Here is a 54,676-nt window from a genome sequence, read left to right on the forward strand (position 1 = left end):
TCGGCGGTCAGCTCGCCGATCCGCTCCTCGACGACCGGTGCTTTGCCGGCGGCGATCAGGTCGACCTTGACCGGGTTGACGTCGACGCCAACCACCTCATGACCGCGCGCGGCCAGGCAGGCCGCCGACACGCAGCCGACGTAACCGAGCCCGAAGACACTGATCTTCATCCTGACGAGGCCTCCCACGCACGCGCATATCCCCCTGCCGTGGGAGGGTCGAAGAGGATCGACGGATCGTTACCGGGACATGTCGCCCGTCACTTAGGTATTTCCGTGAAATCCACGTGAACAAGCGCCTGGTCATCGTGGGGTTTGGGGCGTGGCCAGCGGATTCCGTGCGGGTCCGTGCGCTCGGCCGCACGGACCATTTCAAGCACACTGAGTAGTCCTTTGTCGACTGAATGGCGGAGCACGGCCGGCCAGTCGGGGAAAATGCCGTAGTCGTCGACGGCACAGGACACGCCGTCGGTGGTCATCAGCACCTCCCGCACCGCCGAGCGCGGCCAGCGCGCGGTGCGGGCCCGGTGCCCGGCCCTCGGGTCGGCCTCGGCGATCCAGAAGCCGCCCTCCCGGTTGCGCAGCCGGTCCATCGCCGCGCCGCCGGCACGCAGCGCCCGCAGGTGCCCGGCGCCGTAGCCGGTCCCGGAGCGCAACCGGTCCCGGTAACCGCCGCCGCGCCGGGGCACGGCGGCCAGCCGGTCGTCGGCCAGCACCCGGGGCCCGTCCGGGCCGAACGCGACCACCGGGCTGTCGCCGAGGACCAGCGCGTCCACCCGGTCGGCGGTCCAGCGCAGCAGCGCCACTGTGCTGGACGGCGAGTGGCCCGGGGTCAGCCCGGCCGCGGCGGCCAGCGTCCCGATCGCGCCGGCCAGCAGGTCGGGCAGGGCGGCGTCCGGGTGCGCGGCCAGCTCCTCGGCAAGCTGCCCGGCCAGCCGGTGCGCGTACCAGCCGCCGCTGGGCAGCTCCGGTCGCAGCGAGGTGGCCCCGTCCAGCACGATCACCGCGTCCGGTCGGACCAGCACCACGTCCTCGCTCGGCCGTGGCGCCCCGTCCAGCCCGACGCCCGCCTGCTCGGCGACGGTGATCCGGGGCACCCGGCGATTCTTACCGGCGCCAGGCCACCAGGGGAAGGAACGCCTGGGTGAGCGGCCCGATGGACAGCGCGTACAGCACGGTGCCCGGGCCGACCGTGCCGCCGAGCAGCCACCCGGTTGCCAGCACGATGACCTCGATGGCGGTGCGCACCAGCCGGACCGAGGCCCCGGTGCGGGCGTGGATGCCGGTCATCAGGCCGTCCCGCGGTCCGGGTCCGAGCCGGGCGCCGATGTAGACCGCGGTGGCCAGACCGTTGAGCACCACCCCGGCGACCAGGAACCCGATCCGCACGGCCAGCGCGTCCGGGGTGGGCAGCACCGCGAGCGTGGCGTCCACCGCGACGGCGATCAGCAGGATGTTGGCCACCGTGCCCAGCCCCGGGCGCTGGCGCAGCGGCAGCCAGCACAGCAGCACCAGCGCGCCGGTGATCGCGGTGATCGTGCCGAAGCTCAGCCCGGTCCGCTTGCTCAGCGCGTCGTGCAGCACGTCCCACGGGTCCAGGCCGAGCACCGACCGGATCTGCAGCGCCATGCTGGCTCCGTACAGCGCCAGGCCGGCGATCAGCTGGGGCACGCGCCGGCCGGCGCTCTCCCGGACTGGAACCGGATGCAAGTCCAATGACGCCATGTTCCGCATCATCTGTCAGCTACGGCTTCCTCATCAATGACCAATTTGAAACAATTGGCCTCATGCACGTCTCGACTTCCCGGCTGGCCCAGCTGCTCGGCACCTGGCGCCGGCACGGCTCGCGGCGCGGTGCGGCCGACCTCGCCGCCGGGATCCGGATGCTGGTGCTGGACGGGCGGCTGCCGGCCGGCACCGCCCTGCCGGCCGAACGCGAGGTGGCCGCCGCGCTGGCGGTGAGCCGCACCATGGTGGCCGCGGCCTGGGAGCAGTTGCGCGCCGAGGGCCTGGTGGTCAGCCGGCGCGGCGCCGGCTCGTGGACCGCCCTGCCGGCCGGCGCGGCCACCGGCTCGCCGGCCGACCCGTTCGACCGCCGCGACATGATCGACTTTGCCCGGGCGGCGCCCGGCGCGGTGCCCGGCATCGCCGCGGCGGTGGCCGCCGCCACGCCGCTGCTGGCCGCCAAGCTCGGCGGGACCGGCTACTACGAGCAGGGCCTGCCGGAGCTGCGCGAGCGGGTCGCCGCCCGCTACACCGCCCGCGGCCTGCCCACCACCGCGGCCCAGGTGCTGATCACCAACGGCTCGCACCACGCGCTGGCCATGGCGCTGCGCACGCTGGCCGGGCCGGGCGACCGGGTGCTGATCGAGCAACCGACCTACCCGAACGCGATCGACGGGATCCGGGCCGCGCTCGCGCTGCCGGTGCCGGTGCCGATGACCGAGGACGGCTGGGACGCCGCCGCCATCGAGGTGGCGCTGCGCCAGGCCGCGCCCCGGCTGGCCTACCTGGTCGTGGACTTCCAGAACCCCACCGGGTTCCGGCTGGACGCGGACGGCCGGGCCCGGTTGGGCGATGCGTTGCGCCGGGCCCGGACCCCGGCGGTGATCGACGAGACGCTGGTGGAGATCGACCTGGACGGCGACCCGCTGGCCGGGCCGCCGCCGTTCGCCGCGTTCGCTCCGGAGTGGACGATCGCGGCCGGCTCGGCCAGCAAGTCGCACTGGGGTGGCCTGCGACTGGGCTGGGTCCGGGCTCCGGCCGAGCTGGTCGGGCGGCTGTTCGCCGCCCGGCGCGGGCTCGATCTCGGTTCGCCGGTGTTCGAGCAGCTGGTGCTGGCCGAGCTGCTGGTCGACCCCGACCCCGCGCTGCGCGAGCGCCGGGCCGAGCTGGCCGCCCGCCGGGACCGGCTGGTCGATCTGTTGCGTGTGCACTGTCCACAGTTGACGTTCCGGATCCCGGCCGGCGGGCTGTCGCTGTGGTGCCGGCTGCCCGCCCCGGTGGGCACCCGGATCGCGGTGACCGCCCAGAACTTCGGGGTCTGGGTGGTGCCGTCGTCCCGGTTCGCCGCGGCCGGCGGGCTGGAGGGTTGGCTGCGGCTGCCGTTCACCCAGCCGGCCGAGGTGCTCGACGAGGGGGTGCGCCGGCTGGCCGGCGTGGTCGCCGCGGTGCTCGATGCCGGGGTGTCCACGATGGACGGTGGCGGGGCGCCCGGCCCGGTGTAGCCGGAGCGCGCGGTGTGCCGGATGGCCCAGACCATCCGGCACACCGCTTACCCTCGGCGGTCGCCCGACCCTTCGGCACAGCCCCTCGTTGTGCCGGCCCGGCGAGCCGCCAGAAGGGGGCCCCGACGCCGCGGGGGCAGCGCAGCGCCGGGGCCAGGTCCCGACCTGACCGGGCGCGGTCGGCAGGTCGGGTGGCTGGCGGGTGTGGAGTTGTCCGGGGGAAGGGGGAGTGGCGCCGCCGTGACGACGGGCCGGAATGGACGGACCGGTGACCTGGGCCCCGACCGAGCCCACTATTCATCACCATCTCGGCGATGTGCACCCTGGTTTCCCCGAATACACCCAGATAGACGGCTCGGAACACCGTCGACGGGTGACAGGGGTAACCCTGATGACCCACCGTGATGACATCCGAGCGGGTGAGCACCGGTAGGTAGCTCTACTCATTTCCGGGATCGACCGGCTCCGGTGAACCACCGTGACCGTCCGACCGGCATGTGCACCTCTCACGATCAACTCGGTGCCGCCGAGCTGGTGCGGCTGGCCCGCGACTCGGACCAGGTGGCCTGGTCCGAGCTGGTGCGCCGGTTCGCCCCGATGCTCTGGCGGGTGGCCGCGGCGTACCGGTTGGACGCCGCCGACGCCAAGGACGTCTGTCAGAGCACCTGGTGCGCCCTCGCCGCGCACCTGCCCCGGCTGCGCCATCCGGACCGGCTGGCCGGCTGGCTGGTCACCACGGCCCGGCGCGAGGCGGTCCGGCTGCACCGGCGCGAGCCGTGGCCCGGCCCGGCGCCGGAGACCGCCGACCCCCGGCCCGAGCACCGGCCGGAGTCCCGGGCGCTGCGCAGTGCCCGGGACCGGCTGCTGTGGCGGGCCTTCGCCGGACTGCCGGACCGCTGCCAGCGGCTGCTCGGCCTGCTCGCGCACGCTCCCGAGCTGAGCTATGCGCAACTGGCCGGGGCGGTCGGGCTCAAGGCCGGCAGCGTCGGCCCGGCCCGTGGCCGCTGCCTGCACGAGCTGCGCCGGCACCTGGCCGGACTCGGCCTGGAGCTCCCATGAGTACCGAGGACCGGGAGCTGCTGGCCGCGCTGGCCGAGCTGCTGCTCCGGTGCGACCCGGTGCCGCCGGAGCTGGTCAACCCACCAGCTTGTGCAGCCGCTCGATCGCCTCGTCCAGCACCGTGTCCCGTTTGCAGAAACCGAACCGGATGATGTGCCGCCAGGGCTCCGGGTGATCGGTGAACACCTGCACCGGCACGGCCGCCACGCCGATCCGCTCGGGCAGCACCCGGCACAGCTCGGCGCCGTCGGCGAACCCGAGCGGGCGCACGTCGGCGCAGACGAAGTAGGTGCCGGCGCACTGGTAGACCTCGAAGCCCGCCTCGGCCAGGCCCCGGGACAGCCGTTCCCGCTTGCCGGCCAGCTCGTCGCGCAGCCCCGCCACCCAGGCCGACTCGTTGCGCAGTGCGTAGGCCACGGCCGGCTGGAACGGGCCGCCGCCGACGAAGGTGAGGAACTGCTTGACCGCCCGCACGGCGGCGATCAGGTGCGCCGGGCCGCACGCCCAGCCGATCTTCCAGCCGGTGCAGTTGAACATCTTGCCGGCGCTGGAGATGGTCAGCGTCCGCTCGGCCATCCCGGGCAGGGTGCACAGCGGGACGTGCTCGATGCCGTCGTAGACCAGCACCTCGTAGACCTCGTCGGAGATCGCGATCAGGTCGTGCTCGACGCACAGCCGCGCCACCGCGGTCAGCTCGTCCCGGGTGAACACCGTGCCGGTGGGGTTGTGCGGGGTGTTCAGCAGCAGCGCCTTGGTGCGCGGCCCGATCGCGGCCCGCAGCGCGTCCAGATCCAGCCCGAACCGGCCGGTGGCGTCCGGGACCAGCGACACCACCCGGCGGGTCGCCCCGGCCAGCGCGACCGACGCCGCGTAGGAGTCGTAGTACGGCTCGACCAGCACCACCTCGTCACCGGACTGGACCAGACCGAGCAGCGCGGCGGCGATCGCCTCGGTCGCCCCGACGGTGACCAGCACCTCGGTGGCCGGGTCGTAGACGGTGCCGTAAACCGTCCGCTGCTCGGCGATGGCCGCGCGCAGCTCGGGGCGTCCCGGTCCGGGCGGGTACTGGTTCTGCCCGGCCGCGATCGCCCGGCGGGCCTCCTCCAGCATCTGCGGCGGGCCGTCGGTGTCCGGCGAGCCCTGGCCGAGGTTGACCGCGTCGTTGGCGATGGCCAGCACGTTGATCTCTTCGAAGATCGTCGAGACGAACGGCTGGAGGCGGGGGATCAGCGCGGTTGGGGGCACGTTGAGAAATCCTCACGGACAATGGGGCTGTGCAGCAACTGACCGCGTCATCCGATGCGCATGACGTCGTGCCGGTACCGGCCCCCACCCGCCCCGGCCGGCTCGAGCCGGTACCGGACGAGCAGGAGAAACGCCGCGCGCTGCGGAAGATGAAGCTGGTCGCGCTGTCCTTCCTACTCGGCGCCACGCTGATCTTCCTGCTCAGCACGCTGTGGCAGTCGGCAGGCGCGCCGGGCTGGGTCGGCTACCTGCGGGCCGCCGCCGAGGCCGGCATGGTGGGCGCGCTGGCCGACTGGTTCGCGGTCACGGCGCTGTTCCGGCACCCGCTCGGCATCAAGATCCCGCACACGGCGATCATCCCGAACCGCAAGGACGCGCTCGGCGACAGCCTCGGTGAGTTCGTCGGCACCAACTTCCTGTCCGAGCAGGTGGTCCGCAACCGGCTGCGCAACGTCGGCGTGGCCCGGCGGCTCGGCGGCTGGCTGGCCGCGCCGGACAACGCCGAGCGGGTCACCTCGGAGCTCGCCACGATGGTGCGCGGCCTGATGACCGTGCTGCGCGACGAGGACGTGCAGGCGGTGCTCGAGCAGGCGGTGGTCCGCCGGGTGGTCGAGATCCCGTGGGGGCCGCCGCTCGGCAAGCTGCTGACCGGCGTGTTCGCCGACCGGTCCCACCACAAGCTGGTCGACCTGCTCTGCGACCGGGCCTACGAGTGGGTCAAGGACAACCACGGCACCGTGCTGGGCGTGGTGTCCGACCGGGCCCCGACCTGGTCGCCGAAGTTCGTCGACGCGATGGTCGCGGACAAGGTGTACGGCGAGGTGCTGTCCTTCGCCTGGGCGGTGAAGACCGACGTGAACCACCCGATGCGTACGGCGGTGGACCGGTTCCTGATCGAGTTCGCCAGGGATCTGCAGACCGACCCGACCACCATGGAGCGGGCCGAGCAGGTCAAGCACCAGGTGCTCGAGCACCCCGAGGTGCAGAACCTGATCGGCGCCACCTGGTCGACGGCCAAGCGGATGCTGCTGGACGCCGCCGAGGACCCGTCCAGCGAGCTGCGTCGGCGGGTCCGGGACGGCCTGATCACGCTGGGCACCCGGCTGGTCGAGGACCCGACGTTGCGGGAGAAGGTGGACGGCTGGGTGGAGGGCGCGGCCGCCTACGTGGTGCTCAACTACCGGGACGAGATCACCACGCTGATCACCGACACGGTGGCCCGCTGGGACGCCGAGGAGACCGCGCGCAAGGTCGAGCTCCAGGTGGGCCGGGACCTCCAGTTCATCCGGATCAACGGAACCGTGGTCGGCGCCATGGCCGGGTTGTTGATCTACACGGTGGCCCAGTTGATCATCTAGCTACTCACAGAGTGTATAGACACGAGGAATAGCGCGCCCTACGCTGTGCGCATGTCGATCGGGCACACGCTGCTGGGGCTGCTGGAGAGCGGGCCGCGGCACGGGTACGACCTCAAGCGTGCCTACGACGAGCGGTTCGGGCACGACCGGCCGCTGCACTACGGACAGGTCTACGCCACGCTGTCCCGGCTGCTGCGCAACGGCCTGGTCGAGGAGAACGGCATCGAGCCCGGCGGCGGGCCGGACCGCAAGCGGTACGCGATCACCGACGACGGGGTCACCGACGTGGTGCGCTGGCTGGCCACGCCCGAGAAACCCGACCTCTACCTGCAGAGCACGCTCTACACCAAGGTCGTGCTCGCGCTGATGACCGGCCGCAGCGCCGCCGAGGTGCTCGACTCCCAGCGCACCGAGCACCTGCACGCGATGCGCACGTTCACCGCCCGCAAGCGCGGCGGCGACCTGGCCGACCAACTGGTGTGCGACCACGCGCTGTTCCATCTCGAGGCGGATCTGCGCTGGCTGGAGCTCACCGCGGCCCGGCTGGACGAGCTGCGCAGACAGGTGGGTAGATGACCATGACCCAGTCCCCGCCCGAGTACCTGCTGTGCGGCCGCGACCTGCACAAGTCGTTCGGCCCGACGGTGGCGCTGGCCGGGGCCGGGCTCGCGCTGGCCGCCGGCGAGGTGGTCGCCGTCATGGGCCCGTCCGGGTCCGGCAAGTCCACCCTGCTGCACTGCCTGGCCGGGATCATCCAGCCGGACGCCGGCAGCGTGGTCTACCGCGGCCAGACCCTGTCCGCCCTCCCGGACGGGCCGCGCAGTGCCTTACGCCGCACCGAGTTCGGCTTCGTGTTCCAGTTCGGCCAGCTGGTGCCCGAGCTGACCTGCCTGGAGAACGTGGCGCTGCCGCTGCGGCTCGGCGGCATGAGCCGCCGGCCGGCCGAGCAGGCGGCCCGGGACTGGCTGGCCCGGCTGGAGGTCGCCGACGTGGCCGGGCAGCGGCCCGGCGACGTGTCCGGCGGTCAGGGTCAGCGGGTGGCGGTGGCCAGGGCGCTGGTCACCCAGCCGCGGGTGATCTTCGCCGACGAACCGACCGGCGCGCTCGACTCGCTCAACGGCGAGCGGGTGATGACCCTGCTGATCGACGCGGCCCGGCAGACCCACGCGGCCGTGCTGCTGGTCACCCACGAGCCGAGGGTGGCCGCCTACTCCGACCGTGAGGTGGTGGTACGGGACGGGAAGTCCCGGCAGTGGGACCTGGAACAGGTCGGTCTTTCGGGGTGAGGACCAATCAGGGGGAAGGCGCGCCGCCTCGGGGTCGGCGCGCCTGGCCCGCCCAGTGGGTGGGCGACCTGCGCTTGGGGGTCCGGCTGGCCGTCGGGGGCGGCCGGACCTCCAAGACAGGTGTCGCGCGGCTGGCGCTCGGCACCATCGGCATCGGCCTCGCGGTCGCGATCCTGCTGGTCGGTGCCTCGGCCGGGCCGATGTTCGCCGCGCGGGACGCCCGCGCCGCCGCCCAGATCCCGACCTCCGGCCCGGTGGCCGGCGTCGACCCGCTGTACCTGAAGTACTTCACCACCCAGTTCCGGGGCCATTCGCTGGCCGGCAACTTCACCACCCCGGCCGGACCCCGCCACCCGATGCCGCCGGGCCTGACCCGGCTGCCGGGGGACGGCGAGATCGTGCTCTCCGCGGCGCTGGCCGAGCTGCTCGCCAGTCCGGAAGGGGAGCTGCTGCGACCCCGGTTCCCGCAGCGGGTGATCGGGACGATCGGCCGGGACGGGGTGAGCGACGCGGCCACGCTGAGCTTCTACGCCGGCGTCGGAGACCTGGACCAGACCAATGCCCAGCCGGTGTACGGCTTCGGCGCGGGTTTCATCGACCCGGTCCCGGCTCAGCTGGTCGTGCTGCTGGTGATCGGCACGGTGGTGCTGCTGGTGCCGGTGTTCGTGTTCATCGCCACCAGCGCCCGGGTGGCCGGCGCCGAGCGGGACCGCCGGCTGGCCGCGCTGCGGCTGGTCGGCGCGGACGCGCGGCAGGCAAGGCGGATCGCCGCCGCGGAGTCGCTGGTCGCCGCGCTGACCGGGCTGGTCTTCGGGGTGGCGCTGTTCCTGCTGTTCCGGGCGGCGCTCGGCAGCATCCCGGTGCTCGGGGTGCGGCCGTACCCGAGCGACGTGTCCCCGCCGTGGCCGCTGGTGCTGCTGATCGTGCTGGTGGTTCCCGGGCTGGCCGTGCTGACCGCGCAGTTCGCCCTGCGGCGCACGATCATCGAGCCGCTCGGCGTGGTGCGCCGGGGCCGGCCGGTCCGCCGCCGACTGTGGTGGCGGCTGGTCCCGGTACTGCTCGGGCCGGTGCTGCTGCTCGGCCAGGGCGAGGTGACCGGCCCGAGCGAGCAGTGGATCCCGGCGGTCGTTGCCGGTGCCGTGCTGATGCTGATCGGCATCCCGGCGCTGCTGCCGTGGTTGCTGGAACGCGTGGTCGGCCGGGTGCACGGCGGCCCGCCGTCGGCCCAGCTCGCGGTGCGCCGATTACAACTGGACAGCGGCACCCCGGCCCGCGTGGTCGGTGGCGTCGCGGTGGTGCTTGCCGGCGCCATCGCCCTGCAGGCGGTGCTCTCCTCGCAGACCGACCGGTACGCCATCGACACCTACCTGGCCCAGTTCACCAACCGGCTCGTGGTCCACATCGACGACGTCGACGGCGCCGAGGCCACCGACCGGATCAGGTCGGTGCCGGGCGTGACCGACGTCGAGACCGCCCAGCAGGTGTTGGTCCGGACCCGGATCGGCGAGTTCACCGTGGTCATCGTGGACTGCCCGGTGCTGCTGCGGCACCGCGCCGTCGAGCGGTGCGCCGACGGCGACGTGTTCGGCGACCCGTCGGTCCCGCTCACGCCGGGTCAGTCCGTGCAGCTGGCCGATATCAACCGGCCGAGCGGATCCGGTGGCGTCCGGTGGACCATCCCGCGCGACATCCAGCCGATCCAGGGCCCCGCGACCTGGACCCTGTTCGACCGGTATCTCGGCGTGCTTGTGCTCACCCCGGGCGCGTTGCACGGGTTGCCGGTTCCGGGTTCGAGCACCTTCGTCGTGGCCGTGGTCGATTCGGCGGTTCCCGACGTCGTCGACCACGTGCGCAACGCAATGGCCCCGTACGCCTGGCGGGCGCGGGTCCAGCCCGAACAGGACGTGGTGCGGTTCCCGGCGGAGGTGCAGGTCTTCGAGCTGATCCGCAATGCCCTGCTCGGCGGCGCGCTGTTCACCCTGCTGCTCGCCGGAGTGAGCATGCTGGTGCTGGCGCTGGAGCAGGTGCGCGAGCGGCGCCGGCCGCTGGCCGCGCTGGTCGCGACCGGGGTTCCGACCGCGACGCTTGCCCGGTCGCTGTTATGGCAGCACACGATCCCGGTGCTGGTCGGCGTGGCCGTGGCCGTGGTCTGCGGAACCGGGCTGGCCGCGCTGGTGTTCGGGCTGCTCGGCCAGCCGTTCGACATGGACTGGCCGAGCGTGCTGCTGTTCTCCGGCACGGCCGCCGCGCTGGTCCTGGTGGTCACCGGGCTGACCCTGCCGACGCTGCGCGGCGCGACCCGGCAGGCCGCGCTGCGCAGCGAGTAGCGGCTCAGGTCACGTCGCGGCGCACCGCGAGCACCGTGCCCAGCACCGCGAACACCAGGGCGTAGCCGACCAGCAGCAGCCCGCCCTGCCACGGTTCGAGCAGGTCGACGGACGGGACGAAGGTGCCGGTCAGCGCGTTGTTCGCGCCGCCGGGAAGCCACTTGTAGTAGTCCCGGACCACCGGCACGGCCGACACGATCTGCTCGACAAGGAACAGGTACACCAGCGCCCCGACCACGGCGGCGATCTGGTTGCGGATCAGGGCGCCGACGCCGACCCCGAGCAGCGCGTACACCGCGACCGAGGCGGCCACGCCGAACAGCACGGCCGGGATGCCGTTCTCGGTCAGCGTCAGCTCGATGTCCTTGGCCGAGGTCCAGGGCAGCGCGATGGCGATCGCCGCCGCGATGGTGAGGATGCCGTAGCCGACGCCGGTGACCGCGTAGCCGAGCAGCTTGGCGCTGATCACCCGGCCGCGCCGGGGCGTGGCCAGGAACGTCGGGGTCGCGGTCTGGTGCCGGAACTCGCCGGTGACCGCGATGATCCCGAGGATCAGCGCGAAGATCCCGGCCGCGCTGGCCGAGCTGAACAGGTTGCGCTGTCCCTCCGGAGTGGACAGCGGCGGCACCGGGTTGCCCTCCTGCCCCTCGAACCCGATCGTCAGGCTGACGAACAACGCGGTGAACCCGAGCGCGCCGAGCAGCAGCCACAGCCACAGCTTGGTGCTGAACAGCTTGCCGAACTCGGCCTGGACCAGCCGGGTCATGCCGCCACCTCGCAAGCTCGGTGCCGGCTGACCCCGCCGCTTCGCACGCTCGGCGCCAGGGCCGATATCGATGATTCGCTCGCAAGCTCGCTCATTGTGCGGTTCCCCCCTCAACGGAGCCGAAGTGCTCGACCGCCCCGGCCTCACCGGTCAGGGCGAAGAAGATCTCCTCCAGATCGCTGCGCTCGGTGGCCAGCTCGTGCAACTCGATCCGCTCGGTGAAGGCGATGTGGCCGACCTCGGCGGTGGTCGGCCCGATCACCCGCACGGCTCCGTCCGGCAGCTTGGTCAGCTCGGCCTTGCCGTCCAGCGCGGTAACCAGCCGGTCGATCTCCGGGCTGCGCACCAGCACGGCGTGCCCGTGGTGCTCGGCCAACTCGTCGAGCTTGCCCTGCCGGACCAGCGTGCCCCTGTTGATGATCACGACGTGGTCCACGGTCTGCTCGACCTCGCTGAGCACGTGGCTGGACACCAGGATGGTCCGGCCCTCGCCGGCCAGCCGGCGCAGGAACTGCCGCAGCCAGACGATGCCCTCCGGGTCCAGGCCGTTGGCCGGCTCGTCCAGGATCAGCACCTCCGGGTCGCCGAGCAGTGCCGCGGCCAGCCCGAGCCGCTGCCGCATGCCCATCGAGAAGCCCTTGACCTTGCGGTCGGCCGCGCTGCTCAGCCCGACCAGCTCGAGCACCTCGTCCGCGCGCTGCTTGGGAATGCCGCTGACCGTGCAGTAGATCCGCAGGTGGCTGCGGGCGGTGCGGGCCGGGTGGAAGCTCGACGCCTCCAGCAGCGCGCCGACGTTCTTGGGCGGCGTGGTCAGGCCGGCGTACGGCCGGCCGCCGATGGTCGCGCCGCCCGCGGTCGGCGCGACCAGGCCGAGCACGCAGCGCAGGGTGGTCGTCTTGCCGGCGCCGTTCGGGCCGAGGAACCCGGTCACCGTGCCGGGTTCCACCGTGAAGCTCAGGTCGTCCACGGCCTTGACCGTGCCGAACATCTTGGTCAGACCGGATACCTCGATCCGGCCGGACGCGTCAGCCACGGGGTCCTCCCTTCCTGGGGTTGACCGCACCATCCAACACCAGGGGGAACGGAAGATCAGTACACCGCGCGGTTGATTCTGATCATTCGTTGGGATGACGGTCAGCGGGCCAGGTCCCAGAAGGTGCCGGTGTGCCAGGCCGCGCAGATGTTCACGTCCAGCACGAACGCCGCGGCCCGGCCACACTGGCCGGTCCCGGTGCCCGGATCCACCGGCTGGCCGTGGCCCATGCTGGTGATCGTGTAGGTCTGCACGGCGATGCGGCCGGCGGCGTCGCGGTAGACCGCGTGCGGGTAGCCGGCGACGGTGTCCGTCTCGGACGGCGTGGCCGGGATGCCGTGCACGTTGGTCCACTGCTCGACCAGTTCCCGCTGGTTCGCCTGGGCCACGGTGAAGTCGGCGGTGCCGTGCCAGACGGTCATGGTCGGCCACGGCCCGGGGTGCGGGCCGGCCGCGCGGACCAGGTCGCCCCACTGCGCCGCGGTGCGGTCGCGGCCGGGGTTCATGCAGGAGAACGCCTCGATCAGGGCGCCTGCGCACCGGTACGGCAGGCCGGCGACCACCGCGCCGCCGCTGAACAGGTCCGGGTAACCGGCGAGCAGGACCGAGGTCATGGCACCGCCGGCGGACAGCCCGGTCACGGTCACCCGGCCGCGGTCGGCGCCGGTGTCGGTCAGGGTGCGGCGCACCATCTGGGCGACCGACTCGGACTCGCCCTGGCCCCGGCCGGTGTCGGCGTTCTGGAACCAGTTGAAGCAGCGGCCGGCGTTGTTGGCGGTCTGCTGTTCGGGCAGCACCAGGCCGAACCGCCACCGGTCGGCGAGCGCGACCCAGCCGGAGTCGGTGCCGTAGCCGGCGGCGTTCTGGTTGCACCCGTGCAGCGCGACCACCACCGGACGTGCGGTGGGCAGACCGTCCGGAACGTACCGGAACATGCGCAGCGCACCGGGATTGGTGCCGAACCCGGTCACCTCGGTGATGGCGGCCGCGGTGGCCGGGCTGGTGCCGGCGAGCAGGCCGGCGAGCAGGACGATCGGCAGCAGGAGCTTGCGCATGGCCGCACCTCGTTGTGCTGGAACCGTTTTCTCCCACGGTAGGAGCGGACGACCGGTGCAGGACATATGGCCGGGACACGTATTCCGGGCCGCCGGTGTGGTGGCCGGCCACCTCACGACCGCGACCGGCGCGGCCTACCGTCGGTGCATGTTCGCCCGAACCGCCCTACTGGTGACCGCGCTGCTGCTGGCGCCCGTCCCGGCGGCCGCCGCCACCGTCCATTCCGGACACTGTGCGCGGCTGGACCGGCTGCACGTTCCGGGCGCACCGGTGCAGCGCGCCGCCTGCCTGTCCGAGCTGACCACGGCCGGCACGGTCGGGTCCGGGCACACGGTGCCGGCGGACTGGGCCGGCCTCACCGCGGCCGGCCTGCCGCAGCCGTCCGGGGTGCCGGGCATCCAGATCGACGGCTACTTTCTGGACACGTCCACGACGAACCCGAACAACGGCTGGAACCACGACGCCCAGTTCGTGCTGCGCCTGCCGGACCGCTGGACCGGCGGCCTCGTGGTGTCCGGCGCGCCCGGCTCGCGCCGCCAGTACGCCAACGACCGGGCCATCTCGGATGCGGTCCTGGCCCGCGGCTACGCGTTCGCCGCCACCGACAAGGGCAACACCGGCGCCGAGTTCTTCACCGACGGCGCCCGCCCCGGCGACGCGGTGGCCGAGTGGAACACCCGGGTCACCCAGCTCGCGCTGGCCGCCCGCGCCGTGCTGGCCCAGCGCTACGGCCGCCCGCCCGCCCGCACCCTGATGGCCGGCCTGTCCAACGGTGGCTACCTGGTCCGCTGGCAGCTCGAGCGCAACCCGTGGCTGTTCGACGGCGGCGTGGACTGGGAGGGAACCCTCTGGCGGGCGGACGGCCCGAACCTGTTCACGTTCCTGCCGCCTGCGCTGCGCGGCTATCCGGCCGGCGACCACGCCCAACTGCTCGCCGCCGGCTTCGCCCCCGGCTCGGAGTTCCTGTGGGACTTCCACCACCGCGTCTACTGGGACATCACCCAGCGCGCCTACCGCCAGGAGTTCGACCCGTCCTACACCGGAGCCGAGGCCGACTACGACTACGCCGGCCGCCCCGCCGCCGTGCACCAGGCCGTGCACCGGATCTCCCTCACCGGCCGGATCACCCGCCCGCTGATCACCCTGCACGGCACCCTGGACTCCCTGCTGCCCATCTCCCAGTCCTCCGACGCCTACGCCCGGATGGTCGACGACGCCGGCCGCGACCGCCTGCACCGCTACTACCGGATCGAGACCGGCAACCACGTCGACGGCCTGGTCGACACCCATCCCGACCGGCTGCGCCCCATGGCGCCCTGCTTCCTGGCCGCCTTCGACGCCCTGTCCACCTGGCTGCGCGGCCAACCCCCGGTGCCGTCCCGCACGATCGCGCCGAATCTGGCGTGCGCCTTCCGGTGACACCCCCTACGGTGCCCAGGTGCCCGTCACCATCCGCACCCAGCGCCGCGAGGAACTGCCCACCGTCCGCGAGGTGGTCACCGACTCGTTCCAGGATCCGGTCGTCGGCGACCTCGTCGTCACCCTGCAGAACACCTCCGCCGGTGCGGCCGAGCTGTTCTACGTGGCCGACCTCGACGGCGAGATCGTCGGCGCCACCATGCTCACCCGCTCCTGGCTCGACGCTCCGCAACGCCTCGTCGAGGTCCTCGTCCTCAGCCCGGTGGCCGTCCACTCCGCCCACCAACGCCAGGGAGTCGGCTCCGCCCTCATCCGGCACGCCCTCACCCAGGCCGCGCGCACCGTGTTCCCGCTGGTCTTCCTCGAGGGCAACCCGGCCTTCTACGTCCGGTACGGCTTCCAGCCCGCCATCCCGCTCGGCTTCACCAGGCCCTCCGTGCGCATTCCCGACCCCGCCTTCCAGGTGGTCCCGCTGGACGGCTACGAGCCGTGGATGACCGGCGCGGTGGTGTACGCGGATCCGTTCTGGCTGCACGATTGTGTGGGCCTACGCTAGCCCGCCTCTCCGGAATTAACTGCTGTTGTCGCGTTCCGGCGGAAGTGCGGGTTTGGCGGTTGATTGTGGCTGGGTGCCGCCACGGTGCCCCTGAGGTTGCGTTGGGTGGCCCGAGAGTTGTCTCAATGAGGTTCCGCTATGACAACGAGTGCAGGCGCAGGGCCAGTTGGATCTCGAGGGCGCGGTCGGGTCGTTGCCAGTCGTCGCCCAACAATGCCGCGACCCGGTCCAGCCGCTGCACCACCGTGTTCACGTGCACGTGCAGCACGTCCTTCGCGCGGGTGAGGTTTCCGCCGCACTCGAAGTAGGTGCGCAGCGTGTGCACCAGCTCGGTGCCCCGGCGCGCGTCGTAGTCCAGTACCGGGCCGAGGGTCGCCCGGATGTAATCCGCCAGGTTGGTGCGATTGCCGAGCAGCTGTCCCACGAAACCCAGCTCGGACAGCGCGGCGCCGTGGCCGTGGCGGCCCAGGGACAGCAGCGCGCGCAGGCAGCGGGACGCCTCGTCGTGCGCGCCGGCGATGGCGACCGGACCGGCGGCCGGGCCACTGGCGCCGACCGTGACCGCGGTGTCCAAAGTGGACGAAAGCTCGGCGGCGAGCTTGCCGGCGAGCGGGCCGGGGCTGGGATCGGGGGACAGCAGCACGACCCGTTCGGCGTGCACCCCGACCAGCGCGGCGTAGCGGGCGCAGGCCATGGCGAGCCGGCGGCGGGAGACGCCGTCGGTGTGGGCGACCAGCACGGTGTGCGCGGCGGCGAGGTCGATGCCGAGGCGGCGGGCGCGGGCCAGCAGCGCAGCGGGGTTGCGGTCCGGAGTGGTGAGCAGGTCGGCGAGCAACTCGCCGCGGACCTGCTCCTCGGCCTGGGCCACGGAGCGCCGGAGCAGGAACAGCAGCGCGGTGACGACGCTGGCGCGTTCGAACAGCCGGCGGTCGGCGTCGGTGAGCGCGGGGCGGCCGGTGAGCACCAGGCTGCCGAGCAGCTCCGGGCCGGCGAGCACGGCGCACACCCAACCGTCCGAAGTGGACACCGAGCGGCCACTGGAGCGGGCGGCGGCGATGGCGGCGACCGGGGGTGGCATGGGCTCGGCGCCGATCCGGGCGAGCTCGGTGTCGGAGGCGTCGAAGACGATGATGCCGCCGTGCAGCACGTCGGCGACGGCGGCGGCGACCTCGGGAATGTCGCCGCCGCGCAGCACCAGGTCGGCGAGCCGGTCGTGCGCGCTGGCGGCCCGGCGCAGGGCGGCGTTGTGCGCGCTGATCTCGTCCAGCAGCCGGGCGTTGTCCAGGGCCACGGCGGCGTGGTTGGCCAGCGACGACAGCAGCGCGACCTCTTCCGCGGCCCACTCGCGGGGGGCCCGGTCGGCGGCGTACAGCACGCCGATCACCTTCTCCGCCAAGGCGAGCGGGACGCCGAGGATGGCGACCAGGCCCTCCTCCCGGACCGCGGCGTCGATCGGGCCGGTGTGGTGGAACCGGGCGTCGGACATGTAGCCGGCGGTGGCGTACGGGCGCGCGGTCTGCGCCACCAGGCCGCCGAGTCCTTCGCCCATGCCCAGCCGAACCTGTTGGAACAGCGCCGATACCGAGCCCTCGGTGACCCGCATGTAGGTCTTGCCGGCCGGCTCGTCGTTGAGGGTCAGGTAGGACACGTCGGCGCCGAGCAGCATTCTGGCCCGGTGCACGATCGACCGGAGCACCTCGTCCGGGTCGTGCAGCCGGGTCAGATCGCTTGCGGTTTCGAACAACGCGGTCAGGTGGGCCTCGCGCCTGCGGTGCGCGGCGAGCGTGTTCTCGATCCGCAGCGCCAGCTCCCGGGCGCGGGCCAGCCGCTCGCCGCTCGCCTCGGTGGCGAGCAGGTCGAGCAGCTGGCGTACCGCGTCGGATCCGGCGACCACGGCCGTCATGTTGTCAGGTAACCGGTCGCCACATCAGCCCTTGGACGACACGGTGCTGACGGTGTCCCCGGCGGTGTCCCCGGCGGCGCGGGCCGCCGGGAGGTCGGGCGGGGTGCCGTCGCCGAGCGAGCTGCCCCTGGTTTCCCGGGCGACCGCAACCGCGATCACCGTGATCACGCACATTCCGGCCATGTACAGCGACACCGGCACGGTGCTGTCGTAGGCGTTCAGCAGGGCGACCGCGATGATCGGAGCGAGCGCGCCGGCCGCGATCGAGGCCAGCTGGTAGCCGATGGACGCGCCGGAGTAGCGCACCCGGGTGCCGAACAGCTCGGAGAAGAACGCCGCCTGCGGCCCGTACATCGCGCCGTGCAGCACCAGCCCGACGGTGGTCGCCAGGGTGATCACCCAGAACGACTCGGTGTCCAGCAGCACGAAGAAGATGAAGCCCCACACGCCCATGCCGATCGCGCCGAACAGGTAGACCGGTTTGCGGCCGATCCGGTCGGACAGCGCGCCCCACAACGGAATCGTCACCAGGTGCACGCCGGCGGCGATCAGCAGCGCGTTCAGCCCGACCGACCGGGCCAGGCCCAGGCCGGTGGTGAGGTAGACCAGGATGAACGCGGTGATCACGTAGTAGGACATGTTCTCGGCCATCCGGGCGCCCATCGCGATCAGCAGTTGCCGCCAGCTGCGCCGGACCACCTCGACGACCGGCGCGTGCTCCTTGACCGCGTCCGTCCCCGCCCGCTCCGCGGCGGCCAGGAACACCGGCGACTCGGCCACGGACAACCGGATCCACAGCCCGATCACGACCAGCACCGCGGAGAGCAGGAACGGGATCCGCCAGCCCCACGACTCGAACGCGGCGTCGCTCTGCACCGCGGCCAGGATCGCCAGAATCGCCGTGGCCAGCAGGTTTCCGGCCGGCACGCCGGCCTGCGGGAAGGAGGCCCAGAACCCGCGCCTGCGCGGGTCGCCGTGCTCGGACACGATGAGCACCGCGCCGCCCCACTCGCCGCCGAGCGCGAAACCCTGCACCAGCCGCAGCAACGTCAGCAGCAGCGGGGCCGCGACGCCGATCGCGGCATAGGTCGGCAGCAGGCCGATGCCGAACGTGGCCACGCCCATCAGCACCAGGCTGATCACGAGCAACTTCTTGCGCCCCAACCGATCCCCGTAGTGGCCGAACACCAGGCCGCCGATCGGCCGGGCACCGAACCCGATCGCGTAGGTCAGGAAGGCGAGGAGGGTGCCGGTGAGCGGGTCGGAGTTCGGGAAGAACAGTTTCGGGAACACCAGCGCCGCCGCCGAGTTGTACAGGAAGAAGTCGTACCACTCGACGGTGGTGCCGACCATGCTCGCGCCGACCACCTTGGCCAGGTTGCGCCCACGGGTCGGGGTTGGGTTGGTGGACAAGGACATCACCCGCACTTCGTTGGAGGGATGGGTCAGTTCGCGGTCCAGCCGCCGTCGATCGGCAGCGACGCACCGGTGATCGGCGCGGCCGCATCGCCGCACAGCCACAGCACCAGCGCGGCCACCTGCTCGGGCTCGACCAGCCGTTTGATCGCGGTCCGGCTCAGCAGCACCCGCTCGACGACCTCGTCCTCGCTCATGCCGTGCAGGGCCGCCTGGGCCGTGATCTGGTTGGTCACCAGGGGAGTGCGGACGTAGCCGGGGTCGACGCAGTTGCTGGTCACCCCGTGCGGCGCGCCCTCGAGGGCGGCGACCTTGGACAGGCCCTCCAGCCCGTGCTTCGCGGCCACGTAGCCGGCCTTGTAGGCGCTGGCCCGCATCCCGTGCGCGCTGGAGATGTTCACGATCCGCCCCCACCCGCGCGCGTACATGTGCGGCACGCAGCGCCGGATCAGCAGGAACGGCGCGGTCACCATCACCCGTTGCAGCAGGTCGAACATCTGCGGCGGGAACTCGTGCAGCGGCGCGACGTGCTGCAGGCCGGCGTTGTTCACCAGGACGTCGACGGTGTCCGGCAGCGTGTCGACGGCGGCCGGGTCGGCCAGGTCCACCACGTGTGCCCAGCCGTCCACCTCGGCCGCGACCCGCTCGGCGGCCGGGCCGTCCCGGTCCACCACGTGCACCTTTGCCCCCGCCGCGGCCAATGCCCGCACGCAGGCCCCGCCGATGCTGCCGCCGCCGCCGGTGACCAGCGCGGTCCGGCCGGCCAGGTCGTTCGTCATGTCTTGCGACGTTAGGTTTCCCGGCCCGCCTCGACGATGTGGCCGGACCCCACAACCCGGCGCCGGGGTGTGTCGGGTGCGACCATGCGGGCGCGGGCGGTGCTTCCTGCGTAATGTGGCGGTGTGATTTGTCCGAAGTGTCAGAACGTCATGCGCACCGTGGACCGCATGGGAATCCACATCGAGCAGTGCGAGGGCTGCCGGGGGATTTTCCTGGACCGCGGTGAGCTGCAGCAGATATCCGGCGCCGAGCAGCGGCACTACTCCCCGGCCGCCCCGCCGCCGGCCTACCGGGCCGACTCGCCGGCGCCCTACCGCGGCGGTGGGCACAGTGGTGGCTACCGCGACTCGCCGCACGGGTACGGCGGGCACGGCGGTTACCGCGACTCGCCGCACGGCTACGGCGGGCACGGTAAGCGCAAGCGGCGCGGCTTCCTCGAGGAGCTGTTCGACTGAACCTGATGATCTGTGCCGGCTGCGGCGAGTGGGCCGACCAGCCGGAGGTTCGCGACGGTCCGGTGCTGGTGTGCGCGGCGTGTGGGCACCGGGAGCCGTTCCACCGGTTGCCGCTGTTCGTGGTGACCGGCCCGAGCGGCACCGGCAAGTCGACCGTGGCCCGGCTGCTGCTCGACCGGCTGGCCGGCCGGGCGGTGGTGCTCGAGCAGGACGTGCTCTGGGTGGACGCGTTGCGCGACCCGTCCGACGGTTTCGGCGCGTTCCGCCGCACCTGGCTGCGCATGATCGCGATGCTCGGCCAGAACGGGCGGCCGGTGGTGCTGTGCGGCACCGTGGTGCCGCCCGAACTGGAGCACCGGCCGGAGCGGGTACTGGTCGGCGAGACCCACTATCTGGCGCTGGTCTGCGCGGACGAGCCGCTGCGCGAGCGGCTGCGCAGGCGCCCGCCCTGGCGGGAGTGGGACGAGCCGCGGATCGCCGAGATGATCGAGTTCAACCACTGGGTGCGCGAGCACGCCGCCACCACCAAGCCGCCGATGGAGCTGCTGGACACCACCACCCGCACGGTCGAGCAGACCGCGGACCTGGTGGCCGAGTGGATCGGCGAGCGGCTGGCTACTCGATCGGGCTGACCGGCCAGCGGTGCGGGCCGTCCGGCCGGTCCAGCCAGAGCTCCTGGCCGGCCGGGGCGACCGTGATGCCGAACCGGCACCGGCGCGGCCGGCCGAGCCCGCGCCACTGGTCGTAGGCCCGCTCGACCTCGTCCCAGATCCGGCGCGGGCCGCCCTGGGTGACCGTGTGGCGGCCGGATGCGCTGTGCTGCCGGGCCCACGACCCGTCCCGGTGGATCAGCAGCAGGACGTCCTCGGTGCTCACCGGCACGACGCCGGGCAGCGCGAGGCCGGCGAAGAACTCGAACGGGCTGGCCGGGCTGGCCACGGTGGCCGCGGTCAGCTCGGTGTCGCGAGCCGGCCCCGGCGCCGCACGCAGCGTGCTGACCAGCCGCTCGTCCACCAGCCTGCGGTGCGCGCGCAGCGGCATGAACCGGCCGTCGTCGGCGAGCACCCGGCCCTGTCCGGCCGGCCCGTCACCCACCTCGATGCGGACCAGGCCGGCGCCGAGCGGACGGTTGAGCGTGGTGACCACGACGCCGCCGGGCCGGGTCTGGGCCAGCCAGTGCAGCGGCACCGCGGACACGGCGCAGGTGCACACGACCCGCGCGTACGGCGCGTTCGGCAGGTATCCCTTGGCGCCGTCGGTGGCCACGCAGGTGGGTCGGTAGCCGATGGCGGCCAGCCGTTCGGTGGCGACGGCGACCAGGCCGGCGTCGATGTCCACGGTGGACACCTGGCCGGCGCCCAGCCGGTGGCAGAGCAGCGCCGCGTTGTAGCCGGTGCCGGTGCCGATCTCGAGCACCCGGTCGCCGTCGGCGGTGTCCAGCGCCTCCAGCATCACGGCCATGATCGCCGGCATGCTCGACGAGCTGGTCGGGACGCCGCGGACCTGGCCGCGTTCGCGGGCCGCCGTCCAGCGCTCCGGATCGCCGTCGAGCTGGGTGACCAGCACCCGGTTGGCGTAGACCTGCGCGAGCCAGTCGTCGTCGGTACAGTCGGTCGCGGTCCAGGCGCTCGGGGTCGCCGGCTGGAAGAACCGGGGCAGGAACTCGTGCCGCGGCACGTCGGCGAAGGCGGCCCGCCAGCGGGGATCGGCCAGCAGGCCGTCGCGTTCCAGGGCGCGCACCAGCCGGCCGCGGTAGCGGCGCGCGGTGCTCTCGACCTCGCCCTTGGTCGCCATCCCTCCCACCGTAGCGGCCCTGTGACCGAGCACACCGGCAAAGTGCGTACTAGGTGCTTGCAGGAGCTAGCACTGCCGCGTAACGTCAATGGTGTCCGAGGGAGGCGACGATGAACGAGGCGGTCGACAAGGTCTCGGAGAAGGTCGCCGACCTCGGACGGGACATCGGCGAGTACATCCGCCAGCAGCGCAACAACGCCAAGATCTCGTTGCGCCAGTTGGCCAAGCGAACCGGTGTGTCCAACCCGTACCTGAGCCAGATCGAGCGTGGGCTGCGCAAGCCGAGCGCGGAGATCCTGCAGCAGATCGCCAAGGGCCTGCGGATCTCGGCCGAGGCGCTGTACGTGCAGGCCGGCATCCTCGATCTGCCGAAGGGCGGTCCGGTGGTCGACGCCATCCGGGCGGACAGCGAGCTCACCGAGCGGCAGAAGCAGGTGTTGCTGGACGTCTACGAGTCGTTCCGCCGGGAGAACGACGCGGTACGGTCCACAGTGGAGGGGTCTGATGTGGACGGTGAGACCAGGACATCGAGCGGGCCCCACACCAAGGAGTGAGTGACGATCATGACCATGCCGAAGGCGAAGGACGTGCAAAAGGCGCGCAAGCAGGCGGTCGAGGCGCTCGGCGCCGCCGCCGAGCAGGTCCGCACCCCGCTGCTGGCCGCCATCGGCGCCGGTGACCTGGCCACCCAGGCCATCGTCGACGCGGTCAACAAGGCCCGGACCCGGGTCAACGCCGGCACCGAGAAGGCGAAGACCGCCGCCGAGAACCTGCCGAGCGACCTGACCGCGCTGCGCGAGAAGGTGGACCCGGCCGAGCTGCGCAAGCTGGTCGACGACTACACCGACGCCGCGCAGAAGCTGTACGTGAAGCTGGCCGGCGCCGGCGAGGACGCGGTGGCCAAGCTGCGCGCCAAGCCGCAGGTGCAGAAGGCCCTCGACCAGCTCGAGGTGGCCATCGCCACGCTCCAGGAGCGGGTCGGCGACGCCGCGGGCGACGCCCGTGAGCTGGCCGACGAGCTGCTCACCCGGGTGAGCAGGCGGACCCGGTCGGTCGGCGAGAAGACCGCCCGCAACGTGCAGAAGGCCGCCGCCGAGGTGGCCGCCGACGTGCAGGAGGCCGGCGACGAGGTGGCGCACGAGGTGCGCAGCACCACCCGCAAGGCGGCCAACAAGACCGCCCCGCGGCGCCCGGCCAAGAGCACCCAGAGCAAGACCACCGGCGGCAAGTAACCCCGTCGCAGCCAGGAATGCCCCGTACCCTGCGCCCCGGCGCCGCGTATGGGGCATTCCTGGCTCGTCACGTAGTCTTGGCCCTGTGCCAGAGACCGCGATTCTGATCCTGGTGATCATCAAATGGGCGGCCGTACCGGTCGGCGTGTTCGCCTTCGTGCACGCCCTGATGCAGCGCCCGGACGCGTTCACGGCCGCCGACCGGATGACCAAGCCCGCCTGGTTGGCGATCACCGCAGGCGCCGCCGTCGCGCTGCTGCTGTTCAGCTTCGCCGGGATCACCTGGATGTTCTGGATGGCCGGCCTGGTGGCCGCGCTGGTCTACATCGTCGACGTGCGACCCAAGCTCAACGAGGCGCAGCGCGGGAACAGGTGGGGATGACCGCCTGGACCATCGCCGGGTCCCTGCACGTCGAACGCGCCGTCGACCGGCCCGACCTGCTCGGTGCGCCGGTGGCCGAGGCGCTCGCCGCGCTGCCCGGCGCGGACCGGGTCGGGGTGGCCGCCATCGACCCGGACCTGGCCGACACCGCCGCCTTCTGCGCCACCTACGGCACGCCGCTGTCCGCCTCGGCCAACTGCGTCGTGGTGTCCGGCCGGCGCTCCGGCGTGGAGCGGTTCGCCGCCTGCCTGGTGCTGGCCACCACCCGGGCCGACGTCAACGGGGTGGTGCGCCGCCGGCTGGATGTCCGCAAGGCCTCGTTCGCCCCGATGGACACCGCGGTCGAGCTGACCGGGATGGCCTATGGCGGGATCACCCCGATCGGGCTGCCGGACGGATGGCCGCTGCTGGTCGACGCGGCCGTGGCCGAATTACCCGAGCTGGTCGTCGGCAGTGGGATCCGGGGCAGCAAGCTGCTGGTGTCCGGCCGGTTGCTGGCCGCCCTGTCCGGTGTGGAGGTCACCGCGGCGCTCGGCCGTTAGGGTCGGGACCATGGAGTTCCAGGACGTGGTGCGGCGGCGCCGCATGATCCGAACCTATGACGTGGACCGGCCGGTGCCGCCGGAGATCGTGGACCGGATGGTGGACAACGCGGTCCGGGCGCCGTCCGCCGGGTTCTCCCAGGGCTGGGGCTTCCTGGTGCTGGACACCCCGGCGGACATCGACTGGTTCCGGGAGGCCTGCCGCCCGGCGGACGGGTCGGCGGACTACCTGGCGGTCACGGTCCAGGCGCCGCTGCTGATCGTGGTGCACTCCAACAAGGACGTCTACCTGGACCGGTACGCCCAGCCGGACAAGGGGTTCACCGACCGGTCCGAAACGCGGTGGCCGGCGCCCTACTGGGACATCGACGCCGGGATGGCCGCGCTGCTGATCCTGCAGACCGCCACCGACGCCGGCCTCGGCGCCTGCTTCTTCGGCCTGCCAAGGGAACGCATCCCGAACTACCGCGCCGCGTTCGGCGTGCCGGACGAGTTCCACCCGATCGGCGCCATCTCCGCCGGCTACTCCACCGAGCCGGTCCACGACCTCCGCGCCAAACGCAAACGACCCGACGAGGTGATCCACCGCGGCCGCTGGTGACCAGCACCGGACCCCGGGATCATTCCGGGTCGGGGTCGGGGTTCTTGCCGGGGCGGGCCAGGAACTCGAAGTCGCAGCCGGTGTCGGCCTGGGTGATGTGCTCGTAGTAGAGGGCGCCGTAGCCGCGCTCGAAGGTCGGCTCCGGCGGGATCCACGCGGCCCGGCGGCGGGCAAGTTCGTCGTCCGGGACGTCCAGACTCAGGGTTCGGGCGGGCACGTCCAGGGTGATCGGGTCGCCGTCGCGGACCAGCGCGAGCGGACCGCCGACGTGCGCCTCCGGTGCGACGTGCAGCACGCAGGCGCCGTAGCTGGTGCCGCTCATCCGTGCGTCGGAGATCCGGACCATGTCCCGCACGCCCGCCCGGAGCAGCCGGGTGGGGATCGGCAGCATGCCGTACTCGGGCATGCCCGGCCCGCCCTTGGGCCCGGCCCCGGCCAGCACCAGCACCGAGTCCGGGGTGACCGGCAGATCCTCGTCGTCGATCCGGTCCCGCAGGTCGCGGTAGCCGTGGAAGACCACGGCCGGACCGGTGTGCCGCAACAACTCCGGCGTCGCGGCGATGTACTTGATCACCGCGCCGTCCGGGGCCAGGTTGCCACGCAGCACCGCCACCCCGCCCTCGGCGGCCAGCGGCCGGTCCACCGGGCGGATCACCTCGTCGTCGTGCACGGCCGCGCCGGCCAGCCCTTCGCCGAGGGTCCGCCCGCTGACCGTGATCCGGTCCAGGTGCAGCCGCGCCCCGAGCCGGGCCAGCAGGGCGCGCAGGCCGCCGGCGTAGTGGAAGTCCTCCATCAGGAACCGGCCGCCGGGCCGGATGTCGGCCAGCACCGGGGTGTCCCTTGCGATCCGGTCGAAGTCGGCCAGGCCGAGCGGCACCTGGCTGCGGCCGGCCATCGCGATCAGGTGGATCACCGCGTTGGTGGACCCGCCGAGGGCCAGCACGGTGGTGACCGCGTCGGCGTAGGCCCGCTCGTCCAGGATCCGCGACGGCCGCAGGTCCGCCCAGACCAGCTCCACCGCGCGCCGCCCGCTGGCCGCGGCCATCCGATGGTGCGCGGAGTCCACCGCCGGGATCGACGCCGCGCCGGGCAGCGTCATGCCGAGCACCTCGGCCGCGGAGGTCATCGTGGACGCGGTGCCCATCGTCATGCAGTGCCCGGGTGAGCGGGCCAGCGCCGCCTCCAGCTCCGACCACTCCGCCTCGCCGAGCCGACCGGCCCGGCGCTCGTCGGCGTAGCGCCACATGTCGGTGCCGCTGCCGAGCACCTCGCCGCGCCAGTGCCCGGCCAGCATCGGGCCGGCCGGCACGAAGATCGCCGGCAGGTCCGCGGACGCCGCGCCCATCAGCAGCGCCGGGGTGGTCTTGTCGCAGCCGCCGAGCAGCACCGCGCCGTCGACCGGATAGGACCGCAGGATCTCCTCGGTCTCCATGGCCAGCAGGTTGCGGTACAGCATCGGGGTCGGCTTCTGGAACGTCTCGGACAGCGTGGCCACCGGGAACTCCACCGGATAGCCGCCGGCCTGCCACACCCCCCTTGCCACCTGCTCGGCCCGCTCGCGCAGGTGCATGTGGCACGGGTTGATGCCGCTCCAGGTGTTCAGGATGCCGATCACCGGCTTGCCGAGGTGCTCCTCCGGGTTCAGCCCGAGCTGCCGGCTGCGCGACCGGTGGCTGAACGACCGCAGTCCCTCGCCGCCGTACCACCGGTGGCTGCGCAACTCCTCCGGCGACCGCCGGGCAGTGCCCGATGGTTCGCTCGCGCGCTCGCTCACTGGTGCTCGACCCGCAGCCCCCAGGTCGCCAGGATCGCCCCGACCCGGGCCCGGCCGGCCGCGTCCAACTCCCGGCTCGGCGGGCGGACCGCGCGCCCGCACAGGCCCAGCTGGGCCAGCGCCTCCTTGACCACCGAGACGTTGTCGGCCGACTCGCCGGCCGCGCGCATCTCCTCGAACGGCCGGATCAGCTCCCAGGCCCGCATGGCCTCCGGATAGTCGCCGGCGGTCAGCGCGGCCTGCATCCGGACCGCCAGCTCCGGCGCGACGTTGGCCAGGCCGGAGGTGAACCCGTGGGCGCCGACCGCCCGGTAGCCGGGCGCGGACAGCTCGGCCATGCCGGCCACCCAGGTGAACCGGTCGAGCCCGGCGTCCCTGGCCACGGTGGCGAACCGGACCGGGTCGGGCATCGCGAACTTGACCCCGACCACGTTCGGGCACGCCGCGCCGAGCGCCGCGAGCTGCGCGCCGCCGATCCGCGGGTTGCGCATGTAGAGCACCACGCCGAGGTCCGGCACCGCATCGGCGATCGCCCGGTGATAGTCCACCCAGCCGTCCAGCGCCAGGTACGGGTGCACCGGCTGGTGGATCATGATCCCGGTCGCGCCGGCCCGGTGCGCGTACCGGGCCGCGTCGATCGCGGTGGCCAGGTCGTGGCCGACCCCGCACAGCACGGCCGCGCGCCCGGCGACGGCCTGCACCGTGAGGTCCACCATCCGCTCGGTCTCGGCCGGGCTCAGCGCGTAGAACTCGCTGGTGTTGCCGTTCGGCGTGATCACCGGGATGCCGCCGGTCAGCAGCCGGTCGACCAGCTTGGCGTGCGCGGTCTCGTCCGGTTCGCCGTCCGGGCCGAACGGGGTGACGGTGATCGCCACGACCCCGGCGAGCGCCGCGCGCAGTTCCTCATGGGACATCGGGTAACTCCTCGATCACTCGGTCGGCGAACCGCTGGATGTGCCGGCGCAGCAGGGCGGCGGCCCGGTCGCCGGCGCCGTCCTCGGCCGCCGCCAGCACCGCGCCGTGCTCGGCCAGCTCGGCCGTCCAGGTGGGCCGGATGCCCCAGCCGGCGACGGTGATCAGCGCGGTCTGGTCGCGCAGGTCGTCCAGGATTCTGATCATCAGCGGGTTGCCGCAGCCGGCGTACATGGCCCGGTGGAAGCGCCGGTTGACCAGGCTCATCCGCGCCGGGTCGGCGTTCGGCACGGCCTCGGTGAGGATCTCGCGGGCCGGGCCGAAGTCCGCGCCCGCGCGCACCGCGCCGCGGACGGCCTCCGGCTCCAGCACGGTGCGCACCTCGTAGACGGCCCGGACCAGCGCCCCGTCCACCACCCGCACGCTGGCGCCCTTGTACGGGCTCAGCACCACCAGACCGGTGCCGGCCAGGGTCTTCAGCGCCTCGCGCACCGGGGTCTTGGACACCGCCATGCGCTCGGCCAGCTCGGCCTCGACCAGGGCCTGGCCGGGCCGCAGCGCGCCGCCGAGGATCTCGTCCCTGATCGCCTCCAGGACGAAGTCGGTGCGCGAGCCGGGCGGCGCGGCACGATGGTATATCATATATGAATACTCTAGGAGGCCCGGTCCCGCTGGTCAACGGCGTAGGCCTCGAGCAACTCCACCGCTTCGGCCGGTTCGTCGGTGACCAGTAGCCAGCGCTGCGCGGGCCGGCCCCCGGCCAGCTGCGCCACCAGCGGCGCGGCCGGCACCTGCGTGGTCCAGAAGTCCTTGCCAAGGAACACCATCGGCGCCGGCGGCCCGTAGTGGTTCTGGGTGTAGTCCTGGAACACCTCCTGCACCGTGCCCGCGCTGCCCGGGGTGTACACCACGCCGCCGGTGGCCACGGTGAGCAGCCCGTCCTCACGCACCGAGTTGGCGAAGTACTTGGCGTGCAAGGAACAGAACATGTTCGGCGGCTCGTGGCCGTAGTACCACGTGGGAATCCCGATGGTGGGCGCAGGCGGCGCCGGCACCTCGACCCGCAGCGCGGCGGCCAGCCAGCCGCCGATCTCGGCCGGGTTGTGCCCGAACCGCGGCGCCGCACCGAGTTCGGTCAACACATCGTCCACAGTGGATCGCCGGGCGCCGGCGAGCCGAACCCCGAGCGGGACCGCCTCCATCGCCCCCGGCCCGCCACCGGTCAGCACGGTGAACCCGACCCGGCTGCGCCCGAGCCACCGCCCCAGTTCCAGCGCCGCCCGGTAACCGGCCGAATCCCGGGTCAGCGCATGCCCGCCCATCACCGCCACCGGCTGGCAGCCGTCGCGGCCGAGCACATGGCTGAGCGCCTCGGTGATCGCGTGGTCGTGCAGCCGCTCGGCCAGCGCGTGCAGCGGCCCCGGATGCCGGCCGCGTTCCCTGCTGTGCCGGTAGATCCGCGCGTCCAAAGTGTCCACATAGGATTCCGGTCGAGCCGGGTCGAACCCCTCGAACAGTTCCTCGGGCGTGTACAACGAAGTCCGGTACACCCGGTACGGAAGGTCCGGTATATCCGGGAACAGCAACGCGCCGGCCGCCTCGGCGCGCCGGGTGGTGGCCGGACCGAGCGCGCAGCCGAGCAGCACCGCCCCGTCCAAAGCCGTTCGCAGCAGCCGGTCCTCCTCGGCCCCGGTCAGATCCAGCCCGGTGAGCAGCGCGCCCCTCAGGTCATGCCCGGCCGCCCGGTGCTCCCGCAACTCGTCCAATCCGGTGAACTCGATCCGCACCCGGCCAGTCTACGAGAGCCCCGGAATTGGTGACCCGCGGAAGCCGACCGGAATTTGTCATCAATGTGATCACAAATGGCGGTAGGCTTTCCCGGTGCCGGAGGCGCCGGAGCTCTACGACGCGATCGCAACGGCGCTCGCCGACCTGACCCGGTGGATATTTGGATCCGGGGTCGTTGCGGTCGTCATTACCACCGTGCTCGGTATCGCCCTGGTGATCAAGAGTTGGATCGACCTCGGCAAGGACGCCGGAACGGCCGCCAGGGCGGTTGGCCGCGTGGTCGAACGCATTGCGAACCGGCTCGGCGAGCTGACCGCGGTCCGCGTCGCGCTGAGCGTCGTCCTGACCGTGGTTCTCCTGTCAGTTCAGGTGTTCTGGCTATCGGCCACCTGGGTGGGTGGTGCGGTTCTGTCCCTCGTCTGGACTGAGCTCGCTCCCGGCGTGCCGTGGCGAACTCTGGCCGGCTACTACACGCTCGGCTGTGCCGCGCTGCTGGTTGTCGGTTGGGTGTTCGGCGCCAAGGACGACCAGCCGATGCGGTTCCTCAGAATAACGGGAATTGTCGCCGCCCTTCCGGCTTTGCTGCTCTGCCTCCCGGTGTTCCTGCTGATTGCCGTCGGCGATTTCTACGCCTGGTTCGTGGCGGCATTCTTTCTTGGCGTGTTCACCTATCTGACGGCAACCTTCGCGGCGATGTTCTCGACGCTGGCAATTCGCTGGGCGTGGAGATCCACAACCGCACCCAGCCCGAAGCCCGCCTGAGCCGGCGACCCGCCGTGCGGCGGATCAGAAGACCACGGTCTTGTTCCCGTGCACCAGCACCCGTCCCTCCAGATGCCAGCGCAGTCCGCGGGCCAGCACCACCTTCTCGATGTCCCGGCCCTTGCGCACCATGTCGGCGATCGCGTCGCCGTGGCCCACCCGGATCACGTCCTGTTCGATGATCGGCCCGGCGTCCAGCTCAGCGGTGACGTAGTGGCAGGTGGCGCCGATCAGCTTCACCCCGCGCCGGTGCGCCTGGTGGTAGGGACGGGCACCGATGAAGGACGGCAGGAAGCTGTGGTGGATGTTCAGCGCCCGGCCGGCCCAGTCCGCGCACAGCTCGGCCGGAAGGATCTGCATGAACCGGGCCAGCACGATCGCGTCCGGCCGGGTGGCGTCCACCAGTTGGCGCAGCTGGGCGAATGCCGCGTCCTTCTCCTCGGAGTCGCCGGCCGGGAACGGGACGTGGTGGAACGGGATGCCGTGCGCGCGGGTGACCGCGGCCAGGTCGGGGTGGTTGCCGACCACCGCCGCGATCTCGACGTCCAGCTCACCGGAGGCCACCCGGCCGAGCAGGTCGTAGAGACAGTGGCCCTCGCGGGAGACCAGGATGGCGACCCGGCGCCGGTCGGCGGTGTCGGCGATGTGCCAGTCGCTCTGCACGGCCAGCGATCCGGCCACCGCGCCGAACCGGGCGCGCAGCTCGTCCAGCCCGTACGGGATCGAGTCGGCGAGCACCTCCTGGCGGGTGAAGAACCAGCCGGTGTCCGGATCGGTGTGGTAGGCCGCCTCCACGATCCAGCCGCCGGCCTCGGCCAGGAAGGTGGCGATCCGGGCCACGATGCCGGTCCGGTCCGGACATCCGAACGTGATCACGTACCGGCGGCCAGGCGAGCTCACTGGTGCACCTCGCTCATGGTGTCCGCAGCGCTGCGATCAGGCCGAGGTCGCCGCCAAGCACGGCGTTGCTCGGGCGGTGCCAGGTGGCTCGGTAGACGGCGTCCGCGGTGCCGACCACCGAGGCGTCGGCGTCGATGGCCGGGTTCTCGGCCGGGCCGACCGCCACTCCGTCGGCGCCGCGCAGGTGCACCAGCCAGGACGCGCCGGCATCGGCCGCATGGAACAGGACGGTGCCGGTGGCGGTGGCCGGTTCCCGGGCCAGCCGGCGCGGGATCATCCGGTGCAACGCCTCGTCGATGCCGTCGGCGGCCAGCTCGGGGTCGAACATCAGCGTGTCCACCGGATCGTCGCCGGCAGCCGCGTGCTCGGCGTCGAGCCGGTGGATGGCGGTCTCATGGGCCTGGCGGCGGGCCCAGAACCCGGCGTTCGACACGGCCGGGACGAACGCCCAGGCGGGTGCGTCCGGGCCGCGATCGCGCAGCCGGCTGGTCAGCGCCGCCCGGTGCTCGTCCCAATAGGCCAGCAGCTCGTCCCAGTCGGCCGGGGCCTCCACGGCGACCGGGGCCTCGTCGGCCGGGTCGGTGAGCACGGCCGTGCCGGCCCACCGGTGCACCCTGGCCATGTGCCGGACCAGCTGCGCCACCGTCCACTCCGGACAGGTGGGGACGGTGGCGGCTGGTCCGGCCGCGACGGCGGCCGCCCGCATGGCGTCGCCCTGCTCGACCAGGTGATCCACGTAACGTGCGAAGTCCACGGACCAACAGCCTAGGACAGCCGGTCCCGGGCGTAGGCCGCGATGGCGTCCCGCATGAACTCGGCGAGCCGCGGATCGGTCTTGTCGAAGTTCGCCCGGAACCGCGGTTCATCGGCGTAGGTCTGGCCCAGCCCGGTGTAGGACTCCCGGTTCGGCGTCCAGAACTGCGTGATCCACCGGTAGTGCCCGTCGATCACGGCCAGCACGTCGGCGTCGTCCGGGGCCTTGCCGGCGTCGATCAGCCGCACCAGCGCCTCGAGCTGGGCGACCCACTCGCCGCCCTGCTGGCGCCACCAGTCGGCCGGCTTGCCCGCGACGCGTGCGGCGGAGGCGTCCACGGCCTCGGCGCCCCAGCGCTGCCTGGCCTCCTCCTGCAACTCGGCCTGCTTGGCCGGGTCGAAGCCCTCGAACCAGTGCGCTGCCGATTGCGTCGTCATCTCCTCACCTCCTTCCAACTCCTCGATGGTTCTGGCCACGGTCGCGGCCAGCCGGCCGAACCGGTCCCGCTCGGATTCCAGCCAGGAGTGGTGCATCCGCAGCGCCTCCACCTGGTCGCGACCGTCGTTGACGATGTCGGCGATCGCGTCCAGGCGCAGGCCGAGCTCCCGCATGATCAGGATGCGCTGCAGGGTCAGCAGCTGGTCCCGTTCGTAGTAGCGGTAGCCGTTGCGGCCCACCCAGGCCGGGGTGAGCAGGCCGATCTGGTCGTAGTGCCGCAGGGTCCGGGAGGTCACCTTGGACATCCGGGCTACTTCGGCGATCGACCAGGCCATGCACCCACGGTAAAACTTGACGTTACGTCAACGTCAAATCGAATGGTGCGCCGCCAGCACCCGCTCGGCCAGCAGGTCCGGCGCCTCGCGCAGGGCGTTGTGCCCCTGGTCCGGCAGGATCTCCAGCTCGCACCGGGGCAGCGTGCCGGCCAGCGTCTCCACCCCGGTGCGCATCCGCTCGCCGCTGCGGCCGCCGAGCAGCAGCAGGGTCGGCACGTCCAGCCCGGCCAGCCCGGCCAGGCCGGACTCCTCGTTCAGCCGGGTGTCGTACGGCAGGGTGTGCGCCATCGTGATCGCGTTCGGCCAGAACGCGCTGCGCCGCACGGCGCCGAGCAGCCGTTCCTCGACGCCCACCGCGGCCACCATGAACAGCGTCAGGGCCGCCTCCCGGTCCCCGGCGGCCAGCAGCTCGATCAGCCGCTCGGTGGTCCCGGGCGGACCGCCCGGCCCGCCGGGCACCCGGATCGGCGGCTCGTAGAGCGTCATCGCCCGCACCGGGGCTCCGGACAGCGCCACCCGCAGGGCCAGCAGCCCGCCGGAGGAATGACCGAGCAGCTCCACCGGTTCGTCGATCAGGGCCAGCACGGCCTGCACGTCGGCCACCTCGCGGGCGGCCTCGTAGCCCCCGTGCGCGTCCCCGCTGGCGCCCCGGCCGCGCCGGTCCACCGCGTACACGGTCCGCGCAGGCGCGAGCAGGCCGGCCACCGCCGCCCAGGCCCGCGCCCCGTAGCCGGCCCCGCCGAGCAGCACCGCGGGCGGCCCGGTGCCGGAGATCTCGAACGCGATCCGGGTCCCGTCCGCGGAGGTCACGAAGTCCATGTCAGGACCCGTGCTCGGCGAGCCACTTCCCGGCGAACTCGGACTCCTTGGCCAGCAGTTTGGCCACCTCGTCGGCGATCACCCGCTCCAGCTTCCCGCCGACCAGCGGCAGCCCGACCCGAACCTCGGCGTTCAGCGCCAGCTCGGTGCCCCCGTCCGGCCGCCCGGTCAGCGTGCCCCGGCTGTTGATCCCACCCGGCACCCCGGACAGGGTCACCTGCGCGGTGCTCCCGTCCGGCCCCCACCGCTCGGCCCGCTCCACCATGAGGTCACCCTTGATGATCGCCCGGGCCATCGACGGCAGCCGCTCGGCGTCCACCCCCTGCCGCAACCGGAACCGCACCTCGTCCCCGTCGACCGCATGCTCGAGCAGCGCCGCCCCCTTGCCCCCCAGCTCCCGCTGCCGTTCCTCCAGAAACGCCCGGTCAGTCAGCGTGGCGGCCACCTCCGCCGGCGGTGCGGAGAACGTGGCACGGTGCTCGAAGCGGGTCGGCATGCAGCGGAGGTTACCGTTGGAGCCCATGACCGGCCTGCATCTCGGCACCGACGTCCGCACGGCGGTACCGCTGTCCGGGCACACCACGTTGCGGCTGGGCGGGCCGGCGGCCCGGTTCGTGGCGCCGGGGACGGCCGAGGAGGTCGCCGCGGCGGTCCGGGCCGCCGACCGGTCCGGGGACCCGGTGCTGGTGCTCGGCGGGGGTTCCAACGTGGTGGTTCCGGATACGGGTTTCCCCGGCACGGTGGTGCGGGTGGCCAACCTGGGCACCGAGATCGACCGGGTGGACGGGGCGCTGCGGCTGACCGCGGATGCCGGGGAGAACTGGGACACCGTGGTGGCCGCCACCGTCGAGGCCGGGCTGGGCGGGCTGGAGTGCCTGTCCGGGATCCCCGGCCTGGTGGGTGCCACGCCGGTGCAGAACGTCGGCGCGTACGGCGTCGAGGTGTCCCAGCTGCTGCTCTCGGTAGACCTGCTGGACCGGGCCACCGGCGCGGTGCACACGCTGCCGGCCGACGAGCTTGGTCTCGGCTACCGGACCTCCGTGCTGAAGAACACCGCCGCCGCCGTGGTGCTCCGGGTGCGGTTCGAGCTGACCGATGGCGGCCGGTCCGCCCCGATCCGCTACACCGAGCTGGCCCGGGCGCTCGGCGTCCGGCAGGGCACCCGCGTCCCGGTCGCCGACGCCCGCGCGGCCGTGCTGTCCCTGCGGCGCGGCAAGGGAATGGTGCTCGACCCGGCCGACCACGACACCTGGAGCGTCGGCTCGTTCTTCACCAATCCCGTCGTCGCCGAACCGGATCTTCCCGATGTGCTGACCCGCATCGGCACCGTCGTCGGCCCGGTCCCGGTCCCCCAGTACCCCGCCGGCCCCGGTCTGACCAAGCTCTCCGCCGCCTGGCTGATCGAACGCGCCGGCTTCGCCAAGGGCCACCCCGGCCCCGGCGCCCGGGTCTCCCTGTCCCACAAGCACACCCTCGCCCTCACCAACCGCGGCACCGCCACCACCGCCGACCTCCTCGCCCTCGCCCGTGAAGTCCGCGACGGCGTCCACACCACCTTCGGCATCGCCCTGCACCCGGAACCCGTCCTGGTCGGCTGCACGCTCTGAGCGCGGCCGCGGGTCACTCCCGGTGGGCGCGGCTGGCGCTGTACTGGGCGCGGGGTTTGAGGACGATGGTGTCGATGTTGACGTTGGCGGGGCGGGTGACGGCGAAGGTGATCACGTCGGCGACGTCGTCGGCGGTGAGGGGGGTGAGGCCGGCGTAGACGGCCGCGGCGCGGTCGCGGTCGCCGTCGAAGCGGGTGATGGAGAACTCGGTCTCGACCATGCCGGGGAGGATCTCGGTGAAGCGGACCGGATCGGCGAGATGTTCGCCACGCAGGGTGCGGTGCAGGGCGCCCTGGGCATGTTTGGCGGAGGTGTAGCCGGCGCCGTTGTCGTAGGTCTCGGCGGCGGCGACGGACGTGACGGTGACCACGTGGCCGCTGCCGGAGGCGATCAGCTTGGGCAGCAACGCCTTGGTCATCCGCAGGGTGCCGAGGACGTTGGCCTCCCACATCCATTTCCAGTGCGCCTCGTCGGCCGCGGCGACCGGTTCCAGGCCGCGCGCGCCCCCTGCGTTGTTCACCAGCACATGGCAGGCTGGAACCTGGTCGCAGAACGCGGCGACCGAGCCGGCATCGGTAACGTCCAGTTCAAGCGCGGTGCCGCCGACCTCCTCGGCGACCTGCGCGAGCCGGTCCAACCGGCGGGCTCCGAGCACGACGTGGAAACCGGCTTCGGCCAGGCGCCGGGCGGTCGCCGCCCCGATGCCCGCGCTGGCCCCGGTGACGACAGCGGTGTGCACGACACCGATCCTGCCGGGAGATCGCCGGCGGCGGCCAACCGGGTGGGCCGGTTGGACGTCATGAGGAGTGTCACACCGAGAGACGGAGGTTCGGGTGAGGTACAGGTTGCTCGGCGCGCTGGCGGCGCTGCTGGCACTGTCCGGGTGCACCTCGATGGAGGGGGGCGTCGCCACCGGCCCGAACGGCCAGCAGCCGGCCAACGCGAAGATCACCGCGGTGCCGGCGGCGAACGCCAAGGACGTGTCGGTCGCCGAACCGGTCAAGATCACGGTGGCGGACGGCACGCTCACCCAGGTCGCGCTGACCAGCCCGGAGGGCAAGGAGGTCGCCGGCAAGCTCGCCGACGACAAGCTCAGCTGGGCCAGCACTGAACCGCTCGGCTACGGCAAGACCTACAACTGGGTGGCCAAGGCCACCGACGCCGACTCGCGCACCGCCGAGCTGAAGGGCGCGTTCACCACGGTCACCCCGGACAAGCAGGTCCGGACCACGATCAACCCGATCGACGATGCCATCGTGGGCGTCGGGATGCCGATCAGCCTCAAGTTCGACAGCCCGCCCAAGGACCGGGCCGCCGTGCAGAAGGCGCTCACCGTCACCACCTCCAAGGGCGAGGTGGAGGGCTCCTGGGGCTGGCTGTCCGACCGGCAGGTGGACTGGCGGCCCAAGGAGTACTGGCCGGCCGACATCACCGTGACCGTGACCGCGAAGCTCTACGGCGTGCACTACGGCGGCGGCGCCTACGGCCGGGCCGACCTGACCACGAAGTTCAGCATCGGCCGCAACCAGGTCACCAAGATCCACACCCCGGACCACCAGATGGTGGTGTACCGCAACGGCGCGCAGGTGGCCAGCTACCCGTCCAGCAACGGCAAGGACGCCGACCCGAACCTGAACACCCCCAACGGCACCCTGATCATCATGACCCAGGAGCCGATCGGCGACTTCTCCAACCCGCAGTACGGCTACACCAACGTGAAGAAGAAGTGGTCGCTGCGGATCTCCAACCATGGCGAGTACATCCACGAGAACGAGGAGAACCACGCCAACATCGGCAAGGTGAACAGCTCGCACGGCTGCGTGAACCTGTTCGAGGCGGACGCCAAGGCCTACTTCGACAGCTCGCTGATCGGCGACCCGGTGGAGATCACCGGCTCGCAGGCGAACATGCCGACCACCTCCGACGTCAACGACTGGCTGTTCTCGTGGGACCAGTGGAAGAACATGTCGGCTATCAAGTGACGCAGCTTGAGTTCGTCGCCGGCCACGGCGGCACTCGCCTCGCCGTGCGCGTCGCCGGTGACCCGGCCAACCCGCCGGTGGTGTTCGTGCACGGCTGGGCGCGCTGCGCCCGGGACTGGGCCGCCCAGTTCGCGGATCCGGCGCTGACCGAACGGTTCCGGCTGCTCGCGGTCGATCTGCGCGGCCACGGCGAGTCCGGGGTGAGCGCGGACGGATACGACGATCCGGCGGTGTGGGCGGCGGACCTGGCCGCGGTGCTCGGGTTGGCCGGTGCGCCCGCGGTGCTGGTCGGCTCCTCCTACGGCGGTCTGGTGATCACCGACTACCTGCGGGTGCGCGGCCCGGCCGGGGTGGCCGGGCTGGTGCTCGCCGGTGCGGTGACCGAGATCGGCGCCGGGCATCCCGGCGGGGCGGTCGGTCCGCTGCTCGCCGAGCGGATGCGCGACTACCTGTCCGAGGACCCGGCGGTGGCGGTGCCGGCGCTGGCCCGGCTGGCCGAGGGGCTGACCGCGGAGCCGGCGCCAGGCCCGGTGGTGCAGCGCCGGCTCGGCGAGTTCCTTCTGGTGCCGCCGCGGGTGCGCCGCGCGCTGTTCCGGCGCGACCTGGGCAGCGCCGAGGTGCTGGCCAGGGTGCCGGTGCCCACGCTGGTGGTGCACGGGACGGCGGACCGGGTGGTCGCGCCGAGCGCGGCCGAGTACGCGGCGGGGAAGATTCCGGGTGCGTCGTTGCGTTGGTTCCAGGCAGTGGGTCATCTGCCGTTCGCGGAGCGGGCCGGGGAGTTCGGCCAGGCGCTGCGCGAGCTTGCGGACAGCTGCGGGAGGACGACGACGTGAGCTCCGACGATGTGGTGCGGCTGCACCGGCCGCACCGGGTCGCGGTGCTGTCCGTGCACACCTCCCCGCTGGACCAGCCGGGCACCGGCGACGCAGGCGGGATGAACGTCTACATCACCCAGACCGCCACCCGGATGGCCCGGCGCGGGATCGCCGTCGAGGTGTTCACCCGGGCCACCTCCTCCGACCTGCCGCCGGTGGCCGAGCTGGCCCCCGGGGTGTTGGTCCGGCACGTGCACGCCGGGCCGTTCGAAGGTCTTGGCCGGCACGAGCTGCCCGCGCAGCTGTGCGCGTTCACCGCGGGCGTGCTGCGCGCCGAGGCCCGGCACGAGCCCGGGTACTACGACCTGGTGCACTCGCACTACTGGCTGTCCGGCCAGGTGGGCTGGCTGGCCAGGGAGCGGTGGGGCGTGCCGCTCGTGCACACCGCCCATACCCTGGCCAGGGTGAAGAACGCCGCGCTGGCCGCCGGGGACACCCCGGAGCCGCGGACCAGGGAGATCGGCGAGCAGCAGGTGGTCGACGAGGCCGACCGCCTGGTGGCCAACACCGCGGTGGAGGCGGGTCAGCTGGTCCGGCTCTACGACGCCGCGCCGGACAAGGTGCGCGCGGTCGCCCCCGGGGTGGACCTTGAGCTGTTCCGGCCGGGCGACCGGGCCGCCGCGCGGGCCGCGCTCGGCATCCCGGTCGGTGCGGTGGTGCTGGTCTTCGTCGGCCGGATCCAGCCGCTGAAGGCGCCGGACGTGCTGCTGCGCGCGGCGGCCGAGCTGGTGCGCGCCGGGGCGGTGCCGCGCGAGCGCCTGGTGGTGCTGGTGGCCGGCGGGCCGTCCGGCACCGGTCTGGACCAGCCGGCCACCCTGCAGGACCTGGCCGCGGAGCTCGGCATCCTCGACGTGACGCGGTTTCTGCCGCCGCAGCCGGCGCCGGCGCTGGCCCGGGTCTACCGCGCGGCGGACGTGGTCGCGGTGCCCAGCCACAACGAGTCGTTCGGGCTGGTCGCCCTCGAGGCGCAGGCGTGCGGCACGCCGGTGGTGGCCACCGCGGTCGGTGGGCTGCGGGTGGCGGTCGCCGACGGTCGCTCCGGGCTGCTGGTGGCCGGGCACGACCCGGTCGCCTGGGCCGATGCCCTGGCCACCGCGCTGCGCCCGGAGGTGGCCGGCCGGCTGGCCGTCGGCGCGCTCGGGCACGCCGCGCGGTTCTCCTGGGACCGCACCACCGACGCGCTGATCGGCGAGTACGCCGAGGCGGCGCTGGCCTTCCGGCGCACGCTGCTCGGCACCGAGGTAGCAGTGTGAGTATCGAGCAGCTGATTCGGTCCACTTTGGACGAACGGGAGCTGGCCTACCAGAACCCGCAGCCGGGCCGGTTCTTCGTCACGCTGCCGGGAACCAAGAAGCTGCAAACGAACTGCTGGCTGATCGTCGGCAGGCATGCGCTGCTGGTGGAGGCGTTCGTCTGCCGGCAGCCGGACGAGGCGCACCAGGACGTCTACCGGTTCCTGTTGCGCCGCAACGCGAAGCTCTACGGCGTGCACTACACCATCGACCAGGCCGGGGACATCTACCTGGTCGGCCGGGTCGGCCTGGACCGGATCAGCGCCGACGAGCTGGACCGGCTGCTCGGCCAGGTGCTTGAGGCGGCCGACGGCGACTTCAACACGTTGCTGGAGATCGGTTTCGCCGGCTCCATCCGGCGGGAGTGGGAGTGGCGCACCGCGCGCGGTGAGTCACTGGCCAACCTCGCGGCGTTCGCACATCTCGTCGAGCCGGCCGGTGATCACGGCCACCGTTTCGGAGCCGAGTCCGACTCGTGATCGTGCGGATCCAACCGCGACCCTAGTGTCCTCCGTCTGCCTGACAGCAAATCGGTGACGGGAGGACACATGAACGGTAGACGGATGGCCGGCCTGGTCGGGTTGATGCTGGCCGGCGGCATGCTGGCCGGCTGTGGCTCGGGCTCCGAGGCGGGCACGGCGGCCGACAGCGCAGCCGGGGTCGACATGGCCGACCGGAACGCGGCCGCGCCGGAGATGCCGGTCAAGGCGGAGGGTGGGACCGGCGGCGGGCAGCCTCAGCCCCAACAACAGCAGCAGCAAGAACAACAGAAGCAGGTGAGCCAGCCGGGCGTGGACCGCAAGCTGGTCCGCACGGCGAGCCTGGAACTGGCCGCACCGGACGTGGTCGACGTGGCCAACAAGGCCCGCCAGATCGCGCTGGACCGGGGCGGTTTCGCCGGACAGGAGGAGGTTCGGGGCGACACCGCGTCGATCACCCTGCACGTGCCGTCCGACCAGTTCGACCGCACGGTGGCCGAGCTGTCCGGTCTGGTGGCCCGCGCCGAGGACATCCGGTCCCGCACGATGACCACCGAGGACGTGACCGAGCAGATGGTGGACGTGGAGAGCCGGATCGCCACCCAGCGGCTGAGCGTCGAGCGGGTGCGCGGGCTGCTGGCCAGGGCGCAGACCGTGGACGAGATCGTCCGGATCGAGAGCGAGGTGACCCGGCGCGAGGCGGAGCTGGAGTCGCTGCAGAAGCGCCGGGAGACGCTGGCCGGCCAGGTGGCGCTGTCCCGGGTGACGGTCAAGGTCACCAAGGGCGACCCGCCGCCGCCCGCGGCGGAGGAGGACCGCGGCTTCCTCGGCGCGCTGGCCGGCGGTTGGAACGCGTTCCTGACCACCGGCGGGGTGGTGCTCGAGGTGTTCGGCGCGCTGCTGCCGTTCCTGGTGGTGCTCGGGATTCCCGGGGTGTTCGCGTACCGGTGGTGGCGGCGGCGCCGGGTGATTCCGGCGGCGGTTCCGCAGGAGGCGAAGGCCTAGAGACGGGTTCGCGGGGCGGCTCGAGCGAGGGGGGAGTCGCGATCTCGAGCCGCCCCGCGTCAGGCCCGCCGCAACGGAATCCCTTTGGCGGGGGGCACCCGGGTTCCCGGCGGGGTGCGGCCCGGCAGGGGAGACGAGCCGCACTGCTTGCTCGTCCGAATCAGGGAGTGCGTGGGAGCTGATTCGGGGAGCGCTGCCAACCTGTCAGAAGTCGCACAGTTACACAAGGCCACCGCGTCATCCGGCGGAGCGTTATCGCGTTCAGTAAGTAACGATTTGGTCACGAAGTCTGTGAGTGGGTCAGCTGACACTCTGGCCGCTCCCGGCGTGTACCTCGAATGGGTGAGAGCCCGAGGTTCTGGCACGCTGTCCGCCATGGGCCTTGGGACGCTGGTGCTGCTCAGACACGGCGAGAGCACGTGGAACGCGAAGAACCTGTTCACCGGATGGGTGGACGTGCCGCTGTCCGAGAAGGGCACCGCCGAGGCCCGGCGCGCCGGCGAACTGCTCCGGGAGACCGACACCCTGCCCGACATCGTGCACACCTCGCTGCTGCGCCGGGCCATCGGCACCGCCAACATCGCCCTCGACGTGGCCGACCGGCACTGGCTCGACGTGCGCCGCGACTGGCGGCTGAACGAGCGGCACTACGGCGCCCTGCAGGGCAAGAACAAGAAACAGGTGCTCGAACAGTTCGGCGAGGAGCAGTTCATGCTCTGGCGCCGCTCCTACGACACACCGCCGCCGCCGATCGAGCCGGGCACCGAGTTCAGCCAGGACGCCGACCCGCGCTACGCCGGGCTCGGCGACGCCATGCCGCGCACCGAGTGCCTCAAGGACGTGGTCACCCGGCTGCTGCCGTACTGGGAGACCGCGATCCTGCCGGACCTGCGGGCCGGCCGCACCACGCTGGTCGCCGCGCACGGCAACTCGCTGCGCGCCCTGGTCAAGCACCTGGACGGGATCTCCGACGAGGCGATCTCCGGCCTGAACATCCCCACCGGCATCCCGCTGGTCTACGAGCTCACCGACGACCTGCGCCCGCGCACCCCGGGCGGGCGCTACCTGGACCCGGACGCCGCCGTCGAAGCCGCCCGGGCCGTGGCCAACCAAGGCCGCTAGACCAGGCCCAGTTCGCGGGCGCGGGCGCCGGCCTGGAATCGGGAGGTGGCGCCGAGCGCGGTCATCAGTTCGGCCACCCGGCGGCGGTAGGTGCGCACCGACAGGGACAGCGTGCGGGCCGCGGTCTCGTCCTTGCAGCCCGAACCGAGCAGCTCGAGGATCCGCGGGGCCAGCCGGCGCAGCTCGCCGAACTGCGCGTCGTAGGCGTCCAGCTCGGTGGCCGCCCGCCAGGCCGCGTCGAACAGCGAGCCCACCGCGGCCACCACGTCCGGCAGCCGGACCACGGTGAAGCTGCGCGGGCCGTGCGCGGTGTCCCCGGCCAGGATCGCCACCCTCCGGTCGATCAGGATGGTCTCGTTGATCTCGTCCGAGGTGATCCGCACCTGCGCGCCGAGCCCGGCCATCCGGCGCGCGTGCTGGGCGCCGGCCGGGTCGAGCAGCACCCCCGGCCGGTACAGCTTGCGCACCCCGGCCACCGGCAGCGTCGCGGAATGCGGCGGCGGCCCGAGCGCGCCTGCGCTCACCCAGGTGTGCAGGTCGTGCGCCGCGCAGGCGATCTCCCGGCGCGCCGAGGTGAACAGGTGCCAGGTGCGCTCGTAGAGCTCCTGGTGGCCGCGGATCAGCACGGCCTCGTTCCCGCCGGTCGTCACCGAAGAATTCTCGGCCCGGTCCCCCGGCGGGTCAAAGATTGGCAACTTGTTGCCAGACCCGGGGCCCGGCCCGGCGCCCGGCCCAGGCTGGACCCATGACCAACGAGATCAGCACCGACCCGTGGCTGCTCGGCGGGGACCTGCCCGTGCACCGGATCGGCTACGGCGCCATGCAGCTCGCCGGCCCCGGCGTGTTCGGGCCGCCGGCCGACGAGGCGGCCGCGCTCGCCGTGCTGCGCCGCGCGGTCGAGCTGGGCGTCGACCACATCGACACCTCCGACTACTACGGCCCGTACGTGGTCAACGAGCTGATCCGGCGGGCGCTGCACCCCTACCCCGCGGATCTTGTGCTGGTCACCAAGGTGGGTGCCCGGCGGGACGGGACCGGCGCCTGGCTGCCGGCCAACTCGCCCGCGGAGCTGCGTGCGGCCGTGCACGACAACCTGCGCCGGCTCGGGCTGGACCGGCTGGACGTGGTCAACCTGCGGATGATGGGGACGAGCGGGCCGGAGGAGGAGCCGATCGCCGAGCAGTTCACCGCCCTTGCCGAGCTGCGCGAGCAGGGCCTGATCCGGCATCTGGGCGTGTCCAACGCGACCCTGACCCAGCTCGACGAGGCCGCCGCGATCGCGCCGGTGGTCTGTGTGCAGAACATGTTCAACATCGCGGCGCGGTCGGACGACGACCTGGTCGACGCCTGCGCCGCCCGGGGCGTGGCGTACGTGCCGTTCTTCCCGCTCGGCGGGTTCCAGCCGCTGCGGCACGCGGCCGCCGAACTGGTGGCGCGGCGGCACGGCGCGACCGCCCGGCAGGTGGCGCTGGCCTGGCTGCTGCACCGCTCGCCGGCGATCCTGATCATCCCGGGCACCTCGTCGGTGGCCCACCTCGAGGAGAACCTGGCGGCCGGCCGGATCGCGCTCACGGCGGCCGATCTGGCCGAGTTGGACACGAACGGGTGAACGGGGTCTGACCGGCGGACGAACATCGACTTCGCGCCTGTCACGGCCGTCACTCGGCCGCCGTGGACTGGTCCTGATGGACCAGATCCTGCCTACGATGCGAGCGTGACCGACGCTGCGTGGCTGCTGGTGTCGATCGGCGCGGTGCTGATCGGTACCGGCGCCGGTCTGCTGCTCGGCCGGACGCGCCGCCGGGCCGCCCAGCGCGCACCGGTCGGACCCACCGTGGCCGGGCTGACCCAGCGGGTGGTGCACTCCTCGCACACCGGCATCGTGGTGCTCAACCGGTTCGGCGACGTCGTGGTCTACAACCCCCGGGCCGCCGAGCTCGGCCTGGTGCACAACCACCGGGCCGATCCGAGGGCGCGCAAGGCCGCCGAGCTGGTGCGGGAGACCGGCGAGCCGGTGGAGGTCGACCTGTCCCCGCAGGCCGCCAAGGGCCGGGACCCGCAGGCGGTGCTCGGCGAGGTCCGGCCACTCGGCGACGGGTTCATCGTGGTCGACGCCGCCGACGAGTCGGACGCGGTTCGGCTGGAGGCCACCCGGCGGGACTTCGTGGCCAACGTCAGCCACGAGCTCAAGACCCCGGTCGGGGCGATGGCGCTGCTCGCCGAGGCGGTGCTGGACTCCTCCGACGACCCGGAGGTCCGCCGGTTCACCGGCAAGATCCTGCGCGAGGCGAACCGGCTGGGCACCCTGGTCACCGAGCTGATCGCGCTGTCCCGGCTGCAGGGCGCCGAGCGGCTGCCCGAGCTGAACACCGTCGAGGTCGACGCCGTGGTGCGCGAAGCCCTCGGCCGCTCCGCGCCGGCCATGGAGAGCACCGGCATCGACATCGCCACCGACCAGGACAGCGGGCTGCTGGTGGCCGGCGACCGGATGCTGCTGGTCACGGCGCTGTCCAACCTGCTGGAGAACGCGATGGCCTACTCCCCGCCGGGCAGCCCGGTGTCGGTCAGCCGGCGGCTGGCCGACGGGTTCGTCGAGATCTCGGTGACCGACCGCGGCATCGGCATCGCCGACGACGAACAGCAGCGCGTGTTCGAGCGGTTCTACCGGGTGGACAAGGCGCGCTCCCGGGCCACCGGCGGGACCGGCCTCGGCCTGGCCATCGTCAAGCACGTGGCGGCCAACCACGGCGGCGAGGTCCGGCTGTGGAGCCGGCCGGGCACCGGGTCCACGTTCACCCTGCGCATCCCGGCCCAGAGCGTGACCCCGGCGCCGCGGGCCAACGACGACCGGCCCGGCGGCGGCAACACCGCAGCGGCCACCGCCATGTCCAGCTCGACCGACCGTGGAGGAGCGCTGTGACCAGAGTGCTGATCGTCGAGGACGAGGAGTCGTTCGCCGATCCGCTGGCCTTCCTGCTGCGCAAGGAGGGCTTCACCGCCGCCATCGCCGCCACCGGCCAGCAGGCCCTCGAGGAGTTCGACCGCAACGGCGCGGACATCGTGCTGCTCGACCTGATGCTGCCCGGCATGAGCGGCACCGACGTGTGCAAGGCGCTGCGCCAGCGGTCCGCCGTGCCGGTGATCATGGTCACCGCCCGGGACAGCGAGATCGACAAGGTGGTCGGGCTCGAGCTGGGCGCCGACGACTACGTCACCAAGCCGTACTCGGCCCGCGAGCTGATCGCCCGGGTGCGGGCCGTGCTGCGCCGCGGCGGGGAGTCCGCCGACGGCGAGCTGCTGCCCCAGGTGCTGGCCGCCGGCCCGGTGCGGATGGACGTCGAACGGCACGTGGTGACCGTGGCCGGCCAGGAGATTCCCTTACCCCTCAAGGAGTTCGACCTGCTGGAATACCTGCTGCGCAATGTCGGGCGGGTGCTCACCAGGGGCCAGCTGATCGACCGGGTGTGGGGCGCCGACTACGTGGGCGACACCAAGACCCTCGACGTGCACGTGAAGCGGCTGCGCTCCAAGATCGAGCCCGATCCGTCCGCCCCTCGGCACCTGGTCACGGTCCGCGGCCTCGGCTACAAATTCGAGTCCTGACCCGATCGGGCGGTCGCCCAGGTAACGTTTCACCGTGCGCCTAGGGGTGCTGGACGTCGGTTCCAATACCGTTCACCTGCTCGTGGTCGACGCCCACCGGGGTGCCGCCCCGGTTCCGGCACGCTCGGAGAAGTCGGTGTTGCGGCTGGCCGAGCGGATCACGTCCAGCGGCAAGTTGTCCGAAGCCGGGGCCGACGAGCTGGTCCGCACCGTGGCCGCGGCCCGGGCCTCGGCCGACAAGCTGGGCTGCGCGGAGCTGATGGCGTTCGTCACCTCGGCGGTGCGCGAGGCGGACAACTCGGCCAAGGTGCTGGCCCGGGTGGCCGAGGAGACCGGCGTCGAGCTGCGGGTGCTCTCCGGCGAGGACGAGGCCAGGTACACCTTCCTGGCCGTCCGCCGCTGGTACGGCTGGTCCGCGGGCGACCTGCTGGTGCTGGACATCGGCGGCGGCTCGCTGGAGATCGCCGCCGGGGTGGACGAGGACCCGGACCTGGCCGTGTCGCTCCCGCTCGGCGCCGGGCGGCTGACCAGGACCAAGTTCACCAGCGACCCGCCCGGCCGGGACGAGATCGACGGCATCGCCGAGTGGCTGGCCGACCAACTCGCCCCGGTGGTGAAGAAGCTGGCCAAGCGGGGTGAGCCGGACCGGGTGGTGGCCACCTCCAAGACGTTCCGGTCGCTGGCCCGGCTGGGCGGCGCCGCGCCGTCCTCGGCCGGGCCGCGGGTGCACCGGGTGCTCACCGAGCCGGGACTGCGCCAGTTGCTGGCGTTCATCTCCCGGATGTCCGCGGCCGACCTGGCCGAGCTTGAGGGGGTCAGTGCCAGCCGGGCGCACCAGTTGGTGGCCGGCGCGCTGGTGGCGCAGGCCACGATGAGGGCTCTGTCACGACCGGAGTTCGAGATTTGCCCTTGGGCCCTGCGGGAAGGTGTGATTCTGCGACGGCTCGATCAGACGGACGGTGAGGAGACCTCATGACCTCGCGCGCTGGACGATCCGGCCGGTGTCAGGCACGGTGGAAACGATGAGTCACGAAGGCGGACCCGACAGCACGCAGCAGCGCACCGTCGCCGAGCTGCTGGCCATGTACGGCGCGGAGAACGCCGACCGGGCGCCGCGCAGGCGCAGGCGGCGCGACGAGGCCTCCGACACGGCGCCGCAGACGATCATCGAACGGGTCAACTCGGAAAGCTCGAAGCTCACCCCGATCCGGGACGACCAGCCGCCGCCGACCCGCACCTCGCACCGGCCGCGGCCGGCCGCGCACCAGCAGCCCGCGCACCAGCAGCCCGCGCAGCAGCTGCCGGTTCCTCCGCGCCCGCCCGCGCCGCAGACCCGGCAGGCGCCGCCGCAGCCGAAGCCGCCGATGCCGCCGAACCAGCAGCCGCCCCGGCCGCAGCCCTCGCAGCAACTGCCGGCGCCGCAGCGGCCGCCAGCGCCGCCGCAGCAGCCCTCCCAGCAGTTGCCCCGGCCGCAGCCGTCGCAGCAGCTGCCGGCGCCGCAGCGGCCCCCGGCGCCGCCGCAGCAGCCGTCCCAGCAGTTGCCCCGGCCGGGGATCGCCCAGCCGGTCCCGCCGACCCGGCCGGTCCCGCCGAACCGCCGGCCCGGGCCGCCGCAGTCCATGCCGTCCGGATCCTTCCCGGTGCCGGGAGCGCCGGCCGCCCCGCCCGGGTCCGGCTACTTCCCGGTGCCCCCGCCCCAGCCGGCCCGCCCGCCCGAGCCGTACACCGAGCAGATGCCCCGGGTTCCCGCGGCACCGCCCGCGGCGTTCGGCCCGGCCGGCGGCGCCGAGCTGCGCAACGGCTTCACCGAGCTGGAAGTCGACGACGACCGGGACGAGGACGGCTACGAGGACTACCCGGACTACGCCGACGACGGCCCGGACGACGAGTTCGACGACGACCTGGACGACGACGAGAAGACGCCGTCGGCCGGCCGGGAATGGCTGATCATGATCGCCCAGGTGGCGGTCAGCGTGGTCGGCGGCGCCGCGGTGTGGCTCGGGTTCAACTGGCTGTGGGGCCGTTACCCGCAGGCCGCGCTGGTGGCCGCGCTGGTGGTGATCGTCGGCCTGGTGTGGATCGTGCGGAAGATCCGTCGCGCCGACGACCTGCAGACCACGCTGCTCGCCGTCCTGGTCGGCCTGTTCGTCACGGTTTCCCCGGCCGCGCTGCTGCTGTTGAGCAGGTAGCCGTGCCCGAGGTCGGCGTGTCGACGGCGTCGGTGTGGCCGCAGACCGCGGCCACCGCGTTCCTGCTGGCCGCCGAGCTGGGTTACGACGGCGTCGAGGTCATGGTGTGGGCCGACCCGATGAGCCAGGACGTGGCGGCGCTGCGCCGGGCGTCCCGGGCGCACCGCACGCCGGTGCTGGCCGTGCACGCGCCCTGCCTGTTGATCACCCAGCGGGTCTGGTCGCCGGACCCCGAGGTGCGGCTGCGCCGCGCCGTGCAGGCCGCGCAGGACCTTGGCGCACCCACCGTGGTGATCCATCCGCCGTTTCGCTGGCAGCGTCGCTACGCCGATGCGTTCGTGGACCTGATCCAGGAGCTGGAGGCGGCCAGCGGCGTGGCGATCGCCGTGGAGAACATGTTCCCGGTGCGCCGGTTCGGCCGGGAGGTGTCGGCGTTCCGTCCGTCGATCGACCCGACCGACGTCGGCTACCGGCACTACACGCTGGACCTGTCGCACACCTCCGCGGCCGGCACCGACGCGCTCGAGCTGGCCAAGCGGATGGGTGAGGGGCTGCGGCACGTGCACCTGGCCGACGGGTCCGGGCTGCCCAAGGACGAGCACCTGGTGCCGGGCCGGGGCACCCAGCCGTGCGCCGAGCTGTGCGAGGAGCTGGTCCGCACCGGATTCACCGGCCAGGTCATCCTGGAGATCAACACCCGCCGGGTGCGGCAGCCGACGCAGCGCCGCCGGGATCTTGCCGAGGCGCTGCTGTTTGCCCGGTTGCACCTGGGTCAGTGACGTTCGGGTTCCCCCTGGGCGGCGGCGGGGGACGTAAAGTTCCGGGCGTGTATCCGTTGCGTTCGCTGATCCTGGCCGCCGCAGGAAATCAAACGATCCGCCACATGGTCGGCTCCGCCCCGGTGAGCCGGGACGTGGTGCGCCGCTACGTGGCCGGCGAGACGACCGCGGACGCGGTCGCGGTGACCGGTCGCCTGGTGGCCGCCGGACTGACCGTCACGCTGGACTACCTCGGCGAAGACACCACCGACACGGCGCTGGCCGAGCGGACCGTGCAGGCCTACCTCGAGCTGCTGGACGCCCTCGAGGCGCGCGGTCTGGCCGAGCGGGCCGAGGTGAGCGTCAAGCTCTCCGCCGTCGGCCAACTGCTCGACGAGCGGCTCGCGCTGGACAACGCCGGCCGGATCTGCGCCGCGGCGCAGCGCTGCGGCACCACGGTCACGCTGGACATGGAGGACCACACCACCACCGACTCGACCCTGCGGGTGCTCGGCGAGCTGCGCACCCGGTGGCCGTGGGTGGGCGCGGTGCTGCAGGCCTACCTGCGCCGCACGCTGGACGACTGCGACCGGCTGGCCACCGCGGGCTCCCGGGTGCGGTTGTGCAAGGGCGCCTACGCCGAGCCGCCGGACGTGGCCTTCGCCGATGCCCACGAGGTGGACCTGAGCTACGTGCGGTGCGCGATGGCGCTGCTCGGCGGGGACGGCTTCCCGATGTTCGCCACGCACGATCCCCGCCTGGTCCGGTTGCTCGGCGAGCGGGCCGGCGAGTACGGGCGCAAGCCGGGCAGCTTCGAGTTCCAGATGCTCTACGGGATCCGGCCGGAGGAACAGCTACGACTCGCCCAGGTCGGGCACACCGTGCGGGTCTACGTACCATACGGTGGCGAATGGTACGGATACCTGATGCGCCGTCTCGCGGAGCGCCCGGCCAACCTGGCGTTCTTCCTGCGTTCCCTGGCCACGCGGGGCTGAGCGCGGGTTACACGGGCTCGTTGAACATGGCAGGGTAAAGATCATGAGCAGTGTTGCTGGCCACGGGGACGCACGCGCGGGCGGCGCCCCGGCCGGCCCGTTCGCGCTCGCCTCGCGGGTTCGCCCGCTCGGTGACGGCACGTTCACCGCCGAGCTACCGGCGACCTGGACGGTGCGCGGCCGGCCGCACGGCGGGTTCCTGCTCGCCCTGCTGGCCCGCACGGCGGTCGCGGCGCACAGCGGCGGGGCCGGCACCCCGCTGGTGGACCCGCTCGCGGTCAGCGCCCAGTTCCTCAACCCGCCCAGCGTCGGGCCGGTGCTGTTGCGCACCGAGTTGCGCAAGTCCGGCCGGCAGGCCACGGTCGTCTCGGTCCACCTCGAGCAGCGCGGCAAGAGCTGCGTGGAAGGGGTGGTCACCACCGGCCGGTTACCCAGGGAGCGGGCGGCCTGGGCGGATCTGCCCAACCTGTCCGCGGAGCCCCCGGGCAACGCGGTCGAGGTCGCCTCGCTCCCGCTCGCTTCGGTGTTCAAGCTGACCACGGCCTGCGACATCCGGCTGGACCCGACCGGCGCCGGGTTCCTGCACGGCCACGTCGGTGACCCGCTGCGGCTGCGGTTGTGGGTGCGGCCGAGGGCCGAGCCGGCCGACCCGCTGTTCGCGCTGGTCGCCGGGGACATCAACATGCCGCTGACGTTCAACCTTGGCCGGTTCGGGTGGAGCCCCACGGTGCAGATGACCGCGCTGGTCCGGTCCCGGCCGTCGCCCGGCTGGCTGCGGGTGCTGGTCGAGTCCCGGGCCGTGCACGGCGCCTGGTTCGACTCGGATGCCACCGTGATCGACTCCACCGGCCGGCTGATCTGCCAGGCCCGCCAACTCGCCCTGTCCGCCGCGGGCTGACCGCTCTGGCACGCTATTGCCATGACTGCGGCTACCGGGCGCCCCACCATCGCCGTGCTGGGCGCCGGCAAGATCGGCGAGGCGCTGCTGTCCGGCCTGCTGGGCGGCGGCCGCCGGGTGGACGAGCTGATGTTCACCGAACGCCACGCCGAACGGGCCAAGGAGCTGACCCGGCGGTACGGAATCCGTGCGGTGGACATCGCGGTGGCGGCCGCCGAGGCGGACGTGCTCGTGGTGGCCGTCAAGCCGCAGGACATCGAGCCGCTGCTGGACGAGCTCGCCCCGCTGATCAGCCCGCCGACCCTGGTGGTGTCGCTGTGTGCGGGGCTGCCCACCGCGCTGTACGAGCGGCGGCTGCCGGCCGGGGTGCCGGTGGTCCGGGTCATGCCCAACACGCCCGCCGTGGTCGGCCAGGCGATGAGCGCGATCTCGCCGGGCGGGCACGCCGGACCCGAGCACCTGGACGTGGTGGAGCAGATGCTCGCCGCGGTCGGCAAGGTGGTGCGCGTGCCCGAGTCGCAGCAGGACGCGGTGACCGCGCTCTCCGGCTCCGGCCCGGCGTACTTCTTCTACCTGGTCGAGGCCATGATCGACGCCGGCATCCTGCTCGGTCTGCCGCGCAACGTGTCCGAGAAACTGATCATCCAGTCGGCCGTCGGCGCGGCCAAGATGCTGGCCGAGACCGGGGAGCACCCGGTGACCCTGCGCGAGGCGGTCACCTCGCCGGCCGGCACCACGATCATGGCCATCCGGGAGTTGGAGAAGCACGGCGTGCGGGCGGCGCTACTGGCCGCGATCGAGGCGGCCCGGGACCGGTCCGAGGAACTGGGCCGGGCTCACAAGATCGACTAGCCGGGTTCCGGAATGTGAATATCTTGACGCGAACTGACGTCGCATCAGTCACAGCCGTCACGCTACTCTCTGGAGAAGCACGTGCGTGTCGGTTCCCGCCGGGGGGAAGCCGGCGGGCGCGACACGTGGCAAAGGACGCGGTGAGCCCATGCCGGCGAAGAAGGACAAGGAAGCCCAAGGTGTCGCACCCGTGCAGTTCCTCACCGTGGCCGAGGTGGCCGCGATGATGCGGGTGTCCAAGATGACGGTGTACCGCCTGGTGCACAACGGTGAGCTGCCCGCCGTCCGGGTCGGCAAGTCCTTCCGGGTGCCGGAGAAGGCGGTGCACAGCTACCTCGAGGGCGCCTACTTCGACGCCGGCTGAAGCCGGCTGCACGACGCCGGGGCCGGCCAGGTAACCTTGACGTTCGTTGCCTGGTGCCATCGCACGCCGAACTGCCTCGCTGGTTTGAGTGGTCGTGGCCGCACCGGAGCGCCAAGAGCCAGACCACTGACGACAGCGAAGGATCCGCATGGGTTCGGTCATCAAGAAGCGCCGTAAGCGCATGTCGAAGAAGAAGCACCGCAAGCTGCTGCGCAAGACCAGGGTGCAGCGCCGCAAGCTGAAGAAGTAGCGTCCGGCAACTCCCGGTTACCCGCGTTAACAGCGTGTTGCCGGGCGATCCGGGATGCCCGAAGGTGGTCTACAGTCGGGTACCGCAGGGGACAACCGATCGAGGAAGTGCATGACGCCCAACGTCGTCCTCGTGACCGGCGTTGGCGGCTATCTCGGTGGCAACCTGGCCGCACGGCTGGCAGCCAACCCGGACATCGAACGCGTGATCGCCGTGGATACCGCGCCGCCGCCACGCGCCGTGCTCCGTCGCATGGGCCGGGCCGAGTTCGTCCGCGCCGACATCCGCAACCCGCTGATCGCCAAGGTGATCTCGGCGGGCCGAGTGGACACCGTGGTGCACGCGGCGACCACGGCGAGCCCGGCGGGTCCGTCCGGCCGCACGCTGATCAAGGAAATGAACGTCATCGGCACGATGCAGTTGCTGGCCGCCTGCCAGCGGTCCCGCACGGTGCGCAAGCTGGTGGTGAAGTCAACGGCGGCGGTCTACGGCGCCAGTTCCCGCTCGCCGGCGGTGTTCACCGAGGAGGACACGCCCCGGGACCTGGCATCCAGCGGGTTCGCCAAGGACGCCGTCGAGGTCGAGGGCTACGTCCGCGGGTTCGCCCGGCGCCGGCCGGACGTGCTGGTGACCACGCTGCGGCTGGTCAACCTGATCGGACCCGGGGTGGACACCGTGCTCACCCGGTACTTCGCGCTGCCGGTGGTGCCGACCGTGCTGGGCTTCGACGCCCGGATGCAACTGCTGCACGGCGAGGACGGGCTCGCCGTGCTGGACCGGGCGACGGTCGAGGACCTGCCCGGCGTGTTCAACGTGGGTGGCGACGGGGTGCTGATGCTCTCCCAGGCCATCCGCCGGGCCGGCCGGGTGCCGCTGCCGCTGCTCCGCGGCGCCATCCCGACCATGGCCCGGCTGGTGCCGTTCGGCTCCCGGCTGGTCAACTTCTCGCCGGACCAGGTGCGGTTCCTCAACTACGGCCGGGTGGTCGACACGACCCGGCTGAAGACCACCTTCGGGTTCACGCCGCGGTGGACCACCTCGCAGGCGTTCGACGACTACGTCCAAGGCAGCGGCCGCCGGCCGCTGGTGGACCCCGGACGCCTCGGCGCGCTGGAGCGGCGGCTGCATGCCGCCGCCGCGCGCTGACCGGACGCAATTCTTCGCGGAAACTGGAAAGGTAACGCGGCATGCAGCAAGCACGGGTGATTCCCCTGCAGCGCAACAGAAACGGACCGGCCCGAGTGGACGGTCCGGATCCGGCGGCGGCTCCGCAGGAGGTGTCGGCCGAGCCGGCGGAGTTGACCGAGCCGACCCCGCTGCGGCCGCGGGCGGAGCCGGTGCGGTCGGACGGCCCGCTCGGCCGGCTGGCCGACGCGGTGGCGTTCCTGCGCCGCCGGCTGTCCGGCGACTATCCGATCGACGAGTTCGGGTTCGACCCCGAGCTGACCGACGCGGTGCTGCTGCCGCCGCTGCGGCTGCTGTACCGGTCGTGGTTCCGGGTCGAGGTGACCGGTGCCGAGCACCTGCCGGCCGACGGCGGCGCGCTGCTGGTGTGCAACCACTCCGGCACGCTGCCGCTGGACGCGGTGATGACCGCGGTGGCGGTGCGGGAGCACCACCCGGCCGGCCGGCACCTGCGGATGCTCGGTGCCGACCTGGTCTTCCAGACCCCGCTGCTCGGCGCGCTGGCCCGCAAGTCCGGCCAGACGCTGGCCTGCAACCCGGACGCCGAGCGGCTGCTGCGGGCCGGCGAGCTGGTCGGGGTGTGGCCGGAGGGCTTCAAGGGCATCGGCAAGCCGTTCCGGGACCGCTACAAGCTGCAGCGGTTCGGCCGGGGCGGGTTCGTCTCGGCGGCGATCCGCACCGGCGTGCCGATCGTCCCGTGCTCGATCGTCGGCGCCGAGGAGATCTACCCCAAGATCGGCGACCTGCGCCCGCTGGCCCGACTGTTCGGCCTGCCGTACTTCCCGGTCACCCCGTTCTTCCCGCTGCTCGGCCCGCTCGGCGCGATCCCGCTGCCGTCCAAGTGGCACATCGAGTTCGGTGAGCCGATCGACACCGGGTCCTACCCGGACGCCGACGACCCGATGCTGGTCTTCAACCTCACCGACCAGGTCCGGGAGACCATCCAGCAGAGCCTCTACCGGCTGCTCGCCGAGCGGGGCAACCCGTTCCTGGGCTGACCGGTCAGGCGTGCTCGCGCTTGCGGTAGGCGGCAAGGCCGGCGGCGACCGCGCCGGCCACCGCCCCGGCGCCGAGCACCGACGGCACGCCGATCTTGGCGGCCTTGCGGCCGGTGCGGAAGTCGCGGATCTCCCAGCCGCGCTTGCGGGCGACCTCGCGCAGGCCGCTGTCCGGGTTGACCGCGACCGAGGTGCCGACCACCGACAGCATCGGGACGTCGTTGGCCGAGTCCGAGTACGCGGTGCACCGGCGTAGGTTCAGGCCCTCGCGGGCGGCGAGGGCGCGCACGGCGTGGGCCTTGGCCGGGCCGTGCAGCATCTCCCCGACCAGGCGTCCGGTGTAGACGCCGTCCTCGCTCTCCGCGACCGTGCCGAGCGCGCCGGTCAGGCCGAGCCGGCGGGCGATGATCGTGGCCAGCTCCACCGGCGTCGCGGTGACCAGCCAGACCCGCTGCCCGGCGTCGAGGTGCATCTGGGCCAGCGCCCGGGTACCCGGCCAGATCTTGTCCGCCATCAGCTCGTCGTAGATCTCCTCGCCGAGGGAGATCAGCTCGTCCACCGTGTGACCGGCCACAAAGGACAGCGCCTGCTCCCGGCTGTTCCGGATGCCGTCCCGGCTCTCCTTGCCGGCCACCCGGAACTTCACCTGTTGCACCGCGAACCGGGCCAGGTCGGAGTTGGTGAAGAACTTCCGCGCGGCCAGCCCGCGGGCGAAGTGGAAGATCGACGCGCCCATCATCATCGTGTTGTCCACGTCGAAGAACGCGGCCGCGGTGAGATCGGCCACCGGCCGGGCGGCCTCGTCGGGCGGCGCCTCCTGCTCGATGGCGTAGGCCGCCTCGGCAGACGCCTCACCGGCCAGAGCGGCCAGCCGCTCCAGCTCGGTCACCTTCCTGTCGCCGTGCCGACGGGACAACGGCATCGCCTCCGGGTGGTTCACGGTGTTGAACACAGACTATCGATCGCCCCGGACTAACCACCGAGGCGAATACCGGGCAGACCGGGCAGCAGCGGCGGTAACTCCACCGGCGGCAACGGTAGCGGCACCGAGACCGGGGTCTGCCCGGTCGCAGGCGCGCCCGGTTCGGGTGAACCGGGCGCGCCAGGTACCGCCGACGGTCCGGCGCCGGGCAGCGGGGGGGTCTGCGTCGGCGGCAGCGGCGCCGTCGGCGCCGAGGTCAGTGGCGGCTCCGGCGGCGCCTGGGAGTCGCTGAGGCTCGGCGCGGACCTGCGGTCGTTGTCGGCGCCGGGCACCCGCTCGCACCGGCCGGTCGCCGGCAGCGCACCGATCGCGTCGAACGATC

General features: G+C 72.6%; 60 protein-coding genes (2 of these 60 running past the window's edge). 36 read left to right on the top strand and 24 right to left on the bottom strand.

Annotation, left to right across the window (positions count from 1 at the left end):
* From VFV67_RS03825 to VFV67_RS03835, 3 genes are all read right to left on the bottom strand, one after another.
* On the bottom strand, positions 1 to 170 hold the 5' end (the start) of the coding sequence (locus VFV67_RS03825) for a nucleotide sugar dehydrogenase (protein WP_326467221.1). 1,147 nt of this gene lie to the left of the window's left edge; the window shows 170 of its 1,317 coding nt (coding positions 1–170); the start codon lies at positions 168 to 170; its stop codon lies off the left edge, out of view.
* A gap of 89 nt (positions 171 to 259) precedes the next feature.
* Positions 260 to 1,096, bottom strand: coding sequence for a hypothetical protein (locus VFV67_RS03830; protein WP_326467222.1), 837 nt, complete (start codon positions 1,094 to 1,096; stop codon positions 260 to 262).
* Positions 1,097 to 1,106: 10 nt separating this feature from the next.
* Complete coding sequence (locus VFV67_RS03835) at positions 1,107 to 1,724, bottom strand: hypothetical protein (protein WP_326467223.1); 618 nt, start codon at positions 1,722 to 1,724, stop codon at positions 1,107 to 1,109.
* 62 nt (positions 1,725 to 1,786) lie between these two features.
* Between VFV67_RS03835 and VFV67_RS03840 the strand changes: the two genes are divergently transcribed.
* Complete coding sequence (locus VFV67_RS03840) at positions 1,787 to 3,226, top strand: PLP-dependent aminotransferase family protein (protein WP_326467225.1); 1,440 nt, start codon at positions 1,787 to 1,789, stop codon at positions 3,224 to 3,226.
* Between the two features lie 495 nt (positions 3,227 to 3,721).
* Positions 3,722 to 4,285, top strand: coding sequence for a sigma-70 family RNA polymerase sigma factor (locus VFV67_RS03845; protein ID WP_326467227.1), 564 nt, complete (start codon positions 3,722 to 3,724; stop codon positions 4,283 to 4,285).
* Positions 4,286 to 4,360: 75 nt separating this feature from the next.
* Here the strand turns inward: VFV67_RS03845 and VFV67_RS03850 are convergent, their stop codons facing one another.
* Entirely contained in the window at positions 4,361 to 5,530 is a 1,170-nt protein-coding gene (locus VFV67_RS03850) for a pyridoxal phosphate-dependent aminotransferase (protein WP_326467229.1), read from the bottom strand.
* Positions 5,531 to 5,679: 149 nt separating this feature from the next.
* Here VFV67_RS03850 and VFV67_RS03855 point away from each other — a divergent pair, with 149 nt between their 5' ends.
* From VFV67_RS03855 to VFV67_RS03870, 4 genes are read left to right on the top strand one after another with little or no spacing between them, the layout of a single operon-like run.
* Positions 5,680 to 6,888 (top strand): DUF445 domain-containing protein, encoded by a 1,209-nt coding sequence (locus VFV67_RS03855; RefSeq protein ID WP_326467350.1) that lies wholly within the window; start codon positions 5,680 to 5,682, stop codon positions 6,886 to 6,888.
* 51 nt (positions 6,889 to 6,939) lie between these two features.
* On the top strand, positions 6,940 to 7,464 hold the full coding sequence (locus VFV67_RS03860) for a PadR family transcriptional regulator (RefSeq protein WP_326467231.1): 525 nt from the start codon (positions 6,940 to 6,942) through the stop codon (positions 7,462 to 7,464).
* Positions 7,461 to 8,174: an ABC transporter ATP-binding protein gene (locus VFV67_RS03865; RefSeq protein WP_326467233.1), complete on the top strand. Its 714-nt coding sequence runs from the start codon at positions 7,461 to 7,463 to the stop codon at positions 8,172 to 8,174. Before VFV67_RS03860 ends, VFV67_RS03865 begins: the two co-directional genes overlap by 4 nt.
* A 59-nt stretch (positions 8,175 to 8,233) precedes the next feature.
* On the top strand, positions 8,234 to 10,501 hold the full coding sequence (locus tag VFV67_RS03870) for an FtsX-like permease family protein (protein WP_326467234.1): 2,268 nt from the start codon (positions 8,234 to 8,236) through the stop codon (positions 10,499 to 10,501).
* A 4-nt stretch (positions 10,502 to 10,505) separates the two neighbouring features.
* Here the strand turns inward: VFV67_RS03870 and VFV67_RS03875 are convergent, their stop codons facing one another.
* From VFV67_RS03875 to VFV67_RS03885, 3 genes are all read right to left on the bottom strand, one after another.
* Positions 10,506 to 11,267, bottom strand: a complete 762-nt coding sequence (locus tag VFV67_RS03875; protein WP_326467235.1) for an ABC transporter permease subunit — start codon at positions 11,265 to 11,267, stop codon at positions 10,506 to 10,508.
* Positions 11,268 to 11,358: 91 nt separating this feature from the next.
* Positions 11,359 to 12,300, bottom strand: a complete 942-nt coding sequence (locus VFV67_RS03880; RefSeq protein WP_326467237.1) for an ABC transporter ATP-binding protein — start codon at positions 12,298 to 12,300, stop codon at positions 11,359 to 11,361.
* A gap of 101 nt (positions 12,301 to 12,401) precedes the next feature.
* Positions 12,402 to 13,355 carry a PHB depolymerase family esterase gene (locus VFV67_RS03885; protein ID WP_326467238.1) on the bottom strand — a complete coding sequence of 318 codons (954 nt, stop codon included), beginning with the start codon at positions 13,353 to 13,355 and terminating at the stop codon, positions 12,402 to 12,404.
* A 148-nt stretch (positions 13,356 to 13,503) separates the two neighbouring features.
* Here VFV67_RS03885 and VFV67_RS03890 point away from each other — a divergent pair, with 148 nt between their 5' ends.
* Positions 13,504 to 14,775, top strand: a complete 1,272-nt coding sequence (locus VFV67_RS03890; protein ID WP_326467240.1) for a tannase/feruloyl esterase family alpha/beta hydrolase — start codon at positions 13,504 to 13,506, stop codon at positions 14,773 to 14,775.
* A gap of 19 nt (positions 14,776 to 14,794) precedes the next feature.
* Positions 14,795 to 15,331: an N-acetyltransferase gene (locus tag VFV67_RS03895; RefSeq protein WP_326467242.1), complete on the top strand. Its 537-nt coding sequence runs from the start codon at positions 14,795 to 14,797 to the stop codon at positions 15,329 to 15,331.
* A gap of 136 nt (positions 15,332 to 15,467) precedes the next feature.
* Here VFV67_RS03895 and VFV67_RS03900 read toward each other — a convergent pair whose 3' ends face one another.
* From VFV67_RS03900 to VFV67_RS03910, 3 genes are read right to left on the bottom strand one after another with little or no spacing between them, the layout of a single operon-like run.
* Positions 15,468 to 17,234: a helix-turn-helix domain-containing protein gene (locus VFV67_RS03900; protein WP_326467244.1), complete on the bottom strand. Its 1,767-nt coding sequence runs from the start codon at positions 17,232 to 17,234 to the stop codon at positions 15,468 to 15,470.
* Positions 17,235 to 17,258: 24 nt separating this feature from the next.
* Positions 17,259 to 18,653, bottom strand: coding sequence for an MFS transporter (locus tag VFV67_RS03905; protein ID WP_326467246.1), 1,395 nt, complete (start codon positions 18,651 to 18,653; stop codon positions 17,259 to 17,261).
* A 26-nt stretch (positions 18,654 to 18,679) separates the two neighbouring features.
* Entirely contained in the window at positions 18,680 to 19,429 is a 750-nt protein-coding gene (locus VFV67_RS03910; protein ID WP_326467248.1) for a 3-hydroxybutyrate dehydrogenase, read from the bottom strand.
* Positions 19,430 to 19,552: 123 nt separating this feature from the next.
* Here VFV67_RS03910 and VFV67_RS03915 point away from each other — a divergent pair, with 123 nt between their 5' ends.
* Positions 19,553 to 19,885, top strand: coding sequence for a zf-TFIIB domain-containing protein (locus VFV67_RS03915; RefSeq protein ID WP_326467250.1), 333 nt, complete (start codon positions 19,553 to 19,555; stop codon positions 19,883 to 19,885).
* A 5-nt stretch (positions 19,886 to 19,890) separates the two neighbouring features.
* The gene (locus VFV67_RS03920; RefSeq protein WP_326467252.1) at positions 19,891 to 20,517 is read left to right on the top strand and encodes an AAA family ATPase; all 627 of its coding nucleotides are present in this window, start codon (positions 19,891 to 19,893) and stop codon (positions 20,515 to 20,517) included.
* Here VFV67_RS03920 and tgmC read toward each other — a convergent pair.
* Positions 20,501 to 21,679 carry an ATP-grasp peptide maturase system methyltransferase gene (tgmC, locus tag VFV67_RS03925; RefSeq protein ID WP_326467253.1) on the bottom strand — a complete coding sequence of 393 codons (1,179 nt, stop codon included), beginning with the start codon at positions 21,677 to 21,679 and terminating at the stop codon, positions 20,501 to 20,503. The genes VFV67_RS03920 and tgmC overlap by 17 nt on opposite strands.
* Before the next feature lie 110 nt (positions 21,680 to 21,789).
* Here tgmC and VFV67_RS03930 point away from each other — a divergent pair, with 110 nt between their 5' ends.
* From VFV67_RS03930 to VFV67_RS03950, 5 genes are all read left to right on the top strand, one after another.
* Positions 21,790 to 22,233 (top strand): helix-turn-helix transcriptional regulator, encoded by a 444-nt coding sequence (locus VFV67_RS03930; RefSeq protein WP_326467254.1) that lies wholly within the window; start codon positions 21,790 to 21,792, stop codon positions 22,231 to 22,233.
* 9 nt (positions 22,234 to 22,242) lie between these two features.
* Positions 22,243 to 22,911 carry a hypothetical protein gene (locus VFV67_RS03935; protein ID WP_326467255.1) on the top strand — a complete coding sequence of 223 codons (669 nt, stop codon included), beginning with the start codon at positions 22,243 to 22,245 and terminating at the stop codon, positions 22,909 to 22,911.
* Positions 22,912 to 22,996: 85 nt separating this feature from the next.
* Positions 22,997 to 23,293 (top strand): DUF2516 family protein, encoded by a 297-nt coding sequence (locus VFV67_RS03940; protein ID WP_326467256.1) that lies wholly within the window; start codon positions 22,997 to 22,999, stop codon positions 23,291 to 23,293.
* On the top strand, positions 23,290 to 23,835 hold the full coding sequence (locus tag VFV67_RS03945; protein ID WP_326467257.1) for a YbaK/EbsC family protein: 546 nt from the start codon (positions 23,290 to 23,292) through the stop codon (positions 23,833 to 23,835). The genes VFV67_RS03940 and VFV67_RS03945 overlap by 4 nt, the downstream gene beginning before the upstream one ends.
* A gap of 10 nt (positions 23,836 to 23,845) precedes the next feature.
* Positions 23,846 to 24,436, top strand: a complete 591-nt coding sequence (locus tag VFV67_RS03950) for a nitroreductase family protein (protein ID WP_326467258.1) — start codon at positions 23,846 to 23,848, stop codon at positions 24,434 to 24,436.
* 19 nt (positions 24,437 to 24,455) lie between these two features.
* Here the strand turns inward: VFV67_RS03950 and araD are convergent, their stop codons facing one another.
* From araD to VFV67_RS03970, 4 genes are read right to left on the bottom strand one after another with little or no spacing between them, the layout of a single operon-like run.
* Positions 24,456 to 26,210, bottom strand: coding sequence for an L-arabinonate dehydratase (gene araD, locus VFV67_RS03955; RefSeq protein WP_326467259.1), 1,755 nt, complete (start codon positions 26,208 to 26,210; stop codon positions 24,456 to 24,458).
* A complete protein-coding gene (locus tag VFV67_RS03960; RefSeq protein ID WP_326467260.1) occupies positions 26,207 to 27,124 on the bottom strand; it encodes a dihydrodipicolinate synthase family protein in 918 nt (305 codons plus the stop codon). The genes araD and VFV67_RS03960 overlap by 4 nt, the downstream gene beginning before the upstream one ends.
* Positions 27,114 to 27,764: a GntR family transcriptional regulator gene (locus VFV67_RS03965; protein ID WP_326467261.1), complete on the bottom strand. Its 651-nt coding sequence runs from the start codon at positions 27,762 to 27,764 to the stop codon at positions 27,114 to 27,116. Before VFV67_RS03965 ends, VFV67_RS03960 begins: the two co-directional genes overlap by 11 nt.
* A gap of 11 nt (positions 27,765 to 27,775) precedes the next feature.
* A complete protein-coding gene (locus VFV67_RS03970) occupies positions 27,776 to 28,909 on the bottom strand; it encodes a hypothetical protein (RefSeq protein WP_326467262.1) in 1,134 nt (377 codons plus the stop codon).
* A 94-nt stretch (positions 28,910 to 29,003) separates the two neighbouring features.
* Between VFV67_RS03970 and VFV67_RS03975 the strand changes: the two genes are divergently transcribed.
* Positions 29,004 to 29,672 (top strand): hypothetical protein, encoded by a 669-nt coding sequence (locus VFV67_RS03975; protein WP_326467263.1) that lies wholly within the window; start codon positions 29,004 to 29,006, stop codon positions 29,670 to 29,672.
* Between the two features lie 24 nt (positions 29,673 to 29,696).
* Here the strand turns inward: VFV67_RS03975 and purU are convergent, their stop codons facing one another.
* From purU to VFV67_RS04000, 5 genes are read right to left on the bottom strand one after another with little or no spacing between them, the layout of a single operon-like run.
* A complete protein-coding gene (gene purU, locus VFV67_RS03980) occupies positions 29,697 to 30,572 on the bottom strand; it encodes a formyltetrahydrofolate deformylase (protein WP_326467264.1) in 876 nt (291 codons plus the stop codon).
* A 13-nt stretch (positions 30,573 to 30,585) separates the two neighbouring features.
* Complete coding sequence (locus VFV67_RS03985; protein ID WP_326467265.1) at positions 30,586 to 31,326, bottom strand: maleylpyruvate isomerase family mycothiol-dependent enzyme; 741 nt, start codon at positions 31,324 to 31,326, stop codon at positions 30,586 to 30,588.
* Positions 31,327 to 31,337: 11 nt separating this feature from the next.
* Positions 31,338 to 32,099 (bottom strand): MerR family transcriptional regulator, encoded by a 762-nt coding sequence (locus tag VFV67_RS03990; RefSeq protein ID WP_326467266.1) that lies wholly within the window; start codon positions 32,097 to 32,099, stop codon positions 31,338 to 31,340.
* 33 nt (positions 32,100 to 32,132) lie between these two features.
* Complete coding sequence (locus VFV67_RS03995; RefSeq protein WP_326467267.1) at positions 32,133 to 32,918, bottom strand: alpha/beta hydrolase; 786 nt, start codon at positions 32,916 to 32,918, stop codon at positions 32,133 to 32,135.
* Position 32,919: 1 nt separating this feature from the next.
* The gene (locus VFV67_RS04000) at positions 32,920 to 33,414 is read right to left on the bottom strand and encodes a DUF2505 domain-containing protein (protein ID WP_326467268.1); all 495 of its coding nucleotides are present in this window, start codon (positions 33,412 to 33,414) and stop codon (positions 32,920 to 32,922) included.
* A 25-nt stretch (positions 33,415 to 33,439) separates the two neighbouring features.
* Between VFV67_RS04000 and VFV67_RS04005 the strand changes: the two genes are divergently transcribed.
* Positions 33,440 to 34,525, top strand: a complete 1,086-nt coding sequence (locus tag VFV67_RS04005; protein WP_326467270.1) for a UDP-N-acetylmuramate dehydrogenase — start codon at positions 33,440 to 33,442, stop codon at positions 34,523 to 34,525.
* Positions 34,526 to 34,538: 13 nt separating this feature from the next.
* Here VFV67_RS04005 and VFV67_RS04010 read toward each other — a convergent pair whose 3' ends face one another.
* Positions 34,539 to 35,264, bottom strand: a complete 726-nt coding sequence (locus tag VFV67_RS04010) for an SDR family NAD(P)-dependent oxidoreductase (RefSeq protein WP_326467271.1) — start codon at positions 35,262 to 35,264, stop codon at positions 34,539 to 34,541.
* 94 nt (positions 35,265 to 35,358) lie between these two features.
* On the opposite strand from VFV67_RS04010, the gene VFV67_RS04015 reads away from it, so the two are divergent.
* The 6 genes from VFV67_RS04015 (at position 35,359) to VFV67_RS04040 (ending at position 41,280) form a co-directional block, all read left to right on the top strand.
* Positions 35,359 to 36,507 (top strand): L,D-transpeptidase, encoded by a 1,149-nt coding sequence (locus VFV67_RS04015; RefSeq protein ID WP_414636166.1) that lies wholly within the window; start codon positions 35,359 to 35,361, stop codon positions 36,505 to 36,507.
* Positions 36,504 to 37,340 (top strand): alpha/beta hydrolase, encoded by an 837-nt coding sequence (locus VFV67_RS04020; protein WP_326467273.1) that lies wholly within the window; start codon positions 36,504 to 36,506, stop codon positions 37,338 to 37,340. Before VFV67_RS04015 ends, VFV67_RS04020 begins: the two co-directional genes overlap by 4 nt.
* On the top strand, positions 37,337 to 38,635 hold the full coding sequence (mshA, locus tag VFV67_RS04025; RefSeq protein ID WP_326467275.1) for a D-inositol-3-phosphate glycosyltransferase: 1,299 nt from the start codon (positions 37,337 to 37,339) through the stop codon (positions 38,633 to 38,635). The genes VFV67_RS04020 and mshA overlap by 4 nt, the downstream gene beginning before the upstream one ends.
* On the top strand, positions 38,632 to 39,153 hold the full coding sequence (locus VFV67_RS04030; protein WP_326467277.1) for a YbjN domain-containing protein: 522 nt from the start codon (positions 38,632 to 38,634) through the stop codon (positions 39,151 to 39,153). The genes mshA and VFV67_RS04030 overlap by 4 nt, the downstream gene beginning before the upstream one ends.
* 69 nt (positions 39,154 to 39,222) lie before the next feature.
* Positions 39,223 to 40,158 (top strand): DUF4349 domain-containing protein, encoded by a 936-nt coding sequence (locus VFV67_RS04035; protein ID WP_326467279.1) that lies wholly within the window; start codon positions 39,223 to 39,225, stop codon positions 40,156 to 40,158.
* Positions 40,159 to 40,533: 375 nt separating this feature from the next.
* The gene (locus VFV67_RS04040) at positions 40,534 to 41,280 is read left to right on the top strand and encodes a phosphoglyceromutase (protein ID WP_326467281.1); all 747 of its coding nucleotides are present in this window, start codon (positions 40,534 to 40,536) and stop codon (positions 41,278 to 41,280) included.
* Here the strand turns inward: VFV67_RS04040 and VFV67_RS04045 are convergent.
* On the bottom strand, positions 41,277 to 41,930 hold the full coding sequence (locus VFV67_RS04045; protein ID WP_326467283.1) for a DNA-binding response regulator: 654 nt from the start codon (positions 41,928 to 41,930) through the stop codon (positions 41,277 to 41,279). The two genes, VFV67_RS04040 and VFV67_RS04045, sit on opposite strands and share 4 nt — an antisense overlap.
* Positions 41,931 to 42,025: 95 nt before the next feature.
* On the opposite strand from VFV67_RS04045, the gene VFV67_RS04050 reads away from it, so the two are divergent.
* The 13 genes from VFV67_RS04050 to VFV67_RS04110 all read left to right on the top strand — a co-directional run bounded on the left by VFV67_RS04050 (position 42,026) and on the right by VFV67_RS04110 (position 53,372).
* Positions 42,026 to 42,889 (top strand): oxidoreductase, encoded by an 864-nt coding sequence (locus VFV67_RS04050; protein ID WP_326467284.1) that lies wholly within the window; start codon positions 42,026 to 42,028, stop codon positions 42,887 to 42,889.
* A gap of 150 nt (positions 42,890 to 43,039) precedes the next feature.
* Positions 43,040 to 44,200, top strand: a complete 1,161-nt coding sequence (locus VFV67_RS04055; RefSeq protein ID WP_414636167.1) for a sensor histidine kinase — start codon at positions 43,040 to 43,042, stop codon at positions 44,198 to 44,200.
* Entirely contained in the window at positions 44,197 to 44,883 is a 687-nt protein-coding gene (locus VFV67_RS04060; RefSeq protein WP_326467287.1) for a response regulator transcription factor, read from the top strand. Before VFV67_RS04055 ends, VFV67_RS04060 begins: the two co-directional genes overlap by 4 nt.
* Before the next feature lie 34 nt (positions 44,884 to 44,917).
* Positions 44,918 to 45,859, top strand: coding sequence for a Ppx/GppA phosphatase family protein (locus VFV67_RS04065; RefSeq protein ID WP_326467289.1), 942 nt, complete (start codon positions 44,918 to 44,920; stop codon positions 45,857 to 45,859).
* A 46-nt stretch (positions 45,860 to 45,905) separates the two neighbouring features.
* Positions 45,906 to 47,072 (top strand): hypothetical protein, encoded by a 1,167-nt coding sequence (locus VFV67_RS04070; RefSeq protein WP_326467291.1) that lies wholly within the window; start codon positions 45,906 to 45,908, stop codon positions 47,070 to 47,072.
* A gap of 2 nt (positions 47,073 to 47,074) precedes the next feature.
* Complete coding sequence (locus VFV67_RS04075; protein ID WP_326467293.1) at positions 47,075 to 47,851, top strand: sugar phosphate isomerase/epimerase family protein; 777 nt, start codon at positions 47,075 to 47,077, stop codon at positions 47,849 to 47,851.
* A 47-nt stretch (positions 47,852 to 47,898) separates the two neighbouring features.
* Positions 47,899 to 48,825: a proline dehydrogenase family protein gene (locus VFV67_RS04080; RefSeq protein ID WP_326467295.1), complete on the top strand. Its 927-nt coding sequence runs from the start codon at positions 47,899 to 47,901 to the stop codon at positions 48,823 to 48,825.
* A gap of 43 nt (positions 48,826 to 48,868) precedes the next feature.
* On the top strand, positions 48,869 to 49,723 hold the full coding sequence (locus tag VFV67_RS04085; protein ID WP_326467297.1) for a thioesterase family protein: 855 nt from the start codon (positions 48,869 to 48,871) through the stop codon (positions 49,721 to 49,723).
* 21 nt (positions 49,724 to 49,744) lie between these two features.
* Complete coding sequence (gene proC / locus VFV67_RS04090) at positions 49,745 to 50,575, top strand: pyrroline-5-carboxylate reductase (RefSeq protein WP_326467299.1); 831 nt, start codon at positions 49,745 to 49,747, stop codon at positions 50,573 to 50,575.
* A gap of 148 nt (positions 50,576 to 50,723) precedes the next feature.
* Positions 50,724 to 50,939: a helix-turn-helix domain-containing protein gene (locus VFV67_RS04095; RefSeq protein ID WP_326467301.1), complete on the top strand. Its 216-nt coding sequence runs from the start codon at positions 50,724 to 50,726 to the stop codon at positions 50,937 to 50,939.
* 148 nt (positions 50,940 to 51,087) lie between these two features.
* On the top strand, positions 51,088 to 51,189 hold the full coding sequence (locus tag VFV67_RS04100) for a 30S ribosomal protein bS22 (RefSeq protein WP_018684825.1): 102 nt from the start codon (positions 51,088 to 51,090) through the stop codon (positions 51,187 to 51,189).
* Positions 51,190 to 51,300: 111 nt separating this feature from the next.
* Positions 51,301 to 52,335 carry an NAD-dependent epimerase/dehydratase family protein gene (locus tag VFV67_RS04105; protein WP_326467303.1) on the top strand — a complete coding sequence of 345 codons (1,035 nt, stop codon included), beginning with the start codon at positions 51,301 to 51,303 and terminating at the stop codon, positions 52,333 to 52,335.
* Between the two features lie 41 nt (positions 52,336 to 52,376).
* Positions 52,377 to 53,372 carry a lysophospholipid acyltransferase family protein gene (locus VFV67_RS04110; RefSeq protein ID WP_326467305.1) on the top strand — a complete coding sequence of 332 codons (996 nt, stop codon included), beginning with the start codon at positions 52,377 to 52,379 and terminating at the stop codon, positions 53,370 to 53,372.
* A 4-nt stretch (positions 53,373 to 53,376) separates the two neighbouring features.
* Here VFV67_RS04110 and VFV67_RS04115 read toward each other — a convergent pair whose 3' ends face one another.
* Both VFV67_RS04115 and VFV67_RS04120 read right to left on the bottom strand, forming a co-directional pair.
* The gene (locus tag VFV67_RS04115; protein WP_326467354.1) at positions 53,377 to 54,294 is read right to left on the bottom strand and encodes an HAD-IB family hydrolase; all 918 of its coding nucleotides are present in this window, start codon (positions 54,292 to 54,294) and stop codon (positions 53,377 to 53,379) included.
* A 50-nt stretch (positions 54,295 to 54,344) separates the two neighbouring features.
* On the bottom strand, positions 54,345 to 54,676 hold the 3' end of the coding sequence (locus tag VFV67_RS04120) for a DUF5667 domain-containing protein (RefSeq protein WP_326467307.1). Its footprint extends 847 nt past the window's final position; only the last 332 of its 1,179 coding nucleotides appear in the window; its start codon lies beyond the right edge, outside the window; it ends in the stop codon at positions 54,345 to 54,347.

The organism is Actinophytocola sp., assembly GCF_035762905.1.
GTDB lineage: Bacteria > Actinomycetota > Actinomycetes > Mycobacteriales > Pseudonocardiaceae > DASYTH01.

What these genes read in the sequence shown, in the direction of transcription:
- VFV67_RS03840 (WP_326467225.1), top strand. Translation starts at nt 1,787, where the DNA reads ATGCACGTCTCGACTTCCCGGCTGGCCCAGCTGCTCGGCACCTGGCGC.
- VFV67_RS03860 (WP_326467231.1), top strand. Translation starts at nt 6,940, where the DNA reads ATGTCGATCGGGCACACGCTGCTGGGGCTGCTGGAGAGCGGGCCGCGG.
- VFV67_RS03945 (WP_326467257.1), top strand. Translation starts at nt 23,290, where the DNA reads ATGACCGCCTGGACCATCGCCGGGTCCCTGCACGTCGAACGCGCCGTC.
- VFV67_RS03900 (WP_326467244.1), bottom strand. Translation starts at nt 17,234, where the DNA reads ATGACGGCCGTGGTCGCCGGATCCGACGCGGTACGCCAGCTGCTCGAC.
- VFV67_RS03910 (WP_326467248.1), bottom strand. Translation starts at nt 19,429, where the DNA reads ATGACGAACGACCTGGCCGGCCGGACCGCGCTGGTCACCGGCGGCGGC.
- VFV67_RS04105 (WP_326467303.1), top strand. Translation starts at nt 51,301, where the DNA reads ATGACGCCCAACGTCGTCCTCGTGACCGGCGTTGGCGGCTATCTCGGT.
- VFV67_RS04005 (WP_326467270.1), top strand. Translation starts at nt 33,440, where the DNA reads ATGACCGGCCTGCATCTCGGCACCGACGTCCGCACGGCGGTACCGCTG.
- VFV67_RS04100 (WP_018684825.1), top strand. Translation starts at nt 51,088, where the DNA reads ATGGGTTCGGTCATCAAGAAGCGCCGTAAGCGCATGTCGAAGAAGAAG.
- proC (WP_326467299.1), top strand. Translation starts at nt 49,745, where the DNA reads ATGACTGCGGCTACCGGGCGCCCCACCATCGCCGTGCTGGGCGCCGGC.
- VFV67_RS03990 (WP_326467266.1), bottom strand. Translation starts at nt 32,099, where the DNA reads ATGGCCTGGTCGATCGCCGAAGTAGCCCGGATGTCCAAGGTGACCTCC.
- VFV67_RS04040 (WP_326467281.1), top strand. Translation starts at nt 40,534, where the DNA reads ATGGGCCTTGGGACGCTGGTGCTGCTCAGACACGGCGAGAGCACGTGG.
- VFV67_RS03835 (WP_326467223.1), bottom strand. Translation starts at nt 1,724, where the DNA reads ATGGCGTCATTGGACTTGCATCCGGTTCCAGTCCGGGAGAGCGCCGGC.
- VFV67_RS03950 (WP_326467258.1), top strand. Translation starts at nt 23,846, where the DNA reads ATGGAGTTCCAGGACGTGGTGCGGCGGCGCCGCATGATCCGAACCTAT.
- VFV67_RS03930 (WP_326467254.1), top strand. Translation starts at nt 21,790, where the DNA reads ATGAACGAGGCGGTCGACAAGGTCTCGGAGAAGGTCGCCGACCTCGGA.
- VFV67_RS03885 (WP_326467238.1), bottom strand. Translation starts at nt 13,355, where the DNA reads ATGCGCAAGCTCCTGCTGCCGATCGTCCTGCTCGCCGGCCTGCTCGCC.
- VFV67_RS03845 (WP_326467227.1), top strand. Translation starts at nt 3,722, where the DNA reads ATGTGCACCTCTCACGATCAACTCGGTGCCGCCGAGCTGGTGCGGCTG.
- VFV67_RS04085 (WP_326467297.1), top strand. Translation starts at nt 48,869, where the DNA reads ATGAGCAGTGTTGCTGGCCACGGGGACGCACGCGCGGGCGGCGCCCCG.
- VFV67_RS03890 (WP_326467240.1), top strand. Translation starts at nt 13,504, where the DNA reads ATGTTCGCCCGAACCGCCCTACTGGTGACCGCGCTGCTGCTGGCGCCC.
- tgmC (WP_326467253.1), bottom strand. Translation starts at nt 21,679, where the DNA reads ATGGCGACCAAGGGCGAGGTCGAGAGCACCGCGCGCCGCTACCGCGGC.
- VFV67_RS03960 (WP_326467260.1), bottom strand. Translation starts at nt 27,124, where the DNA reads ATGTCCCATGAGGAACTGCGCGCGGCGCTCGCCGGGGTCGTGGCGATC.
- VFV67_RS03905 (WP_326467246.1), bottom strand. Translation starts at nt 18,653, where the DNA reads ATGTCCTTGTCCACCAACCCAACCCCGACCCGTGGGCGCAACCTGGCC.
- VFV67_RS04095 (WP_326467301.1), top strand. Translation starts at nt 50,724, where the DNA reads ATGCCGGCGAAGAAGGACAAGGAAGCCCAAGGTGTCGCACCCGTGCAG.
- VFV67_RS04050 (WP_326467284.1), top strand. Translation starts at nt 42,026, where the DNA reads ATGACCAACGAGATCAGCACCGACCCGTGGCTGCTCGGCGGGGACCTG.
- VFV67_RS03995 (WP_326467267.1), bottom strand. Translation starts at nt 32,918, where the DNA reads ATGGACTTCGTGACCTCCGCGGACGGGACCCGGATCGCGTTCGAGATC.
- VFV67_RS04115 (WP_326467354.1), bottom strand. Translation starts at nt 54,294, where the DNA reads ATGCCGTTGTCCCGTCGGCACGGCGACAGGAAGGTGACCGAGCTGGAG.
- VFV67_RS03855 (WP_326467350.1), top strand. Translation starts at nt 5,680, where the DNA reads ATGAAGCTGGTCGCGCTGTCCTTCCTACTCGGCGCCACGCTGATCTTC.
- VFV67_RS03920 (WP_326467252.1), top strand. Translation starts at nt 19,891, where the DNA reads ATGATCTGTGCCGGCTGCGGCGAGTGGGCCGACCAGCCGGAGGTTCGC.
- VFV67_RS03865 (WP_326467233.1), top strand. Translation starts at nt 7,461, where the DNA reads ATGACCATGACCCAGTCCCCGCCCGAGTACCTGCTGTGCGGCCGCGAC.
- VFV67_RS03935 (WP_326467255.1), top strand. Translation starts at nt 22,243, where the DNA reads ATGACCATGCCGAAGGCGAAGGACGTGCAAAAGGCGCGCAAGCAGGCG.
- VFV67_RS03875 (WP_326467235.1), bottom strand. Translation starts at nt 11,267, where the DNA reads ATGACCCGGCTGGTCCAGGCCGAGTTCGGCAAGCTGTTCAGCACCAAG.
- VFV67_RS04000 (WP_326467268.1), bottom strand. Translation starts at nt 33,414, where the DNA reads ATGCCGACCCGCTTCGAGCACCGTGCCACGTTCTCCGCACCGCCGGCG.
- VFV67_RS04110 (WP_326467305.1), top strand. Translation starts at nt 52,377, where the DNA reads ATGCAGCAAGCACGGGTGATTCCCCTGCAGCGCAACAGAAACGGACCG.
- VFV67_RS03965 (WP_326467261.1), bottom strand. Translation starts at nt 27,764, where the DNA reads ATGATATACCATCGTGCCGCGCCGCCCGGCTCGCGCACCGACTTCGTC.
- VFV67_RS04035 (WP_326467279.1), top strand. Translation starts at nt 39,223, where the DNA reads ATGAACGGTAGACGGATGGCCGGCCTGGTCGGGTTGATGCTGGCCGGC.
- VFV67_RS04070 (WP_326467291.1), top strand. Translation starts at nt 45,906, where the DNA reads ATGAGTCACGAAGGCGGACCCGACAGCACGCAGCAGCGCACCGTCGCC.